Here is a 56,581-nt window from a genome sequence, read left to right as displayed (position 1 = left end):
CATTTGCTCCCGGATTAGTTTCAGGTAATGTAATAACCGTAGGAGCAGCAGTATTAGTTTGAATATTATTTTTATTTTCCGTTTTCCCCTTTGAATCAGAGATTTCCGGGGTATTTTTACCTTGTTCAGGGCTTTTACTTTCAATATTTCTGCCTGAAGATGGTGAAACTTCCATAATAGGCGTTACATTTTCACCCTTATTCAAAAAGAGTGAGTTGGCATGGGCGTGTAATTGAGACCAGCAGGTAAAAAATATAATTGAATTAAGCAGTTTTGTGTTTTGTCTTACAACACTTAATAGTGGCTTTCTCATTATTTATTGTGTTTTTTTGAAACACCCAAAATCTCCCGAAAGCTTCAGGAAATCTCAGATGGCTATTTAGCTTGTTACGATCAGTTTGAAAACTTTGATTTCAGATGAGGTTTTTACAATAATCAGGTATACACCTTCTGTTGGTAAGGTATCTTGTATTTCGTAATAATCTTTGTCTTTATCCTGAAGAGTTTTCACCAATCTTCCGGAAGCATCATGTATTTTGATATCAATATTTTCCTTTTTATCAGAGATAATTCTAATGGTAAATGGCTTCCCTTTTGGTACCGGGTTAGGATAAATCACAATCCCGTTTTCTCTTTTTCTGGTTACTTTTACCGTATCTTTTTTAGTACAATTATCTGAAGTTGTTACCGTTACAGTATATTCACCCGGTTCATACACAGATATTGATGGAGAATTGCTGGTAAAGCCATTATCAGAAGTCCATGAATAGGTGGCATTCGGATCTGTAATCTGTGAAGCCGCATTAAACTGTGCAGGATTTCCTGAAGAGAGGATAACATCGGGACCCAGATCTAAGGTAATGGAATTGAAATCATTAACCGTAAAGTCATATGATGTTACATTATTATCTGTATCCGTGATATTCAGATGATAGTTTCCTACCGCTAAGTTGGGGAAAGAGAGTTGTGACGTTTGTACTGTAATATTCTGTGATGTTCCATTTCCGGAAAGCGCTACATTAAACGGAGCTTTTCCTCCTTTGATATTTAAATTGAGTGTCCCTTTTAAAACAGTACATGTTGGTTGGGCCAGATCATACATAGAGAGAATCTTATCCCCTAAAGCAAATGAAAAGACATCCGTTCCGGAAAGGTCCTGGTCAAAAATTACATCTTTAAAATATACATTCTGCTGTCCATCTATATGATCCATTGGATAAGCTTCCAGATTGGCAGAACTGAAATTTCCCTGACCGGTTTTATCTACTAAAAGCCACAATTTTTTATCTGCTGGGATTTGTGTGATAATATCTTTAATGGAGAACACCACTTCTGTAGGAATGGTTTGAGATGTTTCAGAAGTATATCTTATTTTCCACTTTCTTTTCAAAAGTCTATATCCGAAAGTGATGTCATCTAACTCCAACGGTTTTTTATTATCTCCCCAAATCAAAAAGCTTTGATCCGGAAACTGTGCATCATTGGATCTGTTGTCCACAGTTAATTTTTTGGCTGCAATAATTAGTCTTTTTTCTTCTGATGAGCTGGTGGCCTGCTTCTGATATAAGCCTGAAAATCCATCTCTGGCTATTCCCGTAACTCTTGCCGGATAATCTGTAAAGTCTTCCTGTTTCCAGATTTTTTTATTTTTAGAGCTCAAATATTCTGTGTAGGGCATTGTAATGGCATATTTAACAGCCATATAAGTATTTACCCTGTTTCTTTCATTCTGAGTAAGTATTTTTTTATACACAAAAAATTCCGGAAGCTTTCCTTTGAAATTTTGCCATTGATGCGTTCCGGCATCTTTCCCTACATACATAGATGAAAGCCCTGTATTTCCAATCACCTTCGTAATCTTTGTAGAAGAGATTCCGAATTTAGAATATAAACTGAATGAGGCCAAAGTATCAATGGTAGCCGTATTGATGTAATTGATCTGGTCATTATTATACCTGAACACATTTTTCGTCCCGTAAAACAATTCCTTTTCATCGGTATTATCCGTCGTAAACAATGCTGTTTCAGCGTTGGCTGTCTTGTTTTGATAAGCGGTATAAAAATTAATTTTATCCGCCGTTTCCATTACAAAAGGAAATTTCAGGTAATCATCATTTCCGTCAAAATCCAGACATTCATTGTAGTTAAGCAATGAATAATTAGGTTTATTAGCACTGGTCAAAGCTTGTATCTGGTGTTGATTTCCACTATAATCCTGATATATCAAAGCCGGAGTCTGGAGAGAATTGGTTTTATACCACACGCTTACTCCGTTTACTCCTCCGGGTGATTGTGCCTCCAGCATAGAAATCAGGAAAACGCCCAGTACACTTATTATTTTTTTCATGTGATTCAGGTGTTTATTTGATGATTAGTTTTTTTGTTTCTTTATATTCCGCTGTTTCTATTGAAACAACATATACTCCTGTTGCAAGAGATCTTGTATCAAGAGTTTTTACAAATTCGCCTTTAGGGAAATTATCGGAGCTTTGCTGTGTAAGGATCTGCTTTCCGGAAGCATCATACACTGAAACATTTACAACGGATTCATTCTGCAAGGTAAATCTGATATTCACTTCTTCTTTTGCAGGATTAGGGAATAACGAGAAGTGTCCCAACGATGCACTGTAAGTGATTGAAGAAGATTCAGAAACACCCCTGTACTGAGCTTTATATTTCAAAGCAGAAATCATATCAAAACATGGAGTAATCATTGCCAAAAAGCCCGTTCCCTGCTGCGCATGGAAACCCGGCAGCAACACAATGTCTTTTGAAGCAATGTATTCAACATTTTGCACAGGAGCAATCACCTTATTGCTTGCTATAATTTGTTTTGCAAGAATAGTCTGACTTGCTGTAATATCATCTGCCGGACTGGTAAGGGTTCTAAGGTCTTCATTATAGCAGAAATCCACATTGGATACTACAATTGAAAAAGTCTGGTTTCCATTTGGTAATAAAGGCGTAGCATTTGTTTTTGCAGAAACAATAATTTTATAGGTAAGCTTTTGCGGAGTTTTAATATCCACTCTTTCAATGGTATCTACATTGTTGGTAGAATTGTTAGTGGCAGCTCCGGTAAGATTACCCATTCCTCCCAATTTCCATGGATAATAAGTAGTCTCACTTCCATCCGCATTTACCCTTACTATTTTTAAATCCAGATCATTGATAACGCTTGGACTATTCAAATCAACAACATTGCTTACCAGATTCCCTTGGGGATCTGTCCAGGAAATGGTTGCCGATAAAGGCTGATTCAATTCGTAAGGAACTACATAAAGTGTATATTTGTTTCCCTGATTAAGGGTTATTTCTTTAATTAAAGTTGATTTTTTCTCTCCGTTGATGATCCCTTCGATATTATCATGAATAGCGGCAGCGGCTCTTTTTGCATCCACCAGCCCCCATCCGTAAATATAATCTGGCCCTTCAGGTCCTTTATCATTGGCAGTATGGGCCAATAATGCTCTTACCGTTGAAGATAACATATAATTTTGAGAAGGGTTTACAGATTTATAATATTGCTGAAGCAAAGTAATGATTCCGGAAACCACCGCTGTTGCAGAAGAAGTTCCTCTGTAGACTCCATATGCTGAATCGTAAGTCTCTATCGAAGAGTACATATTTTCTCCCGGCGCACAAATGTCCGGTTTAATTCTTCCGTCATCCGAAGGTCCATAGCTGCTGAATGCCGAAACATCAAACGCGTCATCGGCACTCATATTGGCATTTTTTTTTGCAGAAGCCACAACCAGAACATTTTTGGCAACTCCCGCACCTTCAAGTAAATCATAGCCGTTTTTAGCAGAAACCTGTGGTACAATGGCCGGATTAAGTTCTCTTGCATTTCCAGCAGCTTTTACAATTTGCAGGTAAGGTCTCAGATACATCAGATTATCCCATGACTGTGCTGTGGTGTTATATTTCCCGAACTGGTATGTTTGAAGATACATAGGATCAAAACCATAACTGTTATTTGCCACCAATATCCCGTTATTTCCGGGTATATAAGCCTCTGATAACATTTCATTGACATCATTATTCCAGTCATAAGCATTAATGATGGCATCATAAGCTATTCCCCTGGCATCCGGATCTCCATTGTTGCCGACAAGAGTTCCTGCGATATTGGTGCTGTGTCTTGAAATAGTTTGGTTTTGTAGAGCGTCATAACTGTTGATTTTACCAGCTAACAACTCGTGAGTTGTCCTTGGTTTGGAATAATCCCATTGCCCTATTTTCATATTACTCCCCGTAATATTGAGTCCTAAGCCTCCACCCGCATAAAGATTGTCTGCTTTTGTCATTTTTGCTGCTCCGGCATTCAGGGTGGTGTAATACATAGGTCTTCCATTTTCATCGGAACCTATAAGCTGTTTCTCATTTCCATTTTCGGAAATGAATTCTTTATATCCTAAGCTTCTAAGCCTCTGAACTTCTGTTTTTTGATAGTCATCATACTGGCTGATTTTATTTTTAAAAGCCAATACGTCTCTTTCTTTCTGATTATTCCGTAAGGTATCTTTTGTCTGGGCCTGAGATAACAGGAAAAAAAGAACAGAAGCTGTCAATATAGATTTATGATAGATTTTCTGCATTTGTGTTGTTTTTTATTGAATAATGAAAATATATAGGGTCATTAAATTAATCCCTAGCTGAACAGGTTTGCATATTGTAAAAGGATTTTTATTTAGCTGTTTGTTGTACTTTTTGCGAGAGAACGTGGTTTTGCTGTTTCAGCTCTTTTACCTCTCTATTAAGCTGAATAACATACAAGGTAAGTTCTTCAATTTTCTCCAGAAGCTTAGCATCCATCTCCCCCAGATTGATTCCATTCTTTTCAACTTCTGTTGCGGAAGGAATGTTAGGCAGATGCCCTTTTTCAGCAATATGCTCTTCAACTTCTTCAAGCGATCTCAACTTATAATCTTTTCTGAAAACATAATCAGCCCATCCGCCTGCAGAGGCAACCTCTACTTTTATTTGCTCAGCTTTTAATCCTTTTCTTACATAAAAAATAAAATTAGGATCACTATCATATTGATCTGTACCTACCGTAACCTTTCCTGTATTGAAAATAACAAGACTACTTTTATGAACAGAATCTGTGAATTTTATTTTGGTAATTCCCGAAGAATTAGGTGTACTCGTATCAGAATTTGGATCTACAACATTATTATTAGGCATGTGAAACTCCATATTTCTACTGCCCAAATTTCTCATTACTATATCCGAAGGTACTGCCCAAGGTGACTGACAACCATTACAAAGTACACTTGCGATTTCAAATCTGGAACCATAAGGAGTTCCTGCTGCGGCCAGGTTCCCCAAAGAAATTCCATTTACATACGGACCACCAAACATTCTCATTCTTTCCGTATTATTCGTTCTGAATACAAGATCTTTATCATCTATGTTTCCAATAAAATTATTAGGTGGGGTTGTTCCTGAATTTCCACTTGTATTCCAGGATTGAGAAAAGGAAAAACACGAAAAGGAAGCAAAAGCTATTAGTAATATTTTTTTCATAAAATGGTTTTTAGTTTTTTTTATAGATTATTATTGAATAAAGTTTAATACAATAAAGCATTAATCTCTACCCGCTATGTTAGTTCAAAAAAATGGTGAAATTTTAAGGAAATGAATATCCCGGAAATCTCTATAATGAGACTTATGGATATAAGTAGTAATTCTTTTTCATCGGTAAGAGTTTTTAATTGTGTGTTTTTTATGTACCACAAAACTAAAAAAAATCATCTTACAAAATTGATATATTTTGCAAATTAAAATGTAAAGCATAACATGTAAAATGTTTCAATGTTACTTACTTACAAAAAGAAACCGCTACATTTTGCAGCGGTTTATATTTATTTAAACTATTATTTTATTGGTTATTCAGGAAAGCATCCCATCCCTGAGCAGTAAGTGCTACCAGTTGATTAGACCCTCTTGCCACCATAAAGTTCCCATCTTCTTTTTCTACAGCGTGTCCTATAATGGTAAAGTCCGGATGATTTTTAATCTTATCAAAATCGTTGGGAGAAATCGTGAACAAAAGCTCGTAATCTTCACCACCGCTTAATGCAGTCATTACCGGATTCAGATTCATTTCATCCGCCGTAGAAATTGTAAGACTGTCCAGCGGAATTTTTTCTTCATATAATCTGAAACCAACTTTTGACTGGTCTGAAAGGTGAAGAATTTCGGAAGCTAAGCCATCAGAAATATCAATCATGGAAGTTGGTTTAATATCAAGTTCTTCCAGAATCTTTTTGACATCTGTTCTTGCTTCAGGTTTCAGCTGTCTTTCCAGAATATAGTCGTATCCCTCCATTTCAGGCTGCATATTCGGATCAGCAAGGAAAACAGCGTGTTCTCTTTCAAGAATCTGTAATCCCATGTACGCTCCACCCAGATCTCCGGTTACTACAAGAAGATCATTTGGTTTTGCTCCGTTTCTTTTTACTATATTTTCTTCGTTTTCTATTCCTATAGCAGTAATACTCATCACCAATCCTGAATTGGAACTTGTGGTATCCCCTCCTATCAGATCCACTTTGTATCTTGCACAAGCAGCCTGAATTCCTGAATAGATCTCCTCCAAAGCTTCCACCGGAAAACGGTTGGATACAGCAAGAGAAACCAGAATCTGCGTAGGAGTTGCATTCATAGCAGCAATATCGCTTAGATTCACCACCACTGCTTTATATCCCAAATGTTTTAAAGGAACATAGCCCAGATTAAAATGTACGCCTTCTGCCAGTACATCTGTCGTAAGAACTACTTTTTTGTTGTCCGGATTAATGACTGCCGCATCATCTCCTACCCCAAGCTCTGAAGATTCATTGGATAGCGGAAAATGTTCCGTCAAATGTTTAATAAGACCGAATTCTCCTAATTTTGAGATGGGTGTAAGTTCCTGTGATTTATCTTCAAACATGATTTTTTGTATTAATGTCCAATGTAAAAAGTATGAATGATTTTAAAATTACTCCTCCAATATTGAACCTTGAATTTTAAACTTTGAATTATTGAGTAAGTTCTGCCGGGTCGATATTATGTGGATGGAAAGGCAGCTTTTTAAAGTCTTCTTTCGACAGCACTACAGTTTCCGGGCTCTTGTATTTATTCATTGCTTCCACTACATCATCCGGCGGAGTGGTCATTTTTCTAAGCATCATATCGATCCATACTCCTGTAGCTTCTGATGTCGCACAATGTACCCCATCCGGAGTATAGAACTTATGCAGGAAACGGTAGATAGAAGAATCTTCTGAACATCCGTCTATTTCCACACTTACGATTACCGTCTGGTCTGCATAAATCTCTTTGAAGAAAGAATATCTCTCATGCAGTATTACCGGGCCAATCCCCCATCTGCTGAGCTGGGTAACTCCCATTTTTTCTTTTGTCATGAAAGCCATTCTGGCTTGCGCACAATATTGTACATAGGATGAATTGGCTAAGTGCTTATTGGCATCAAGGTCGCTCCATCGCACTTCAAATTTATGGTAGAAAATCATTTGAAAATCGTTTTTGGTCTCACTAAAATTATAATCTTCAAAAATACTCAAATAAGATGGTTTATAAAAATTGTACTTTTGAAAAAATAATCTTCCGCATAGGATTACATATACATGAAACAGATCATTATTATCGGAGGCGGTGCTGCAGGCTTTTTCTGTGCATCCAACCTTGACGAAAAGAAATATATAATTACGATTTTAGAACAGAATTCTGATGTCCTTCAGAAGGTTAAAATTTCCGGAGGCGGACGCTGCAATGTAACTCACGCCTGTTTCGATCCAAGAGAGCTTGTTCAGTTTTATCCCCGTGGAAATAAGGAATTGCTGAGTGTTTTTACTAAATTCCAGCCCGGCGATACAATGGAATGGTTTGACCAGCGCAATGTTCCGTTAAAAATTGAAAATGATAACAGGACTTTTCCGGAAAGCAATTCTTCTCAGACCATCATCAATACTTTTCTGAATGAAGTTCAAAAGAAAAATATTTCCGTAAAAACAAAATGTACGGTAAAAGAGATTGAAAAGCAGGGCAAAAAATATATCGTAAAAACCAATTCCGGAGATTTTGAGGCGGATTATATTGTGTATACTACCGGAAGTTCTCCAAAATCACTGAAAATCATTGAAAATCTTGGCCATAAGATTGTTGATCTTGTCCCTTCCCTTTTTACTTTTAATATTAAAGATGAATTGCTGAAAGATCTTCCGGGTACAAGCTTTGAAAATGCAGGAATTTCAATTCCGAAGCTGAAAACAGATGAAAGCGGGCCTTTACTTATTACGCACTGGGGACTTTCCGGACCTGCTGTTTTGAAAATTTCTGCCTGGGAAGCAATAAGTCTTGCCAGGCTTAAATATAACTTTGAAATTGAAGTTAATTTTATTTCGAAAGAAATGGATGAAGCAGAAGAAATCTTCCAAGAATTCAAGCAAACCCATCCTAAAAAAACAATCGGACAATCTAAGATTTTTGATATTACCAACAGATTCTGGCAGAAGATTTTAGAGATTTCAAAAGTTGACCTCAACAAACAGGTGGCTAATATTTCCGGAAAGGAAATGCACAAAATACTGGAAAATCTTTGCAGGAGAAAATTTCAGGTGACCGGAAAGTCCACTTTTAAGGATGAATTCGTAACAGCCGGAGGCGTTGATTTAAAGGAAATTAACTTCAAAAACATGTCTTCAAAACTACTTCCCAACTTCTATATTGCCGGAGAGGTTTTGAATATCGATGCGGTGACCGGCGGGTTCAATTTTCAGGCTTGCTGGAGTGAAGGATGGCTCATTTCCCAGGATCTCAACAGCTTATAAAAAAGTATTATTTTTACGAAAACTATAAAACATGAAAAAAAATTTCGTCTTCTTTCTTTTACTCTGGATCTTTTTAGGATATAGCCAGGAAAGAACAATTGTTTCTGACTGGACTTCATTTACCCAGGCCGTCAATATAGAGAATAAACCCAACTGGAACTTCCGCGTTACAGCTAAAATCAGGAAAGAAAATGAGGATAATGGGTCCAATTGCGGGCTGTGGTGCAGAATAGACAATAAAGATGAGTCTACAGGTTTTTTTGAAAATCAATATTATGGAATCAAAGTAACCCATGAATGGAAAACATACGAAATAAAAGGAACCATCAATCCCTCCGCAAAAACCATGAATATCGGTGCTTTTGCACAGAACAACGGAGATTTTTATTTTGACGATTTTAAGCTGGAAGTCAATGATGGAAAATCAAAAAAATGGATCGAAATCCCTTTGGTAAATTCTGGTTTTGAGAAAGATATTATAGCATCCGGTGGCTGGTTTGAAGGAATCCATTCTCAGAAAGTAACACATGTGAAGCACTTTACAATCGGAGATTCAGATTATAAGCCATTCAGTGGTAACAAATCATTGCTGATGAAAGGGCATGATATTATCGGTACAATGCCGCATGGAAAGTTTATGGATGTAAACGGCATCAAATTATATTATGAGATTTATGGAGAAGGTGAACCTGTGCTTTTACTTCATGGTAACGGCCAATCTATCAGTGCTTTTATGAACCAGAAGGATACGTTTGCTAAAAAATATAAAGTCATTATCGTTGATTGCCGTGAACGTGGAAAATCTACCTACGATAAAACAAAAGAACTTACTTTTGATATTCAGACAGAGGATCTTAAACTGTTTTTAGAGAAACTCAACATCAAAAAAACAAAGATCCTGGGCTGGAGTGACGGTGGAATTCTTGCGCTGTCCATGGCAATGAAATATCCTCAGATGGTAGATAAAATAGCATGTTCCGGAGCCAATATTTATCCTGAAGGAGTTAAAGATGATGAGTTAAAATCTATGAAGGAAATGCTTGCCAGCCTTATTAAAGAGAATAAAGATCATAAAAATGATATCCTTATTGATCTTTTGAATCTGGACCTGAAGTATCCGAACTGGAAGTATGAGGACCTGAATAAAATACAGTGTCCATCATTGATTATTGCGGGAGATAAAGACATTATAAAAACAGAACATACCGTAAAAATAGCAGAATCAATCCCGCATGGGCAATTGGCTATTATTCCTAATTCAAGCCATTTTGTTCCGGAAGAAAAACCGGAATTATTCAATGAATTAGTAATTGATTTCTTTGAAAATAAATAAGCGTCAATATTCAGATTTAAACAGCCAATGCTTTCTGTCAAAAGAAATATCTCTTCTTTCTTTAAAATCCTTCTTATTGCAGGGTTTGGGTATTTCTTTTGGCTGATGCTGAAGATCACACTAGAATATATCCCTTTTAACCGAGAAGTGAGTTTTCTGATGATCAAACAAACTGAAGTTACAGAAAGACCGGAATATCTTACATTATTTTATACTCATGTTTATACAAGTATCTTTGTACTTCTTTCAGGTTTTCTGGCCATTCTCAGAAAAGATTTTGGACTGAAAAACTTTCACCGGTATACCGGAAAAGTATATATTCTTCTTATTCTGATCTTTGCTGCACCCTCGGGAATTTATATGGGGCTCTTTGCCAATGGGGGCTTTTTATCAAAAACTTCTTTTGTCATATTAGGCTTTTTATGGTGGCTTTCAACATATAAGGCATATCAGCTGGCAAAACAAAAGAAGTTTAAAGAACACAAACAATGGATGTGGCGGAGTTTTGCCTTTACATTATCTGCCATTACCCTGAGAATGTGGAAAGTAATTATTGTCTATTTATTTCATCCCAATCCCATGGATGTTTATCAGATCATTGCATGGCTGGGCTGGATTCCCAACATGCTTATTATTGAATATTTAATCACAAAAAAACATATATGAAAATTGTAAAGTACACTCTTATTTCTCTACTGGCAGTTGCTTTGGTAAGCTGCAAAAAAGAAGCAAAAACCAATGGTTCCAGAAAGGATTCCCTGACTGCAAAAAAAGACTCTGTTATTGTTCCTGAAGTTCACAAAGAATATTACGGAATTTACACCGGTGAGTTTGCCGGAATGGAAAAGATGGTAGATGAAACAGACGGCTCGGAATATGATGTTGATAATTACAAAAGAATTTCTTTAAAAATCAACAGGATTACCAGGGACAGTGTTTACGGACAAAGTATCGTGAATGGCAATCAGCGCCCGTTCAGAGGAGTTTTCAATGAAGCGACGGCATCTTTTGTGCTTGATGAGCCGGGAAATGATAAAACAGACGGAAGATTTGAAGTAAAACTGAAAGGAGACAGCTTAACCGGAAAATGGAATGCATTTGATAAAACATCCGTCAAAGCCCCTTTAAAAACCCTGAAACTGATTAAAAAAGAGTTTGTTTATAATCCCAACTTTATGCTGGATAAGGATTCTGATCTGGTAGACTGGACAAATTCAAAAGAGTTCACCGAAAAATATACAGATGAGGAAACCGGTAAAACAGAAAGCTATAAAACAACAAAAAATCGTTTCGCTTCCGAAGCCATATTCAAGCTGAATGCATCCAAGCAGAAGCTCACAGAAAAAGATCTTAAAAACTTAAGAAAGCTGGATCTGGAAATCATCAAAAATTCTGTATTTGCAAGACATGGATACTCTTTCAAAAAAGAAACCTACAGGAATTTCTTTGAGCAGACAGATTGGTATATCCCTGTTTCTAATAATGTAGACAATGATCTTTCTCCTCTGGAAAAGGAAAATGTGGCATTACTGAACCGCTTTACCAAATATGCTGAAGATAAGTATGACAGCTTTGGTCGATAGGTAATCAGTTCCGGACTCCAAGCTTTAGGGATTAGGGACCGAGGTTACACCACCATTGTTTGCCATCCTTACATACATAAAGAGAATCAGGCAGCCTATGGCATAGCACAGATTATCAATCCATGAAAAAGAATTCCCGATCACAATATACATCAGGCTTCCAGGACGGAAGCCTAGTTTTTCTGCCATATGGAAATACTGTGCAAATTCTACTAAAAATGAAAAAAGCAAAATTCCAAAAATGAGTTTCTGATCGTTTACTTTTACAAAACTCCTGACAAAAGTATAAAGAAGCATGACCACTATGACATCTCCAAGATAAGCTCTCACGAAGAAAATATGACTTAGTTTGGTGGCAATCAGTACTTCCACCAGAAAAATAAAGATTGTGATAAAGAAATATTTCAGACTGAATTGTAATTTCATTTTAAACTGGGTTTAAGTCATAAAAAATTGATATTCCCGGAAATCTCTGTCTGTTGCACTTATTATCATGCTAATCATTTATAGAAAGACAAAATATTATCATTCAACAATTTACAAAAACAAAAATTACCGCTCGAAAAAATATTTTACAAATAAAGGATTTATTTTTATCATCAATCCATTTTTTTGATATTTTTACAACCTTAAAAATTAAACCATGAAAAAAACTTATTTACTTCTGCCAATCTTCTTTTTGGCTTCATGTTCAAGCAGCAATGATGAAACAGATTCATCCAACAATAATGGGAATAACAGTAACAATGATCCGGTTTTGGTTACCAAAATGACGTTGGACGGTGATGTTTTAACTTTTACTTACAATGGCTCTAAAATTTCTCAGATTAAGAATCTTACTGAAGGAAGTGTAACTACATTTACTTATTCAGGTGACCTGATCTCCCAATCTGTAGTTAGTGGTTCAAATACTGCCCTTACTACTAAATTTGCTTATGACAGCAATGGCAGGCTGATCAAAAAAACAATTTCAGGAATTGATTTCGGAGGAAACTGGAATTCAGAGTCTAACTATACTTACCTAGCCAATAACAATGTAAAAATTGTATATACTGCAACAACTTCAGCATCCACAAGAAATGAAACCAGAAATGCTATTCTGAATGCTGACGGTTCTATGAGCAGCTGGACCGGTACTCTTTCAAGAACCCAGAATAATACCACTGAGTCAGCTACTTCTACCCTTAAACCTGTAGTATATGATACGAAAAATGCTCCTTTAAAAAATATAACAGGCTATTTAAAGATTGTTGACAATGAGGATGAAAGTGGTTCTGCTCACAACACATTAAGTTATAATCACATTGTCAGCTACAATAATGGAACAGGAGTTGAGTGGACGATATTCAAATCAAGTTTTGAATATAATGCCAGTGGCTATCCTACAAAAGAAACCAGAGCCTATTATGATAAAACAGGAACAACACCTACAGGCTCTACTGATATCAACACTTACGAATACAATCACTTATAATACAGAAGAGCGCTCAGGCGCTCTTTTTTATTTTCTTTAGTTCATATATGTTATTTCTCACACTCTATAGAACTATGCGGATAATTTCGTATATTTGAGTTGAATCAAAACTAAAATATCATGAAAAAATCAAACATTCAGAAAAGAAAATTAACAAAAAGTGAATTGAAACAGATTAACGGAGGCAGCGGACCACTTTGTCCCGGGACTTGTTTCTGTAATATTGATGGAGAGATGACCATTGGGGCATGCACTCCTAAAGGACAATGTTGTTAATACATTATAACTTGTCATATAAAGAATAAGGATTGAGGCAACTCCTCAATCTTTTTTTATAAACTATATTTCAGACAAAACATAACATTTTGACTCACAATATTTTGAACATAATAAAATAACTTGTAAATTAGCTTTTACCAAATTAAAATTATTATGAAAAATTCAAAAAATCAGAAAAGAAAGCTTAGTAAAAATGAGCTGAAAGAGATCAGCGGAGGAGCCAACAGACCGATCTGCCCAAGAGTGATAAGCTGTACAGATCCGGATACCGGAGAAGAGCGATATGGAGTTCCGGGCATGCAGGACGGATTCTGCTGCTAATAGAAATATGATTAAAAAAAATGATTGGATTAGCCTCCAATCATTTTTTTTATGGCGTTAAGCTTCATTAAAGCTTCAATCGGTGTTAAAGTATTGATATCTATTTTCGTCAGTTCTTCACGAATATTCTCCAGAACAGGGTCATCCAACTGGAAGAATGAAAGCTGCATATTTTCCTCGGTCACCCTTTTGATGCTTTCCGAAATACCTCCATTACCCTGAGTTCTGCTAGCTTCAAGTGTTTTAAGAATTTCATTCGCTCTGTTAACCACTTTCGCAGGCATACCCGCCAGTTTTGCTACATGAATACCAAAGCTGTGCTCACTTCCTCCCGAAACCAGCTTTCTCAGGAAAATGATATTTCCTTTGTTTTCCTGGATAGAAACGTGGAAATTTTTCACTCTTTCGAAATTCACAGTCATTTCATTCAGCTCATGGTAATGTGTTGCAAATAAAGTCTTTGCCTGTGTTGGATGCTGATGAAGATATTCTGCAATCGCCCATGCAATGGAAACCCCGTCATAAGTGGAAGTTCCACGCCCGATTTCATCCAATAAAATAAGGCTTCGCTCGGAGATATTATTCAGAATATTTGCAGCTTCATTCATTTCCACCATAAAAGTAGATTCACCCGCAGAAATATTATCGGTAGCTCCTACTCTTGTAAAAATCTTATCCAGCATCCCGATTTCAGCATATTTTGCCGGCACAAAACTTCCGATCTGTGCCAGAAGGCATACAATCGCTGTCTGGCGTAGAATTGCCGACTTACCGGCCATGTTTGGTCCCGTTACCATAATGATCTGCTGGGAATCCTTATCCAGGAAGATATCATTCGGAATGTATTTTTCACCTAGAGGAAGCGCATTTTCAATGATCGGATGTCTGGCTTCTTTTAAATCAATCGCATAGCCATCATTCAGCACAGGCTTTGTATAGCTTTCAGAAACAGCCAGTTCAGACAATCCTGCGGCTACATCGAGCTGGGCGATTATGTTGGAGTTCCCCTGAATCTGATCAATATAAACCATGGTTTCTCCACATACATTTCTGTAGAGCGAAGTTTCCAGAACGCCTATTTTTTCTTCAGCACCAAGAATCTGGTTTTCGTATTCCTTCAATTCTTCAGTGATATATCTTTCAGCATTCACCAGGGTTTGCTTTCTTACCCAATCATCAGGAACTTTATCTTTATGCGTATTCCGAACTTCAATGTAATATCCGAAAACGTTGTTAAAATCAATTTTAAGGCTGGTAATTCCTGTCCTTTCAATTTCTCTCTGGCACATTTCATCCAGGAAGCCACGCCCTTTACTCTGAAGATTTCTCAATCTGTCCAGCTCTTCAGACACGCCTTCTTTGATGATATTTCCTTTCGCTATACTTACCGGAAGCTCTTCATTAAGATGATTCTGCAGGAATTTAATCAATTCTTCAAGATCAAACAGGGGCTCTAACCATGCCAACACATCTGCATGAGAATGTAATAACGATTTGATTTTATGAATATTAATCAAACTTTGGCGCAAATACCCAAGTTCTTTCGGAGAAATTTTCTCTGCGGCCAGTTTTCCCATCAGCCTGTCAAGATCAGAAATTGATTTCAAAAGCTGGCAGATCTCATATTTCAGATGATCATTTTCATTTAAGAAATCAATCAGGGAAAGTCTTCTCATGATCTCATCCACAGATTTTAAAGGAAGGATGATTCTTCTTCTCAAAAGCCTTCCGCCCATTGGCGTAGACGTTTTATCAATAATATCCAATAATGATTTCCCCTGTGGATTGCTTGGATACACAATTTCCAGGTTTCTCAGGGTAAAATTATCCATCATCAGGTAATCTTCCTGAGGAATGATCTGAAGCTTAGTAATATGGGAAAGCAGATTGTGATGGGTATCTTCCACGAGATAAGCAAAAATGGCTCCTGCTGCAGTAATAGCCAACGGAAGATTTTCTACACCAAAACCTTTTAAAGAATTGGTTTTAAAGTGATTCGTTAATTTTTCGTAGGCAAAATTATATTGGAACGCCCAGTCCTCAAGCTTAAAAGCATTTTTATTTTTGATCTGTTCCGGAATCTGTGTGCTTCTCTGGAAGATAATCTCGCTCGGATCAAAAGTATTAACGATATGCAACAGCTTTTCCAGGTTTCCTTCACTTACCAGAAATTCTCCTGTAGAGATGTCTACTAAAGCAATTCCGTATTTCTCTTTTTCTTTATGTAATGAAAGAAGAAAATTATTCTTTTTTGAATTTAATACCTGGTCATTGAAAGTAACGCCGGGAGTAACCAGCTCCGTAACCCCTCTTTTTACAATTCCTTTCACCATTTTAGGATCCTCCAGCTGATCGCAGATTGCCACACGCATTCCTGCCCTCACCAGTTTAGGAAGGTAAGAATCTATGGAATGATGCGGGAAACCAGCCAGTTCCACACTTCCTTCGCCGTTATTTCTTTTGGTAAGAACAATGCCCAGGATCTGAGATGTTTTCACTGCATCCTGTCCGAAAGTTTCATAAAAGTCCCCTACCCTGAAAAGCAAAAGCGCATCCGGATATTTACCCTTGATGGTATTGTACTGCGTCATTAGCGGGGTTTCTTTCTTTGATTTTGCCATAGTAAAAAATGAGCCCCAAATTTAAAAAAATAAATTCAGGGTAAGAGAATTGTTTAGGGGTTAATCTTCCCTGCTTTTCTTTATCATTAATTAATCGTATTTTCACCGTCAAATCACATTATTTATGGAATTTCCTGTTTTAGAGACAGAAAGACTTATCTTGCGCCAGCTTACGTTCAATGACATCCAGGACCTTTTCGAGTATTTTTCTCTGGATGAGGTCATGGAATATTACGATCTGGACACTTTCAAAACGCCTGATGATTCCCGCCGCATTATCGAACATTTTAACAGTGAGTTTGAAAAAGGAAAAGGATTCAGGTGGGCTCTGGAGCTGAAATCCGGTGGAAAAGTCATCGGTACATGTGGTTACCACAACTGGTACAGGGAGCATTTCAGGGCAGAAGTCGGCTATGAACTTAATCCAAAATTCTGGCAGCAATCTTATATGAAAGAAGCTCTTCTTCCCATTCTGACCTATGGATTTGAAACAATGAGACTTCACCGCGTGGACGCATTCATTGACCCTTCCAATATTTCTTCTGAAAGACTGTTGTCTTCTTTAAATTTCAGCAAAGAAGGAACGCTGAAAGATTATTTTTTTGAAAAAGGGAAATTTGTAGACGCAACAATATTCGGACTTATCAATAAATAAATTGATTTAAATCTAACGCTAAGAAGCAAAGAAAATTGATATTGATTCTTCTTATTTTCGTTCGCAAAGGCATTTCATTTAGCAATTGAAGTGCTTTACTCGCTGAGTGAAACGCCTTTGCGAACCTTTATAATAGATTAGCTTTAAACTTGCGTTCAATGCGTTAAAATGGTCAAAAGTATAATATTTATTTTTCTGAAAGGTGCTTTTCCAAAGCCTCAGAACTTTTCTTATAGGCCCATTTTTGCTTGTAGTTCACCCATTTGGCTTTGAATAATTTTCTCATAAGCTTATCCGTGTATCTCATAATGAAAACATGATACAGCATATTGGCAAAGACATTGGGTTTATTGGGAAGTGCTCTTAAAGAAAGAGAAAAACCAGGCTCAAGATATCTGTTGAAATGCCAGAACGCTCCGGGAATAAAAAGAGCATCACCATGTTCCATGAAAATCTCGTAGCCTTTTGCATATTTCAATGCGGGGAACTTCTCATAATCCGGATTTTCATAATCCAGTTCGTAAATGGTATGAACAGATAAAGGAACTTTATATAAAAACGGAGACTGTTTCTGATCAAAAAGCAGGATTCTTTTCTTTCCTTCAAAGTGAATATGCATAAAATCACCCAGATCCACATCATAATGCATTAAAACATGGGCTTCGCTTCCTCCGAAAAATAAAGTCGGAAGTCTCTTAAAAAACTTCATTCCAAGATCCGGATAGGTGAAATTTTTCAGCAGTTCGGGAAGCCTGTCTGTAATGATATAGAAAAAGATACGAAGGTCTGAAGGCTTACTTTTTATGGTATCAATATATTCCTTCATTTTCATATGGGTCACCGGAGCATCAGAACTTTTAGAGGCATCGGCCGGTTTATTATCATACAAAGGAACTTCCTGATCGCCTGCCTTTTCTCTGATATATGCCAGATTCCATTTGTCGAAGGCATCCCAGCGGCTGGCAAAATTCTTAATCAAAAGAGGCTTCTGCTTTTTGAAATAATTCTTCTGAAAATCTTCTTTACTGATATCAGTTACAATATCTACATTTTCGAGGATCATGTATTTTGTATTTAATGCGAAATAAAAATAGTGTTTTTTTGAAACCTGAGAAAATTAAGATTAAAAGAGCTGGAAGAAGGATGATGGATGCTGGAAGTTCATATTTGTCTGCAAACGACTACACATCATTCCATAAAAAGATTCTATGGAAAAACATTGACCTCATTCGGCTTCAATAACTTCCCTTTTCCTGCTTCAGACTTCCTTACTTTATTGGCAGAGCTCGGATGAAAAATTTATATTTGTAGTAATAAGTGAATTTATGAGAGTCTACAACACCAAACATTTCCTTAAAATCCTATTCAGTCTCCACAAAAGCGATACCCTGAAAATTCTTTTCCCAAGTATGATTCTTGTAGGATTATACTCATGGGGAATTCAGTATCTGGAAGTAGAATATCTTCACCTTACTTCAAAATCAGGAATCAGCAATGTGGGAATGATTCACTCTCTGCTGGGCTTTGTTCTTTCTCTTTTGCTGGTTTTCAGAACCAATACCGCTTATGACAGATGGTGGGAAGGCAGGAAACTTTGGGGCAAACTGGTCAATGACACCCGAAATTTTGCCATAAAAATCAACACCATTCTTGGCGATAACCGTCAGGATGCTGAGCAGATTGCAAGATATCTCAAATTCTTTCCTCACTTTTTAGCCAAGCACCTTTCCAAGGAATCTACAAGACTCGCTTTGGATGAAGATTATTCTGAAATTGAAAGCTCCTTAAAAAATCATGGCCCAAGTGAAATGATTATCCTGTTAAGCCATAAATTAAATCAATTAAAAAAAGAAGGAAAAATATCTGAAGTTGAAATGCTGTATCTGGATACACAGCTTTCCGGGTTTCTGGATGTTTGTGGAGGCTGTGAGCGAATCAAAAACACTCCGATTCCTTATTCCTACTCTTCTTTCATCAAGAAATTTATTATCCTGTACGTTTTTGCCTTGCCCATTGCTTACGTGATCACTATTGGCCTTTTCATGATTCCGCTTACCGTTTTCGTATACTATGTACTGATGAGTCTTGAACTCATTGCAGAAGAAATTGAAGATCCTTTCAATAATGATGAAAATGATATTCCTATGGAAACATTGGCTCAGAATATTGAGAAGAATGTGCATCAGATTATGATCAGAAAATAAAAAATCAAGCTTTTAAAGCTTGATTTCTTTCAGTTCTCCGTCTTGTTTTATTTCTACAAACTTGCTTTCCCTGTTGGCAGCAGAATATCCGTAGAAAAATGTACTGTATATCGGGGTTGAATACAGATACGCTCCATAGCCGTTATAGGCATCAGAAGTCCCGGTCTGTTGCTGGTAACTTGCTGTAGCTGTAAAATTGACGATGGTTTCAAGATAATATTTCCCTGGCTTCAGCTTTTCGAATTTAAACCTTCCGTGATCATCTGTTAAGGCTTCTACTCTGTATTTGAAAGCTTCTTCAGACATATATACCGTCGTCTTTTTATTTTCATACTTCCTTCTCATGTCGTAAAACTCCTGAAAATAAGGCGTTACAGGAAAAAGCATGACAACAGTTCCTTTGGGTGCGTAATGCTTTTCTCCAAGCAATGGCTTAATACCCCAGTTGTTTTTTTGTTTTGTGGAAGCCACACCTTCAATGGTAGAATTTCCGAACCCAAGCATTTCTCTTGCCAGTTTTTTGTCGAAAAAAGCCTGAGGATAATAGGTATTTTGTGCTTCCAGGTAAATAAATCCCCACATTAATATGAATAAGGTGAATAATTTTTTCATAGTATATTTTTGAGTCAAATATAAGTATTTTACTATTTTTGAAATAAAAATAGCTATGAAGTACATCTTTTTATTATTTTTTTCCGCTTCTGCTCTCATTATGGCGCAGAAACCCTGCGGATATAAAGACGGTTTACAGGAGGGAGCCTGCAAAGAGTTTTATGAAAACGGACAGGTTAAAAATGTGGTGGAATGGAAAAAAGGAAAACTGGACGGCGATGCTGTTTTTTATTATGATAATGGAAAAATACAGTCCAAAGGCGAATATAAAAAAGGATATAAGGTAAAAGAATGGTCCTATTTTGACAAAAATGGAGTCCTTACATCCAAAGAGGCTTTTAGGAATGGAGAAAAGAATATTTATGACAACAGTCTTACCGCTACTTTTTATTCTCCTGCCGGTAAAATAACTGAAATTTCGAATTATAAATTCAATAAATTACAGGGAGAAAGCAAAACCTTCCATGAAGACGGAAAATCGGTAAAAGACATTGGCCAGTATGACAACGGTCTTGCTACCGGAAAATGGAAAGTGTTCTATCCATCAGGAAAATTACAGCGCGAAACCGAATTTGCCAATGACAAAAGAAACGGCACCCGGGTTCATTACCGTGAAGATGGAAGCATAGAAAAGACAGAGGTCTACAAAGACGGAAAATTAATCTCAACAAAATAATACAATTGGTACAGAAACTAAAACTGGAAGAACTTAACAGAATAGATGTAGAAACATTTAAGAAGGTTGAAAAAATTCCGTTGGTCATCATTTTAGATAATATCAGAAGTATGCACAATGTAGGTGCAGCCTTCAGAACAGCAGATGCATTTTTAATTGAAAAAATAATCCTCTGTGGAATTACGCCCCAACCCCCTCATCGCGAGATCCATAAAGCGGCGTTGGGAGCTACAGAAAGTGTAGACTGGTCTCATGAAGCAGATACCAATACTGCTGTTGCCGATTTGAAAAGCAATGGTTATGAAATCATCGGAATTGAACAGACTACGGACAGCCAAATGATTACAGATTTTACGATTGATAAATCGAAAAAATACGCCCTGATTTTAGGAAATGAAGTAGAGGGAATCAGTGATGAAGTTCTTCCTAATATTGATGTGTTTTTAGAGATTCCTCAACTTGGAACGAAACATTCTCTTAATGTAAGTGTATGTGGCGGAATTGTAATGTGGGAATTTGCAAAAGCTTTAAAATAAAAAAACTGCATATGTCCTTAGTAGACAGTGCAGTTTGAAATAAATCTAATAAAAAGTAAAAATGAAAGGCGACAAAGGTACTTTATTTTTTTTTACAAACAAATTTTGACGGCACTTTTTTTGTTCCATCTTAAAAAAAGTACTGTTTTCAGAAAAAGTTTCATTTAATTTTTTATAAATTAGCACAATGTTTATCAAGGACTATATCTCAAAAGACTTTCCGTGTTTTAGCCTGTCTGACTCCATAGAGTCGGCCAGAAATATATTGGAAGATTTTGGATATTCCCATGTTTTCATCAAAAAATCCCACCACTTCTATGGTGCTATCGCCATGGACTTTCTGTATGAGGAAGAGGGAGGAACACTGAAAGATCTGGAACATCAGATAGAGCGTTTTGCTATTCTGGAAGATAGTAATATTATGGACAGTATTCGTCTGTTCTATACATTCAGTTCCAATATAATTCCGGTGATCAATAAAAATGAAAAATATCTGGGTTATATTACCTGTGAAGATGTTTTTCAGGACCTTTCCCGTTATCCTCTGTTTTCAGAGACAGGAGCCATTCTTACTGTAGAAACTCCTGCCAGAAAATATTCTATGACGGAAATTACCAATATTGTAGAAAGCAACAACTCGAAGTTTTACGGCGGGTTTATAAGCTTTATGTCTGATGAAGTGGTCCAGATCACCATAAAGATCAGTAATGAAAACCTTGCCTCGATAGACGCTACTTTTGACCGGTACGACTACAGAATTGTTGAAAAATACTATTCTGATGAGAAATCCGATCTGTTTAAAGACCGATTCGGTTTTTTACAAAAATTCATAGAAATATAACATGAAGGCAGCCATATATTCTCAGAAAAAAGATCTTGATACTTTTTTATATTTAAGCAAGTTTATCTCTGAACTTGAAGCAAGAGGTGTAAAATCTGTTCTGTATGATGAAATGGCTGAGGCTCTTCAGTTTTCAAAAATATTCGAAACTTTCAACTGCAAACAGGATCTTCTGGATAAAGAGGTAGATCTGTTCTTCACTTTCGGTGGTGACGGAACTATTGTGAATTCTTTAACCTTCATTGAAGATCTTGAAATTCCGGTAGTAGGAGTAAATACAGGACGTCTTGGATTTTTAGCCTTTTTCACGAAGGAACAGGTGTTTAAAGAACTGGATTCTATCTTAAAAGGAGATGTAAAAACAAGCCGACGTTCAGTAATAGAAGTGGTTTCGCCCAAGCTTGAAGGGTCTTTTCCTTATGCGTTGAATGATGTTACCGTGTCCAGAAAAGAAACCACATCCATGATCACCGTTGATTCTTATATTAACGATGAATTTCTCAATGTATTCTGGGGCGATGGCGTGATCATTTCAACGCCAACAGGCTCTACCGCATACTCTCTGAGCTGCGGAGGACCAATTATCTCTCCCAACAACGAAAATTTTGTCATTACTCCAATTGCACCTCACAACCTGAACGTAAGGCCTCTGGTTGTAAATGATAAGGTAGAAATAAAATTCAGGGTGGAAAGCCGTGTACCTCAATACTCCCTTTCCTTAGACTCCCGGCTGATCCATATAGAAACAGATAAAGAAATCATTATCAAAAAAGCAAAATTCCAGCTTCTTCTGGTACAGCCCAACAGTTTAAGTTTCTACGAAACCATCCGTCAGAAGCTACTTTGGGGAAGAGATAAAAGAAATTAGCAATTTCTTAAAAATGATTACCTTTACACGAAATTAAAAACACCTAATAAATTTATAACAAAAAGTAAAACATGAGCAGAATTTTTCCGGCAGGAGTTGCCACAGGTCAGTTAGTTACTGATATCTTTCAGTATGCTAAAGAAAACAAATTTGCATTACCTGCAGTAAACGTAATTGGATCAAGCAACGTAAACGCTACGATGGAAACTGCAGCGAAATTAAACGCTCCTGTAATTATTCAGTTTTCAAATGGAGGAGCTGCGTTCAACGCAGGGAAAGGATTAAGCAATGACGGACAAAAGTCTGCAATCTTAGGAGCTATCGCGGGAGCAAAACATATTCACACGCTTGCAGAAGCTTACGGAGCAACAGTAATTTTACACACAGACCACTGTGCAAAGAAATTACTTCCCTGGATTGATGGTTTGATGGATGCTAACGAAGAATTCTTCAAGCAGACAGGAAAATCTCTTTACTCTTCTCACATGTTAGACCTTTCTGAGGAATCTTTAGAAGAAAACCTTGAGATTTCAGCTAAATATTTCGAAAGAATGGCTAAGCTTCAGATGACTCTTGAAGTAGAAATCGGGGTTACCGGTGGTGAAGAAGACGGTGTTGACAACTCAGACGTTGATAACTCTAAATTATATACACAGCCTGAAGATGTAGCTTATACTTATGAAAAATTAAAAGCTATTTCTGACAACTTCACAATCGCTGCTGCTTTCGGTAACGTACACGGAGTTTACAAGCCAGGAAACGTGGTTCTTACTCCGAAAATTCTTGACAATTCTCAGAAATATGTTCAGGAGAAATTCGGAACGGCTGCTAAACCGATCAACTTTGTATTCCACGGAGGTTCAGGATCTACTTTAGAAGAGATCAGAGAAGCGATCGATTACGGAGTAATCAAAATGAACATTGATACTGACCTTCAGTTTGCATACACAGAAGGAATCAGAGATTATATGATCAACAATATTGAATATTTAAGAGCTCAGATCGGAAACCCTGAAGGAGAAGAAAAACCTAACAAAAAATTCTATGATCCAAGAGTTTGGGTAAGAAAAGGTGAGGATACATTCTCTGCAAGATTGGTGAAAGCATTTGAAGATTTAAATAACGTAAATACTTTAAAATAAGAACTGTACAATTGTATCAATGTAAAAAATATTCATAAGAAATAGATTTACATTGATACATTTTACATTTATACATTAATACAAACAAAAATGGCATTCGACTGGTTTAAAAGAAAAGCAAAAAACATTACCACTTCTACTGATGAAAAAAAGGACGTTCCCAAAGGCCTGTGGCATCAGACTCCTTCCGGAAAAGTAGTGGAACATGATGAACTAAAGAGAAATAACTACGTTTCTCCTGAAGACGGATTTCATGTGAGAATAGGAAGTGCAGAATTTTTTGACATCCTTTTTGACGGTGGTAAATTTACCGAACTGGATGCCAATGTTGAGAGTATTGATATCTTAAACTTCAAAGATACAAAGCCTTACAAAGACCGTCTGAAAGAAGTGAAAGCTAAAACAAAGCTTACAGATTCTATCAGAAACGCAGTAGGAACTGTAAAAGGAACTGAAATGGTAGTTTCTTGTATGGATTTTGCTTTCATCGGTGGATCTTTGGGTTCTGTAATGGGAGAAAAGATCAGAAGAGCTGTAGATTACTGTATCGCACATAAGCTTCCGTATATGATTATCTGTCAGTCCGGAGGAGCAAGAATGCAGGAAGCCACTTACTCTCTGATGCAATTGGCAAAAGTTCAGGCTAAATTAGCTCAGCTTTCCGAAGCAGGACTTTTATACATCGCTTACCTTTGTGACCCTACATTCGGAGGAATCACAGCTTCTTTCGCTATGACTGCCGATATCATCATGGCAGAGCCGGGAGCACTGATCGGTTTTGCTGGACCAAGAGTAATCCGTGAAACGATTGGTAGAGACTTACCGGAAGGATTCCAGACATCAGAATTCTTACAGGAAAAAGGATTTGTAGATTTCATCGTAAAAAGAACTGAAATTCAGGATACGGTTGCCAAAACAGTTAATTTATTGGCTGTAAAAGCATAGTATCTGTAACAAAAACAATACAATCTCTCTCTAATTAGGGAGAGATTTTTATTTATGAGGACTTTTAAAATATTTTTCAATGCCATCAGGAGTATGAGTTTTAAAAAGATTATGCGTCTTTTATCACTCATCCTTCCCCATCCTCTTTTCGCTTTACTAAGTTTTTATGCTACAGTAAAGGCATTCACCATTGCACAGAAAAAATTCCCTGAAACAGCCTCCAATAACGGCATTGGAAATGCTTTCAGGCATGCTCTCTGGTGCTGCTTCATTATGATGTACTGCTGTAAGATTTCCTCTCCTAAAAAAGCGCTTGATTTTTGCAAAAGAATTACGGACATGCATGAAGAGCTGTTCCCGAATGAGCCCCTGGAAACCAAAATGGATCTTCATAACAACAAAATCGGAATGGATTATTTCATGGAACTTTTACCGGGAATTCACCGTCAGTTTTTTGAAAAAAGCTTCTTTGTAGATGCATTAATCAAAAAAATGGATGATGCAAAAGTTCTTAAAAGCCTGGATGACAATTTTGAGGGGTATCTTGTTTATCTGGAAGAGTAAATCATTTTAGTTTTAAACGCCAGGGAGCGCAGGGAAAATCTAAAAACTTAATGTATATTTTTTGTTCGCAAGGGCATTTCATTCAGCAATGTTCCCTAACTTAAATTCTCTTTGGTTAGCGCTAACGCCTTTGCAAAAGAAAAAATCAACCGTCATCATTAAAAACCTTTGCGTACATTGCGTTAACAATATACTTTAAGATTAGAAGCCATCATTAGTTCTCTTTAACACCAGAATAACAAAAGACTTTAGTTATTTTTGTGGTTTAAAGTATTTTCGATAAGTTTAAACAATTAAATCAATCAGATGGTTCTCAGCAGAATTTGGTCGGCTTTCATTATCATTGCCATTGCCATTGCCAGTATAAAATACGTTTCGTCAGGTAATTACAAAACCATTTTCAATGATATGGTGGTAGGAAAAGGTGGTGATACAGTGAAGATTGCTTCCCAGCCTATGAACAGCCTCTCCCCTGTTGTAAGAGACAGCCTGATGAAAAAAAATGATTTTGCAGACAGCAGAATCCACTATAAAACAGATTCTTTAAAACAGAATGTAAATGTTTACCGCGTTCAGGAATCAGACGGAGTAATCGGGACTTCAGAAACCGCAGTTAAAATCTGCCTTGGCCTTATCGGAATTATGACCCTGTTTATGGGATTCATGAGTATTGCTGAAAAAGCTGGAGGCATCAACCTTTTAAGCCGTCTGATACAGCCCTTTTTCTCTAAACTATTTCCTGATATCCCTAAGAATCATCCCGCATTCGGGCACATGCTGATGAATTTCAGCGCCAATCTATTAGGGCTAGATAATGCTGCGACTCCTTTTGGTTTAAAAGCAATGGAAAGTCTCCAGACTTTAAACCCTAATAAAGATACAGCCAGCAATTCACAGATTATGTTTCTGTGCCTTCATGCAGGTGGTATGACTTTGATTCCTGTATCGATTATTGCGATCAGAGCCTCGATGGGTTCCAAAACGCCTACAGATATTTTCCTGCCCTGTATGATTGCCACTTTTGCCGCTACACTGGCAGCAATGATTATCGTTTCATTATATCAGAAAATCAATCTTCTCCGTCCTGTAGTGATTGCCTATGTAGGAGGAATTTCAGCCGTTATCGCTTTATTGGTTTTGTACCTGGTTCAGTTGAGCAAAGATGAGCTGGACGATTTCAGCAAAGTATTGAGCAATGGACTGATTCTCTTCATTTTCCTGGCGATTGTATTGGGTGCTGTTTATAAAAAAATCAACGTTTTTGATGCCTTTATTGAAGGGGCAAAAGAAGGTTTTACAACCTGTGTCAAGATTATCCCTTACCTTGTCGGAATGCTGATTGCCATTTCATTATTAAGAACCTCCGGTGTTTTCGATGTGATTATCGACGGAATGAAGTGGGTGGCCAACGTTGCCAATATGGATCCTAGATTTGTGGATGGACTTCCAACGGCTTTAATCAAACCTTTATCCGGTTCCGGAGCCAGAGGAATGATGGTAGACACAATGACAACATTTGGAGCTGATAGTTTTCAGGGTAAATTGGCAGCAGTTCTTCAGGGAAGCTCAGATACGACGTTTTACGTGATCGCAGTATATTTCGGGGCTGTGGCTGTTAAAAATACAAGATATACGGTAATTGCCATGCTTCTGGCCGATCTGGTGGGTATTATCACTTCTATCGCACTGGCTTATTTATTTTTCGCATAATGAAAAGATGCTGGTTGAACAATGCTATTAACTTAAAACATTAAACTTAAAACTTTACATCCATTATGATTACAGATAAAGAATTTACACTAAGACTCATCCGCCAATTAACCCAGGCATTGGAAAAACTGATTCTGGACAAACCTGAAGAAAGTTTAATGCAGAAAGAACTGGATTTTGATACGCTAATGAGAGATATTTTCAAGATGAATTTCACCGAAGTTTCCTCAATGACTAAAGAAGAAATGATTGCCCTGGTCAATGAGAGACAGGAAAGAGATCATAAAGATTATTATGAAATGCTTGGAAATCTTTTCTACTTTAAAAGCAGACAAGGCCAGAATAAAGATTTTCAGGATAAAGCAAAAACATTCTATGAGCTGTATCTACAGACCAGCGGTATTTTTGCCCTGCCGGTTATCAACAGAATAAATGAATTGAAAAAAGCACTTGAATAAAGTGCTTTTGTATTTTTAGAAAGTAATTTTATAAGTACCGGTTGAAGAAGTATTGGCTTTCTCCGCCTTCACATACTTCTTAACCCAGGCTACGGATGTAGATGACACGCAAGGATCCGAAATACCTCCTGATCTTCTTGCCGACACTACATTTCCTGCTTTATCTACGGTGTAGGAAATCGTAATCGATCCGCTTGCTGTACAGCTGTGAGAGGGTTGCACTCCTCCTCTTCCCATTGTTCCGGGAATATAACCGACTAATTTCCTGTCGATTCCAACCTTGCTGTCGCCATTTCCGTCACCTCCTAAAGGATCCCCCGCATTTCCGATACCATCACCAGTTCCCTGGCTTCCGGCTTTAGTTCCTCTTCCTTTGATCAGGTTTCCTATGGCTGCTGTTCCTTTTCCGTCCCCATTTCCTGTTTTTGAATTGGCTGTAGCAGCGCCCGATTTTTTGGTATTTTTAGAAGCACTTGTACTGGTTGCTTCTTTTTTCTCAGCTTTTTTTGATTCTTCTTTTTTAGGAACTGTTGTTTTTGAGTTATTCCCAGTGATTACCTTTTCCTTCACTTCTGTTTTCTTAGGTTCAGGAGTAGGTAAAGGCTCTGGCTTCACAACAGTTTTTGTTTCCGGAACCGGTGTTTCTGCAGGTTCAGGTGTTACTTCTTCTGTGGCTGCGGCAAGGCTTCCAGGCTGCTCAGCAGGCTCTTCGATCCCTTTTCCGTTTCTGTTGTCTCCAAAGTTCACCAGCATTGTGGTAACCACTTCAGGGTCTTTATCCAGTTCGGGTTTTAATTTATATAAAAAAACAAAAAGCAGAATAGCAGCCCAGATCAGAATAGAAAGCAATGCGCTTTTTACCCTGTCTTTATTTTCTTCGTTTCTGTTTGCTGTATAGCTTCTCATCTTAAAAAGTAAATCTTTCCGGAAATCCGGCTATGTTATTTATCTTTAACGGTTGCAATCGCAATGTTAAATTTATGTTTTTCAGCAATTTCCATTACAAAAACAACATCTTTATGTAATGTGTTTTCATCAGCTCTGATCGTAAACGATTTATTGGTCTGACCCGCCAATTTATCTACAATAATCTTCTCAAGTTCTCCTTTATTGGCAGGATTATCATCCACAAAGAATGAACCGTCAGGCTTAATACTAACAGTTAAAGGATTAGGAATATTATCGTCAACTGCTCCGGCTTTCGGTAGATTCACATCAATAGCACTCTGGTTGGCAGCTGAAGAGGTGATCATAAAGAAAATCAGCATCAACAGGATAACGTCTGTCATCGCTGCTAAACTGAATTCCGGATTCGCTTTATTTCTTCTTTGAATTTTCATCGTAAGAAAATTATAAAGGTTTATTGATAAGGTCTAAAAATTCTCCAGACATGTTCTGAGCCTTCAGTACAAATTTATCAATCCTTGTCAAAAGGATATTGTAACAGAAGTTGGCAGGAATTGCTACTGCCAAACCTACAGCGGTTTGCCCTAAAGCGGTATAAATACCTTCTGAAAGTGTTTTCGGAGAGAAAGACCCTGTGGCATGAGATAAATTAAAGAAAGCAATAATCATCCCGATTACCGTACCTAAAAGTCCCAGCATTGGTGCAATACTTGGTACTACAGCCAAAAGATTCAGGTTTTTTTCCATATTGGCAACCTCTACCTGTGCCTGTGCTTCCATGGCACTTACAATATCTGAAACAGGACGCCCCAATCTTGAAATTCCCTTCTCTAAAATTCTTCCTTCCGGAGAATTCTGGGTTTTGCAGTAATCTGTTGCTGCCTCTATTTTTCCAGCTTTGATGAAGTCCTCAATATTGTTCATGAAGTTGGAATCTGTTTTTGAAGCCAGTCTTTTAATAAAGAAAAATCTTTCAAAAAACAGATACAGAGAAAACACTCCCAACAGTAATACGGTGACCATCACTATTTTAGCGAAAGCTCCTCCATGGAACATAATTTTCCAGAATGAGAACTCTAAGTTGTCTGCAGCAACTGCAGGTGTAGCGATTTGTGCAAATAAAATCTGAGAAAGTTCCGTTAACAGCATTAAATGTGAATTTTATTAAAGTTTCAACGACAAATGTAGTAGAATATTATGAATTGAACTCTTAAAAATTGCTTAAAAACAACTTAAAATTTGTTACAGTTCTACAAACAGCAAATTTCTTTCCAAAAATAATTCTGAAAAGAAATCCGGTATTAAAAAATGAAGTTTTCGGTTAGTCTTCGTCTACTTCAATATCATCCTGCTTGAATTCGCATTTTAATCTAAAAGGAATCGGAGTATCTGAACCCGTATAGAAATCATCAATAGTTCCTTTCCAGATAACCTGAAGCTCCCCTTCTTCATTTTTTTCAAAAAGAAGCTCATTATCATAGATATAGGCATCTTCATCGTCGAATAGATCTACTTCTGTATAGGTCTCTTCATCAGAGTCATTGATGGTGATGGTTTTTCCTTCTATTTCCGCAGAGTCGATAGGGAAATCGAAAATTTCAAGTGAAAGCTGCGGAAAGTTGTACTGTAGTGAATCATCATCTACGTGATCCAAACTGTCATCCGTAATCACTTCAACCTCTAAAAAGTGTTGCTGGTTGCTGTAAACTGCTTTACAATAAGTATTTCTGATATTGTATTTTAGCGTTTCTTCCGGATGGTAAATTTTTAAAATCCCTTTCATTTTTTCTTAAAAAAGAACTGTAATAATATGATTGTTAAACGTTTTAGACAAAGATAGAAAATTGATTCAAAGTTGAAAGGATTTTGAAAATAATTTTTTAAAATCAGTGCATACCATAAGCCTGAATATCCCAATAATACCTACTTTTGTTTTCATAAAGATTCTGAAAATGAAAAACATTTTATCAAAAGGTATTCTGGCACTGGGGTTGATGATAGGTCTTGCTTCCTGCAAAAAATCGGACTCTCCCCTTACAAAAGTGACCCCAAGTAATCTGGATTCTATTGCTTCCAACTATTATGAGCAATATCTTAAGCTATATCCAATGGACGCTACAGCACAGGGAGATACAAGATATAATGACCAGCTTCCTATTAATATTGATAAAGACTTTATCTCAGGAGAAATAGCATTCTACACTTCTGTACAGAAACAACTGGAAAATGTAGATTATAAAACCCTTTCTGATGAGGATAAAGTGGTATATGATGTTTTGGATTACACTTTAAAAGATAAAATTGAGGCTTATGCCTATCATCCGGAATATATTCCGTTTACCCAGTTTGGCGGTCTTCCGCTTACTTTTCCTTTATATGGAAGTGGACAGGGTAACCAGCCTTTTAAAACGGAAAAAGATTACAGCGACTGGCTGAAAAGAATGGAAAAATTCCCGGAATGGATGGATGCTGCTGCAGACAATTTCCGTGAAGGGATGACTAATAAAATGGTCCTTCCTAAAAAGCTTGTTGTTAAAATGATTCCTCAGATGAAAGCCGAGGAAATCACAACTTCTGATATGGAAAAGAATATTTTCTATGGCCCGATCAGAAATTTTCCTAAAAATTTCTCCCAGGCTCAGAAAGATAAATTTTCTGCACTTTACAAAGAAGCCATTTCGAAAAAGATTATCCCGGCCTATATTAAAATGGGAACGTTCCTTGAAAAAGAATATCTTCCCAAAGCAAGGGATACCGATGGATACAACAGTCTTCCCAACGGTAATGAAATTTACGGCTATTATGTAAAAAGCTGGACCACTACCAAAAAATCTCCTGAAGAGATCAATAAGATCGGATTGCAGCAGGTAGCTATGCTTCGTGCGGAAATGGAAAAAGTAAAACAGCAGGTTGGCTTTACCGGAACTCTGGAAGAATTTATCACATTTGTAAAAACAGATCCAAAGGCGATGCCTTATAAGACTTCCAAGGAGGTTTTAAATGCATTTAATGGCATTTTAACGAAAATCACTCCGAAGCTGAAAACGATGTTTAATGTAACGCCAAAAACAAAGTTTGAGATCAGACAGACAGAGAAGTTCAGAGAAGCAAGTGCCAGCGCAGAATATATGCCTGGAACTCCGGATGGTAAAAGACCGGGTATATTCTATGTTCCGCTTCCGGATCCTTCCAAATTCAATGTTACTTCAGGAATGGAGTCTCTTTTCCTTCATGAGGCCATCCCAGGACATCACTATCAGATGTCTCTTCAACAGGAAAATACAAAGCTTCCTAAATTCATGAGATTCGGATGGTTTGGAGCTTATGGTGAAGGATGGGCGCACTATTGTGAAACATTAGGACCTGAATTCGGGTTGTATACAGATCCTTACCAGAAAATGGGCTACTTAAGCGATCAGATGCTGAGAGCGGTAAGACTTGTTGTAGATACAGGACTTCATACCGGAAAAATGTCAAGAGAAGAGGCGATCAAATATTTCTTAAGCAACATTTCCTATGACGAAGGATCTGCCACTGCAGAAGTTGAAAGATATATGGCAATGCCTGGGCAGGCTTTAGGCTACAAAATAGGCTCTTTAAGAATCCGTGAGCTGAGAGAAAAATATCAGAAAGAGCTTGGAAACAAATTCAATCTGGCAAGCTTCCATGATGAAGTATTAAGTCAGGGATGTCTTCCTCTGGATGTTCTGAACAGGAAAATGGAGCTTTGGGCTCAAAAGCAAAAATAAATTTAAGGGTACTGGACTTTAGTCAGTACCTTTCTTTTTAAACTCTTATTCAGTAAATTTGAATAATTTTAAAAATTAAAATTCCATGATCACAGAAAGCCTCAGATCTCTTTACAGCAGAGATTTAAATAAATTAAAAGCAGAAATAGAAGCTTATCAGAATGAAGAAAATCTTTGGAAAACTGATAAAAACATTGCTAATTCTGCGGGTAATCTAACACTTCATCTGGTAGGAAATCTTAATCATTTTATCGGAACGCATCTTGGAAACACAGGATACGTAAGACAGCGTGACCTTGAATTTTCGTCAAAGAATATTCCCAAAGCGGAACTTATTGAAAAGGTGAAAGCCACTGCAGCAATGATAGATTCAGTGCTTTCGCATTTGTCCGATGATGATCTGAAAAAAGAATATCCATTGGTTGTTTTTGAAAGTGCCATGACAACTGATTACTTTCTGATCCATCTGCTTGCCCATCTTGACTATCATTTGGGACAGATCAATTATCACAGGAGGCTATTGGACATTTAATCCATCCATAAAAAACTCAAATAACGCAACGATCACAAAGTAATTGTTGCGTTTTCTATTAGTTCGCAAGGGCATTTCACTTAACTAAGAAAATATTGCCTTTGCTCAACGAAGTGCCCTTGCGAACCTTTTCAATCTAAATTATCATAAGTACTTGCGATCTTAGCCTTAAAACAAGGCAAGTTATTTCTCAAATAACATTTTAGTAATAAAATCTTTTTCTCCTTTTCCTCTCGCCGGAGAATATTCTCTTCCATAGAAAATGATCTGAAGGTGAAGCTTATTCCATACTTCTTCAGGGAATAATTTCTTGGCGTCACGTTCTGTCTCTACAACATTTTTTCCTGATGTAAGCTTCCACTGTGTCATCAAACGATGAATATGGGTATCTACCGGAAAAGCAGGAAATCCGAAACCCTGGCTCATCACTACCGAAGCGGTTTTATGACCTACGCCCGGAAGAGCTTCCAATTCTTCATAAGTCTGCGGAACGACACCATTATGACGCTCCAGCAGAAGTTCTGCCATTCTTTTAAGGTTTTTGGCTTTGGTATTGGACAGTCCTATTTCTTTAATTAATTCCTTGATCTCAAACTCTTCCAGTTTGGCCATTCTCTGCGGAGTACCTGCTACGGCGAAAAGATCAGGGGTCACCTGGTTTACTTTTTTATCTGTGGTCTGCGCGGAAAGCGCTACGGCTACCATTAAGGTATATGGATCGGTATGATCCAGCGGAATAGGCGTTGTGGGATATAATTTGTCCAATTCTCTCTGAACGATCTCTGCTCTTTGTTTTTTTGTCATGTAACCCTTAAATTTGAACAAAATTAAATCATTATGCTGAAAGTTGGAGATAAATTACCTGAATTTGAAGGAATCAATCAAGACGGAGAAACCGTAACCTCATCACAATTAATTGGAAAAAAACTGGTAGTTTTCTTCTATCCGCAAGCGAATACACCCACCTGTACAATAGAAGCCTGCAATCTGAGTGATAATTATTCAAAGCTTAAAAAAGAGGGATTTCAGTTATTGGGAGTAAGCGGTGATTCTGTAAAAAAACAGAAAAATTTCCATAGCAAATTCGCTTTTCCTTATGATCTTATTGCGGATGAAAACCGAGATATCATTGAAAAATTTGGGGTATGGCAGGAAAAAAAGACATTTGGAAAAACGTATATGGGAATTGTAAGAACGACTTTTATTTTCGATGAAAATAGTGTCTGTACAAGAGTGATTGAAAAAGTAACGTCAAAGACTGCTGCTGAGCAGATTCTGGAAGGTTAATTCTTTTTGAAACACAAATATCACAAATGCTTTCACAAATAACACGATTTATATCACTGTGTTATTTGTGAAAATATTTTTTTGGGGATTTATTATTCGGTTTCGTAATAGTTGAGCTCTTCGGTTTCTCCGGGCAATATGACGTGCTTTTTAAACTTCAATCCCAGCTTTTCAATGAGTTTCTGGGAAGAAATATTATCCTTGGAAATAATGGCGGATATTTTTGTTAATCCAAAGTCATCCATCCCAATAGCTTTAACCTTCTTAGCGGCTTCAAAAGCATAGCCTTTGCCTTCAAACTCTTCCAATAAAGAATATCCTATATCCACAATATCAAGCCCCTCTCTTTCGAATATTCCTACGGCTCCTACTTTTTCATTTCCTTCTTTGGTCACTAAAAGATAGTTTCCAAATCCCAGTCTTTCAATCTGTGGAGCAAATCTGTTCAGAATATAATTTTCAGCATCTTCAATAGAATTAACATTGCGGTTACCGATGTACTGAATAAATTTAGGCCTGTTGTAAAGCTCAAAGATAAAATCTTTATCTTCACGGGACATCGGACGGAGAATTAATCGCTCAGTCTCATAAATATTATCTGCGCTTGGATGTTTTTTTGGGCTCATCTTTCTTTGGTTCTTCTTTTTTTTCGATTTTTAAAAGTCTCGGGTTATTAGCACATTTCTTATTGTAAAGCTCAATATAGGTTCCATTATCTTTTACATTGCTTACAGCACCTGTAGATTTACTTACCGTTACGGTATAATGTGTTTTCTGATAAGGACATTCCTTTGAGGTTAGCTTTCCAAGATCAAGATAGTAATTCGACTGATCTTCATGGTAATTACCAGCAAGATCCTTGAACTCTTCATCTACCATGTATCCGTCTGCAGCTAATATAATTGCTGCCTCCTGGGCATTATCAATTCTGTCTACAAACTTTTTTAGTCCTTCGGCATCAGTAACATAGCTTACTTTACCGCCTTCTGAATAGGCAATATAATAAAAACTGTCTTCGCTGGGAAAAAGATTGAATCCTGAGAACTGAGGAGTATAATTTACCTTACCCGAAGTCTTTATTTCCTCTCCTTTCCCATAGCTGTTGTATACCAGCACCCAGGAATCTACCCTGCTGCCCGGGATGATCTGCTGTAAAATAGCAGGAATGCTCGAAAATTTCTTTTTCTCCTGAGCATATGTTGAGATTCCCAAAAGCAGGAATGTAAGAATTGTAAATCGGGTTGCAGTTTTAATCATAATTTAAAAATCACCAGAAATATACCAAATATTACATGAACTTCTCGCCTTTCTTAAAGTTTTTTAAATCAAGAACATAATCTTTAATAAGCTGGTCATTGTCTCTCGGGCAGATAAGAAGTGCTTTATCTGTATCAACAACAATGTAATTTTCAAGCCCGTCAATAATTACGGCTTTGTTATTATTCTTTAAGCGGATGATATTCCCTTTTGAATTATAAGAGAGTAAGTGTTTCAGCTTTACAGCGTTTCCGTCTTTATCTTTTTCTGTATTTTCATATACGGATGTCCATGTACCTAGATCACTCCATCCTAAATCTGATGGAATAACATATACATTTTTTGCTTTTTCAAGGATCCCGTTATCAATAGAAATTTTCTGAACTTTTGGATAAATGGTTTCAATACAGCTGTTTTCTTTCTCTGAATTATACTCACATGCCATAAAATGTTGCATCATTTCAGGAAGATAAAGATCAAAGGCATGGTGAATACTTTTCACATTCCATACAAAAATCCCTGCATTCCAAAGGAAATCACCACTTTCCAGAAAGCTTTGGGCAATTTCAAGGATAGGTTTTTCTGTGAATGTTTTTACCTTAAAGTATTCAGAACCTTTTTTTTCTACAAACTGAATGTAACCATAGCCAGTATCAGGTCTTGTCGGAGTTATACCCAATGTTACCAGATAATCATTTTTTGATGCCAGCTCGAACGCCAGCTCCACTTTCTCCAGAAACACATCTTCTTTAAGGATCAAATGATCCGCCGGCAATACAATCATCGTTGCATCCGGATTGATCTCAGCGATTTTATTAGCCATATACAGGTTGCAGGCCGCTGTATTCTTCATAAGCGGCTCACCCACAATGTTTTCTTCGGGAATCTCCGGAAGCTGCTGATGGGAAACAGAAACATACTCTTTATTCGTAATTACGAATATCTGTTCTTTAGGAATTACCTTACTGATTCTGTCATAAGTCTGCTGAATCATTGTGCGCCCGGTTCCTAAAATATCCTGAAATTGTTTTGGAAATTTTTGCGTACTCATCGGCCAGAACCGGCTCCCGATTCCTCCTGCCATTATCACGCAATATCTATCTGATTTTAACATTCTTAGCTACATTTTTCTACCCTCGCTAAAGGCTTGAAAGAATACTTCCTTCCAGTAGCCAGGTTCTTACAAAGATAGTTTTTTTTAACCAGACCTTCCAATAAATACTTTTCGTTGCGATAGATAAAAAATTCTCCCTTTTTAAGTTCCTCGATAAACTGAAGGGTATCATCTTGTTTTTCAGTATGGAAATATCTTACCAGATCGGGGCTGGCCATGAAATTTGCTTTGGGCGATTTTGAAAATTTGATGATAATGGGCTTTAGTTCTTCATCATAAATTTCAAGGCTTTCCAAGAGCATGTTTCTGAAGGTTTCCTTCCACTCATTTCCGTGAGGAGAGATTCTTCTGCCGTATTTTTCAAACGCAATAAGATGGGCCAGCTCATGAGTCAGCACAAAGAAAAAAAGTTGTGGAGTAAGTGTAGAATTTACCGTAATTTCATGTGAATTGTCCGGAAGTTTTCTGTAATCTCCCAGTTTCGAATTCCTGTTTCTTGTAACTTTTATATGTATATAATAATCTGAAAACCAGATTTTTAAATATTTAAGTGTATTTTGAGGTAAGTATTTTTCTAAAGATTGAATCGGCATTTTACAAACTTAATGGAATTCCTGCATAGAAATTCAATAGTTTAAGACTAAAAAGGTAATTATATTTTGCCTGCGCTACTGATCCCTGTGCATTTGCATAATTATTTCTCGCCACGTTTACGTCATAGATGGTTGTTCTTCCGGCAGCGTAGCTTTTATCGGCAAAATCAAGAGCCAGTTTGGAGCTTTTTTCAGCTTCTACCGCCGCCAGATAGGTTTCATAATTGGCATCAGCATCAAACTGAGCTTTCTGTACATTCTGTCTTACTGTCTGCTTCTGCTGCTCCAACGCATTTTTGGCAATGCTTTCGTTTATTTTAGACTGTTCTACCTGTAATTTTGTTTTTCCTTTATTAAAGATTGGAATATTAAGCGACAGCCCCACATTTTGTCCGAACTGATCTTTATATTGTTCAAAAAAAGTTCCCTGTATTGTACCTGGGATAGGATCAAATTGTCTGTTATAGAAAGTATTGAGACCTGCGCTGGCTGTTAATGTAGGCCAAAATGCTGTTTTGGTTACCTCCGTTTGTGCTTCGGCAGATCTTATTCTGCTTTCTGCTGCTTTAATCTGAGGTTGTATCTCATACGCTGTTGTAAGTACTTCATCCACGGAATTAAGCTGTAAATCAAGCTTATCCGGAACATTTACATCTTCCACGTCAAAACCCTTATAATCTGACAGTTGTAAAAGCTGAGCGATAGCAAACAAGGCACGTCCAACGTTTACTTCTGCTGTTTTAAGATTTTGCTTTTCTCTAGCCAGCGCTGCTTCAGCCTCTGCTAAAACCGTTTGTGCGGTGGTTCCAACCTGAGTTGTGATTTTAGCTCTGTCAAACTGTTTCTGAGCATTGTCCACAGCACTCTGAGAGATTTTAACGATCTCCTTATTCAGCAAGGCGGTCAGATATTGTTGAGCAATCTGAAGGGAAATATCATTTTTAATGGTTTCAATATCATACTGACTTGCTTCTACATCAAACTGGGCTTTTCTGATATTCTTCTCTAATCTTCCGTTATTATAGAGCAAAATATCGGCCCCCAGACCAACACTGTTATTGAATCTATCGTTTCTAAAGCTTCCGGCACCTAAGGATCCTTGTCCGAAACTCACCCCATTTGTCATACTTGCCGATACAGAAGGCAAATATTCTTTTTGGGCAGCTTTAAGATTATATTCCTGATTTTGTTTGTTATACTGATTTTGGATAACCTGAAGATTATGCTCCACTGCATAGCTTACACATTCTTTTAAGGACCATTTCTTCTGGGCGCTTACCCCCAGATAACCTAATCCAAAAACGATGATCCAAACTTTTTTCATATGTATATGTTTATTTGTTTTTTAATGGCATATGCAATCGTGTCATGTTCATTCAGTACTGTAACCTATAAATCACAGCGATTTCATATTAAGATTTTTCAATATTAGACGAATTAAATATAAAAAAGTTACAGATTGAAAAATTATATTTTATTTTAAAAAAACTTTTGGGAATTTTGCACCATGACAAATGAACAATATCAGGAAGCTATCGACTGGCTTTTCGTACAGATGCCCAACTATCAGATAGATGGGCAGAAGGCTTATAAACCCGGACTTGATAATATTACAAAGCTTTGTGCTTTCTTTGGAAATCCCCAGGAGAAAATAAAGTGTATTCATATCGGAGGCACCAATGGTAAGGGTTCTTCAAGCAATATGCTGGCATCTGTCCTTCAGGAAGCCGGTTACAAAACAGGATTATACAATTCTCCCCACCTGATCGATTTTACAGAGCGTATTAAAGTCAACGGAAAAAATTGTGATAAAGAATTTGTCTTTGATTTTATTCAGAAACTAAAACAACTTCCTGAAGATATCCGTCCTTCTTTTTTTGAGTTCACTACTATCATGGCTTTTGAATATTTTTACCGGCAGCAAGTAGATTTTGCCATTATTGAAGTCGGATTGGGAGGAAGACTGGATTCTACCAATATTATTAACCCCTTGATTTCGGCTATTACGAATGTACAGCTGGATCATCAGAATATCCTCGGGGATACCATTGAAGAAATTGCAACGGAGAAAGCCGGGATTATCAAACATAATATTCCCATTATTTCAGGTGACGAGAATGAAACTGTTCAAAATATCATCAAAGAGAAAGCTGCGAAGGAAAATGCCCCTTTGATAGATGCTACTCTTATTAATACAGATCTGGAATCTGACCTGAAAGGAGACTATCAGAAAAAAAACATCAGAGTAGTGATAGCCGCTGTAGAAGAATTAAGAAAACTTGGAGTACATATTTCTGATGGAGATCTTGAAAACGGTCTACTTCACGTTCATCAGAATACAGGATTTATCGGCCGCTGGTTTGAGTTCTCAAAACACCCGCTTACCATTTGCGACACAGGTCATAATCAGGCAGGTCTGGAGTATGTTTTTTCACAATTAAATTCGATTGACCGTCACAAGCATGTCATTTTGGGGTTTGTAAATGATAAAAAAATAGATGACGTGATGAAATTACTTCCTGAAAATTCTGAATTCTATTTCGCAAAACCATCCATCAACAGGGGAAGACACCCCGAAGATTATGAAAACCTTCTTCAGGAGGCGAAAATTTTTTATAAAATTTTCGATTCTGTACAGGAGGCGTATCTATCTGCAAAAGAACGATGTACAAATGAAGAAATGATTTTTATCGGCGGAAGCAACTTTGTAGTGGGAGATTTTTTAGAAAAAAATTTGGAGATTAAAGAATAAGTCGTATATTTGCACCACTCTAAACAAGAGAACAAGTCTAGAGGGTTCTTAGCTCAGTTGGTTCAGAGCATCTGGTTTACACCCAGAGGGTCGGGGGTTCGAATCCCTCAGGACCCACAGAAAAGGAAACGAAACCTTTCAAAAAAATTCGGGTTCTTAGCTCAGTTGGTTCAGAGCATCTGGTTTACACCCAGAGGGTCGGGGGTTCGAATCCCTCAGGACCCACAAAAAATCTCTCAGATTTCTGGGAGATTTTTTTATTTTTAACCTGATTAAACCTTCCTTTCTACTTTTCCTGATATTTATTTACCTTTGTCTGCATCGGATTAATTAAACGTGAAGGAACTCCATATTATATCATTCAATTATCCCTACCCTCCTTCTTATGGTGGAATCATTGATGTATATTATAAAATCAAGGCTTTATCTGATCTGGGAATAAAAATCCATTTGCACTGTTTTACAGACCAGGTTCCTTCAATAATTGATACAGAAATTAAAGATATTACGGAAAATGTATTTTTTTACCGGAAGAAAAAGAATCCTTTGCTTTATTTCTCGCCAGTTCCTTTTGCTGCAGCCATAAGAAACTCTGATATCCTTCTTAAAAATTTAGAAAAGAATAAAGCACCGATCTTGTTCGAAGGCTTGCAGACAACAGATATTATAAGGTTTTTGAGAAATAATGACCAGAAGCTCTATCTCCGCTATCATAACAATGAATCTGAGTATTATAAAGGCCTCTCATTATCTGAAAAAAACATTTTTAAAAAGATCATTTATAAAATTGAATCTTTAAAGTATTCCGGATATCAGAAAAAACTTTTAAAGCAATTTGAAACCGTATTCTGCCTTTCGGAGAAAGAATATCAGGAAGTAAAAACCTGTTCGGAGAATGCGCAGCTTGTTCACATTTTTCACGGTAATACATCAGTAAAGGTATTGGATACAAAAGGAAAGTATTTTCTTTTTCACGGTGATCTTACCACCGCTGATAACAAAAGAGCATTGAATGAGACCATTGACTTATTTAAAACGCTGCCTCAATATAAACTGATTATAGCCTCAGATCGTGCAACTGAAGATATCAAAAGAAAAATTTCGGCAGTTGGGAATATCACGCTCACTCCTATCCAAACGACAGAGAATCTCCACCAGCTTCTGGAAAATGCTCATGCCAACATTCTGATTTCTTACCAGAACTCAGGAACCAAAGTAAAGCTTTTCAATACACTTTACAACAGTCGTTTTATCATTATCTCTGAAAATATTACAGATGATCCTGTTTTAAAGAGTTTATGCTTTTTTGGATCCGATATGAAGGAAATCCGCCAGCAGATTATCACCTCAGCAGAAAAAGAGTATCATGATACCGAAAATAGAAAGAAAACATTAGAAAGAACCCACTCTGATATAGCTAAAGCCGAAGCGATGGTGAAGATTATTTTTAAAAATTAACCCTATCCACGACCTTCTGGATATTAAACTCTTCAAGACAAGCCCAATCTCCCCTGTAACATTCCTTATCTCCAAATACAGAACATGGCCTGCAGCTAAGATCTTTCACCTGAACAACATCTTCTTCACTCTGCCCGAACCCTAAAAATCCGGCATAAGGATGAGTGGCTCCCCAGATAGAAACACATCTCGTTCCTACAAGACTCGCAAGATGCATATTCGCGGAATCCATAGAAATCATAAGCTCAAGCTGAGAAATCTGATGAAGTTCTTCAGTAAGATTTAATTTTCCGGAGAGGTTTTTGGTATTTGGGATCTCACTTTCCCATCTTTCAAGAGTTTCTGTTTCTTTTTTACCACCTCCAAAGAAATACACAGTATGTTTTCTGGCGAGAATCCTGGCCAGCTCATATGATTTTTCCAGAGGAAGCATTTTTCCCTTATGCTGGGCAAAAGGAGCAAAACCGATCCCTGATTTATTCATTGAAATAGGTCTGAGCTGATGTGAAAGCTCTACTTTGAATCCCATATCTCGAAAAACATCAGCATAACGTTCCACCGTTTTTTTCAGCTGTACCTTTTCCAGATTCCAGACATCCGTAAGATGCTCTTTCTCTTCCTTACCTTTATCAATTTTGAAGACCTTAAACCCTTTTCTTCTGTATATTCTGTCTAAAACCTTGGTCCGGATTACATCATGGAGGTTAGCAATACAGTCCGGATTAAACTCACGGATCAGTTCATTACTGAGTTTTCTCAATCCAAAAAATCCTTTGTAATCATCCAGATCAATTCCTTTAAAAGTTACATTAGGAATTCCTGCGAACAAAGCCTCAAAATTTTTCCTGGAAACCATAATAATTTCCACATCTGGATTCTGCTCCAGAAATTCTCTGAAAACAGGTACAGTCATTGCCACATCTCCGAATGCGGAAAAACGATATGCTAAAATTCTGGTCACCGTTATGATTTCAGTTGGTAAGCAACTGCATAAAACTTAATCTGCTTCGTCATCGCCATCAGTCCGTTGGCTCTGGAAGGAGAAAGAAATTCCTGTAACCCTATTTCTGCAATAAAATCAAAATCAGAATCCAGGATTTCCTGAGTGGAATGCCCACTGTAAATACTTACTAAAAGCGAGACAATTCCTTTTGGTAAAATACCATCAGAATCTGCATTAAAGAAAAGTTTCCCATCTTTGAATTCGGCATCAATCCAAACTTTGCTCTGACAGCCCTTAATCAGGTTTTCCTCCGTTTTTCTGTCTTCCGGTAAGCCTTTCAGTTCTTTTCCAAGATCAATGATGTACTCATACTTTTGCTCCCAGTCTTCAAGAAAAGCGAATTCGTCGATTATTTCCTGCTGTTTTTCTTTAATGGTCATTTTAAATCAATTTCTTGTGCAAAGATAACCAATTTTGTAAAATTTATTGCCGGGATGCTTTTTCAAAAAGCTGCAGGATTTTTGTCTCTTCATTCTCCCAGCAAAAAACGTCTGCGGCCTTATTCAGCTCACTCTGATAATGTAGTCTTCCTCTCTGAAGGACAAGATTTATCGCTTTTTCAATGGTCTCAGGCTGATGATCAGGAACAATTTCTCCTACATCAAACTGATTTTTTATCCTTTGCATTTCCGGGAAATTAATCATCACAAGCGGCACTCTCGACTGGATATAATCACAAACCTTATTGGGAAGTGAATAATAGTAGCTTACTCCGTTATTCTCTTCGAGGCTAAACCCCACATCAGCAGTTTTGGTTATCTCTCTGAGATTTTCCGGCTTCAGTTTGCCAAGAAAAAATACTTTATCCTGAAGTTTTTCCCTGATGACAAGTTCTTCATAATTTTTCTTTTTCGGACCATCACCCGCTATTTTCAGAACAGCATCTTTAATGTGATGCATCGCCAAAATCATTTTTTCTATTCCTCTGGATTGATTAATCGCTCCCTGGTACAAAATAATTTTAGGATGATTTTCAGAAATTTCAGGAGCAGAAAGAATTTTTCTCGGAATATTTCTTACCACTACCGGATTGACATTATATTGTTCATGAAACCATTCAGCATAGCTTTCACTTTCTGTCATCATAAGATTCATGTGAGGAACCAGCTTTCTTTCAAGCACTCTCCAGAATTTCTGCGAAAACCGGTTCTGAACCGATGGCATTTCCGTGAAAATTTCATGACTGTCAAAGACCAAAGGAATATTCATTTTTCTGGAAATGAGATAATTTGGCAGAAGTGCATCAATGTCATTGGCATGAAGAATAGTATCTTTGTCCGCTTTTTTCTTCAGTTCTTTATATAATTTCCAGTTGAATTCAAAATAAGCAGTCTTCAGACTTTTGGATTTCAGAGCAATCCTTGAAAATGGATATGGACGCTCCATTTTTTCATTCCCTTGCCAGTCATTCCCGATAAGATCTATGGAATATCCGTTATCAAAAAGGGTTTTGCACACCTTTTCGATCCTCTGATCCGTATACAGGTTACTAAAGGCCGAAGTAATTATTTTTTTCCTCATGAACTCTTCTTACCTAGTATTAAATGATAGATCTGTATGAAGCAGATTAATCCGTTTGGAATGATAACCGGCCAGAGCGGTCCGCTGAAGAAGCCATAAATGACAAAACAAATGCAGCCAATCATATTGACAATTCTGATTTTTCTTACATCTTTCAGTATGAAACTCAATACGATAAAAAGAGAAGCAGAATAGCCGATGTAAGTCGTAAGTTCAGGATTCATGGGGAAAATTTAAGGATACAAACTTAATCATTTTCAATAAGATAATAAATTTTTTTCTGCCATAAAGTCATTAATTGATTTTTGGTAAAATATTTGTAATTTAGATAATGAATAAAAGGTAATGTTGCCTTTGTTCTAATGAGATATATTATGGATTATAAGTTTTCACAAGGTTTGAGCCAGGTGTTCAAACAAAGCAAAAGCGAAGCTAAAAGGCTGAAAAGTGAATTTCTTAATACAGAACATCTACTTTTAGGTATTATAAAAACGGAAAACTCTGCAAAAGAAATCCTTCAAAACCTTAATGCGGATTTAACACAAATCAGAAGAAAAATTGAAACTTTAAATACAGCAAGTCTTAATCCTATTTCTGAAGAGGTTACCAATATTTCTTTCACCAAGATGGCAGATCATGCCATTAAACGTGCAGAGTTAGAATGCCGTCAATATAAAAGCAATGAAATTAATACCGTTCACCTGCTTTTAGGTATTCTTTATAAATATGAGGATCCTACTTCAAATATTCTGGGAGCTTATGACATCGACTATGAGGGAGTTTCAAGAGAGTACCAGACTATGCTTAAAAATTCAGGCCAATCTCCACAGATGAGCGCTTACGATGATGATGATGAGAGAGAAGAATTTGAGCAAATGAGAAAGCCTACAGGAAATCTAGGTTCTGCAAAAAGTAAAACACCTACATTGGATAACTTTGGTAGAGACCTTACTTCTTTGGCAAGAGACGGAAAGCTGGACCCAGTGATCGGGCGTGAGAAAGAAATTGAGAGAGTTTCTCAGATCTTATCCCGCAGAAAGAAAAACAACCCTCTTCTTATCGGAGAGCCGGGAGTTGGTAAATCTGCTATCGCTGAAGGGTTGGCATTAAGAATTCAACAGAAAAAAGTGTCCAGAGTTCTTTACGGAAAACGTGTGATCACTTTGGATCTGGCAAGTTTGGTTGCCGGAACTAAATACCGTGGTCAGTTTGAGGAAAGAATGAAGGCGATTATGACGGAACTGGAAAAAAACAGAGATGTCATCTTATTTATTGATGAGCTTCACACCATTGTGGGAGCTGGAAGTTCTACCGGAAGTTTAGATGCTTCCAATATGTTCAAGCCAGCTTTGGCAAGAGGTGAAATTCAATGCATCGGGGCAACCACTCTGGATGAATACCGTCAGTATATTGAAAAAGACGGAGCTCTGGAAAGAAGATTCCAGAAAGTAATGGTGGAACCTACTTCCATTGATGAAACCATTCAGATTCTGAACCAGATCAAAGATAAGTATGAAGAGCATCATAATGTAATTTATACTCCGGAAGCCATTGCAGCCTGTGTCAATCTGACATCGAGATATATTACGGACCGTTTCTTACCGGATAAAGCGATTGATGCGATGGACGAAGCAGGATCCCGTGTTTATATCAAAAACATGAAAGTTCCTACTGAAATCATTGATTTTGAAAAGAAAATCGAAGAGATCAAAGAACTGAAACAGAAAGCAGTAAAAGCTCAGGATTACCTGGAAGCAAGAAAGCTGAAAGATGAAGAAGAACGTCTTCAGATGGAACTGAATTCTGCTCAGGAAAAATGGGACAAAGATGTAAAAGAGAAAAAAGAAACCGTAACGGAAGAAAATGTAGCAGAAGTGGTTTCTATGATGAGTGGAGTTCCTGTAACCAAAGTTGGTAAGAACGAGCTTGACAAATTAGCACAGATGGATGATAAACTGAACGGTAAAGTAATCGGTCAGGAAGACGCTGTGAAAAAGGTTGTAAAAGCAATCCAGAGAAACAGAGCCGGGCTTAAAGATCCGAACCGTCCTATTGGTACCTTTATTTTCCTTGGTACAACCGGGGTTGGTAAGACCGAGCTGGCTAAAGTAATGGCAAGAGAGTTATTTGATTCTGACGAAGCCTTGATCAGAATTGACATGAGTGAATACATGGAAAAATTCGCGGTGTCAAGACTGGTAGGTGCTCCTCCGGGATATGTAGGATACGAAGAAGGCGGCCAGTTAACCGAGGCTGTCAGAAGAAAACCTTATGCTGTAGTTCTTTTGGATGAGATTGAAAAAGCTCACCCGGATGTATTCAATATCCTGTTACAGATTCTTGATGAAGGTCACGTTACAGATAGTTTAGGAAGAAAAATCGATTTCAGAAATACGATTATCATCCTTACATCCAATATCGGAACCAGAGATCTTAAAGATTTCGGAGATGGTGTAGGATTCGGAACATCTGCTAAAAAGTCAACTTCAGATACAAGAGCGAGAAGCACCATTGAAAATGCCCTTAAAAAGGCGTTTGCTCCTGAGTTCTTAAACAGAATTGATGATATCATTATCTTCAACTCTCTTGTACAGGATGACATCAAGAAAATCATTGATATTGAACTGAACAAATTGTACGGCAGACTTGAAAAATTAGGATATAAAGTAGAGCTTACAAACGAAGCGAAAGACTTTATTTCTGAAAAAGGATGGGATAAGGATTTCGGTGCAAGACCATTGAAACGTGCGATCCAGAAATACATTGAAGACTTATTGGCAGAAATGCTGGTAAACAAGCAATTATCTGAAGGAGAAACCGTAGTTCTTGACCTTAACGAGGCTAAAGACGGACTGATTGGAAAGACGCAGAAAGCAAAGAAATCAGCCGCTGAGAAATCTTCTCAGTCTTAATGAAAAATAAATAATTTAATTCAATAGAAAAGCATCGGGAATATTTTCCGATGCTTTTTGTTTTTATCAATTTTGGCTAAAGCCAATGGTATTTTGAATATTGTACTGAACGGGCTAAAGCCCGTCCCTATTGATACATCAGGTATTAAAGCCCCACCACAAAACCGATAGTCGGAACCAGGCCACTTGAAAACACACTGGAATTTTGCTTCCAGAGTACATTATACATTAATCCCAGCTGCATAAAAGAATTATTTCCGATCCGCTGCATATATCCTCCTCCCAGATACAATGCATTTTCTTCCGTGTTATATTTGTAGTCGTAATATTTGTCCTTATAATCAATGAAATAATGTTGATAGTTGGCTCCTAGATAAAATGATCTCGCAAAATAATAATTGACAAAAGGACCTACCCCGAACATTGTTGATTTATAGTAATCGGAAGTCTGCCAGGAAACGGTTCCCACTACTCCTCCTTCCAGATCATCAGTGAGCCTGTAACCCACTCTGGGTGAGGCAGAAAGGTTAAAAGCACTGTTACTTCCAAATCCTACCCCGATGCCTCCTCCGAAGGTCCATTTACTGTTTTCCTGTACCGGTGCACCTACAGAAACCTGGGAAAATACTGATCCTGATCCTATCAGCATCACAGAAATAATAAACTTTTTCATATTTAGATATATATTTGTTTGATGATATTTTATTCATCCGGCATACATTATAAGCCGGTTAGATAATAATTCTGATTACTATCGTTTTTATCAATGTTTAAAATTATGGTTTTTTTACGACTTTATTAGTTGTATTTTTGCCGCATCAAACTAAGAACTCCCGTTAAGAGTTTCGTAAAATTGAAATACAATGAAAATAGTAGTAGGCCTCTCCGGAGGCGTAGATTCTAGTGTTACAGCTTATTTGCTGCAGCAGCAGGGCCATGAAGTAGTGGCTTTATTCATGAGAAACTGGAACGATGCTTCCGTAACATTAGAAGATGAATGTCCCTGGATTGAGGACAGTAATGATGCCCTTATGGTGGCACAAAAGCTTGGAATTCCTTTCCAGGTGATAGACATGAGTGAACTTTACAAAGAACGTATCGTTGATTATATGTTTGCCGAGTACGAAAAAGGCAGAACTCCCAACCCTGATGTATTGTGTAACAGAGAAGTAAAATTCGATGTTTTTATGAAGACCGCAATGTCTTTGGGTGCAGATAAGGTTGCAACAGGACATTACGCAAGGGTAACGTCCACTTTTGATGAAAACGGTAAAGAAATTTTTCATCTTCTTGCAGGGAAAGACAATAATAAGGATCAGTCTTATTTCCTTTGCCAGCTGAGCCAGGATCAGCTTTCAAAAGCGCTCTTCCCTATCGGAGAGCTTACAAAGCCGCAGGTAAGAGAAATTGCGAAAGAAATCGGGCTGGTAACAGCAGATAAAAAAGATTCTCAGGGATTATGCTTTATTGGAAAAGTAAGTCTTCCACAGTTTTTGCAGCAGCAATTGAAACCTAATGAAGGCGAAATTGTAGAAATTTTCAAAGATTCTCCTCTTTTTTCAGAAGAAAAACCTGAATTTTCCTCTAAAGAAGAAGAGCTGGAATATTTATCCAGAAAAATCAATTATAAAAAATCCGACGGAAAAGTTATCGGAAAACATCAGGGAGCCCAGTTTTTCACGATCGGACAAAGCAAGGGGCTTGGCATAGGCGGACACAAAGAAAGCTGTTTTATCATCTCCAGAGACATGGAAAACAATATCCTTTTCGTAGGAGAAGGAAGCCATTTCCCGGGTCTCCATAAAAAAGCATTGAAAATTGATAATTCAGAGCTGCACTGGGTACGTGAGGATATGAAACTTCAGAATGGAGAATCTATGGAAGTAATGGCCAGATTCCGCTACAGACAGCCTTTGCAGAAAGCAACTTTATATCAGTTTGAAAATGCCTTTTACATTGAGTTTGATGAGCTACAGTCTGCTATTGCTGAAGGTCAGTTTGCATCATGGTATATTGATGAAGAGCTCATCGGCAGCGGGGTGATCTCTTAAGGTTTTTTGAATTTCGGGGCGCAAGTTCCTTAATGAAGAGGTTTTAAGTATTTTAAAAGAAAATGATTTTTAAAATTTTTCTGTAACGTTTTTTAAGTTATCGTACTTACTCAGTAAATAACAATAAAAAATACTACTATGAAAACATCTTCAAAAAATCAGTATGCTTATGCAAACAATATCCTGATTACTCTTGTATCTGCAGTTTTTGGTTATAATCTTTATCAGGCCATTGTACATCCGGAAAAATCAAGTATCACGCTGGCCTTAATGCTGGTAATTCTGACTTCCGTTATGGTCCGGAAATATGGACACCAACCGACCAATGAAAAGAAAGGTATTTAATATCAACCCTACATAATAAAGCCCGGAACATTAGTTTCGGGTTTGTTTTTTATAAATTTTTATTTAATCTTTTTATTAAAATGAATTGACATAAAAACCAATGTAACAATGCATTCTGCTATTAAAATCATAACCAGAAATCCAACAGGTTTTTCCAATACAACTCCTCTTATCAGCTTTATGATTCCCAATAAAAAAATAAAGCCGTTAAAATAAAATGTCACTTCTGAAATCTTTTCTCTAAAAGAATTGAGTATAAAAGTCGAGGTATAGAAACCAAGAATCAGTAAAATGTAGAACTTAAGGAAATCGGGTCCTTTAAGCGCGACAGGATTAAATGTCTGATAGGTTGTCCAAAGCCATATGAGGCTGATCGCAACAGAAACTGAGTGTATGATGATCTTTTTCATAATCATTAGTTTTATCCGCCACAACCACCACAACCGCCGCAGCCTCCTCCACAGCCACCACCACAGCTTGATCCGCCGCAGCTTCCTCCATCATTATCTGCTTTCTTTTTTCCATCGGGGTCTGATGCTTCATGATCTCCGATGACAGATACAACCACTCCCAAAATGAAAATAACTGCAAATACAACTCCTGTTATGAGTAAGCCTGTAAATCCATTGCCTTCAGTGCATGAGAACAGCATCAATAAAATGAAAGCCGGAGCAAAGGAAGTAATCTTTTTTATCCAGGACTTCACATTAGATTTCTTCTCCGGCATTTTCCAGATTTCTTCGGGAGCTTCCTGCTGAAATACTTTCCTGTAGGCTGCCAAAGTATCTTCAAACCAGTTTTTATGTTTTTCTCTTTCTGCAATTCCTCCGTTGGATGGGTGATGATGAAGTGGTTTTTTCAGAATATTCCGGCAAAATTCTTCCCAATAGTTCCGGGTATAGATCAGATGCATATGCCATACCTTATCTACAATTTTACTGGGAGAAGCCCCGTTGGGAAGAATACAACAGAGGTAAACAAACTTTTTATATTCTTCTATCGCCTTTCTTACAAAATCAGGGCTCCAGTTTTCCTCTTTTGCCAGCTTTTTTGAGAAAGGAAAATCAACGCCGGGAGCATCCAGAGAAAACTCCTGTATCCGTTTCCAAAGAGATTCGTCTTTTACTATCACTTTTGTTTCCATTGTTTTACTATTTGTTTTCTATTCAAATATCAATGGATTACACAATATAAAAGTCTTTCATAAATCTTTTTTGGTTTGATAAAAATCTTAAATTAGTCTTATAAAATTAACCGATGAAAAAGGAAGATATTCTGCATCTCGAAAAGCTTATGAATTTCCTAAGCCGGCAGTTTTTAAAGAAAAACAATTGGGAAGATGTTACCAAAACTGAATGGTCTTATATAAGTGCTGAGCTGAACGATCTGATTGTAAGTGATCATTCTGAAAAGAAGATAAAAAAAGAACCTGATCTTCTGGGAACAAATTATCTGTATGAGCATCTGATTATCAATAAGCTGAAAAAATTCAGACAGAATGAAAATGCTGTTCTGAGCAGACCAAATCTTGCCAAACTCAGCCTTATCGTCAAAGTGCTGGGTTATTCTAATTATATAGATTTCATTAATTCCAATACGGAATCATTCAATTTTAATGACCTGAGAATTGAAATGAACAATGTCAATCTGAATATAGCACTATTAGACCGTTTGGTGGGCTGCTGGTATTCTTATAACCGAAATCTGCCTGATAATCCTTTGATGGCGAAAGAAGACCGTATATGGCGTTCTGCGATGGAAATTTATAAGTCGGAAACTACGGGAGAATATTTTATTGAGAGAAGCGGCGGTGATCACCATAAATATTTTGGAAAAGTGACCGCCTACTCAGATTATGTTTTCATCATCATGAACAGCAATACCTTTATCCGCCAGAGGCATTTTATTTCAAGGATAAAAGATATTAAAGAGAAACTTAAGAACCCGGACTATAAACTCCACGAAATCCACTTTATAAGTACTTGTATAAGCTTCAACCAGGAGCCGATTGCATTGTTTGAAATTTTCAGAAAAGCAGACAGAAAAAATTTTATTTCCGACTCTATCAGTTTTCCGATTGACAGTGATGAGATTCCGGAATCTATTGTAAAACAACTTGAAGATACAGAATCCAACAGGATTGATTACAGATAGTTAAGACATACAGATCTACAAAATGGTGCTACATGTTGGCTTACATTATATTCTCTTATGCCTGGAATACATTTAATCATTCAAAACCAACAGATTGCTGCAATAATTCTTTAACTTGATAGTTCATAAATTATGAACCCCTCAATGGCACCGTTATGGAATATTGTGAATTGTATGAAGTATTGAAGAGTCATTTTGATTCAGGAAAAAGCACAATTGAAATAAAGGAGCTGAATGTAACCATTGAATCAGTTCCTTTTGAGTCTAAAGTTTCTGACCTTCTGTACGGTTCGGAACATCAGCATTGCAATAAACATCAGCAGTCTCTGGAAATCAATGAAAAAGGATATCTTCTTTATCATCATCCTACAGTAGACATCAAAGATTTTGAGATTGAATGCAACAAACGGTTTGAATATTACATTCTGAAGAGCGCAGATATTGAAAAAGCTGATGGATGCATTTTTTTCTTTCATGGCCTGAATGAGAAGAAATGGGACAAGTATCTTCCGTGGGCTTATGAACTGGCTCAAAGGACGAAAAAAGCCATTATACTTTTCCCTATCGCTTTTCATATGAACCGTGCAGAGCCTATCTGGAGCGATCGCCATCACATGATGGAAGTAGTACGTTTCAGGAAGAAAAAGTATCCTGAAAATATGAATTATTCTTATGTAAATGCTGCCATAAGTTCCCGTCTGGAGGCTCATCCTCAAAGGATGTTCTGGTCCGGCCTTCAAACCTATTCTGATATTACCGAAGTGGTAAAAGATATCAAAAACGGCCACTTAAAAAGTATTTCCCAGGATGCAAAATTAGATTTATTCGGGTATTCTATAGGATCTTTCCTTTCCATGATCATCAAAATGGCTGATCCTGATCATTACTTTTCCGAATCGAAAGTTTTCTGCTTTTGCGGTGGAATGACGATCGACCGGATGTTTCCCATATCCAAATACATTATGGATACCCAAGCAACCGTCAAAATGCAGTCTGTTTTTACGGAGCTTCTAAGCTCGGATTTTAAATCAGATTCCCGGCTTAAACATTATCAGACCGAAGCATTACATCCACAGGAAAGCTGGTTTAAAAAGATGCTCCGTTATAATTATTTTCAGAAAGAAAGGGAAGAAAGAATTCAGGAAATCCAGACACAAATCAAAGCTTATGTACTGGAGAAAGATAGTGTTGCTCCTCCAATGGAAGCCCTAAATACGCTGCAGGGAGGTTACAGGAATATCAATGTTGATATTGAAATCAAAGATTTTCCGTACGAATATTCCCATATGGTTCCTTTTCCTCTTAGCTATAAGCACAAGAAGGAAGTTACAGATGCCTTTCACCATTTTATAAAATCTGCCAGCGATTTCTATGGCAGTTGATCATTCTCCTTTTTTAGGGATAAAAAATAGAAAGAAACAGTTTAAAAATCAATAATATAAGATCCATGGCGTTTGTTTTTTGTGTTAATTTTTATCAGCTGACCAGCCAATCCTTAAAGTCTTTCACCCGGTCTCTGCTAACTGTAATTTCATCTTCCGGCTGAAAATCCAGATCCACTTTATAATAAGGTGAAGTGTGAATGTTTTTGATATAATCTGAACTGATAATAAACTGCCTGTTGACACGGAAAAACTTTTTTTCATCCAGGACGTCTTCCAGCTCATCAAGTGTAAAATCTGATGGATAAGTACGGTCTTCTGTCTGAAGGTAAACGATTTTGTTCTCACTGAAAAAACAGCTTATTTCGTGAGTCTGTATAATTTTAAGGTTATAACCTATTTTAACCAGAACTCTGGAAAGCGTTGATTTTTCCTTCCTGATCAGCTGTTTGATATCCTGAGAAGCATTGGTATCACTGGCAGGAATGAATGATTTGAACTTCTCTACAGCGCCTTCCAGATCTTCATCAAGGATGGGCTTTAATAGATAATCAATGCTGTTCAGTTTAAATGCTTTCAGCGTGTACTGGTCAAAAGCTGTCGTATAAATGATGAAACCTTTGGTAGGTACCTTTTCAAAGATATCAAAAGAGAGACCGTCTCCTAAAACAATATCGGAGAAAATCAGCTGGGGATGTTCGTTTTCAGAAAACCAGGCAACTCCTTCTTCTACTGATTCTATTTTAGCAACTATTTCAATTTCAGGAAAGTTACCCAGCATTCTTTCTAATTTCCTTGAAGCCGGTTTTTCGTCTTCTATAATGACAGTTTTGATCATTGAGCTTTACTTTTGGTTTTCAGATTTTGGGAAATAAAGGTAGACAAAAGCGCAGATATTTTAATAGTCTATCGGCTTTTTCTCTTTTCTGAGTTCTTTTTCAATCATTTCCCTTTCCCATTCGGAATCAAAAAGAAACAGCTTTAAGGCTTTTACAAGAAGGATAAGTCCCCATATTCCAAGTATAGCATATCTGTCGAATAATTGAATTCTGATCGTTTTTTCATCAAAAATATCGTCTGGAGCAATAAGGACAGCAACTACCGCAAATATAAAAATACTTCTGTAGAATTTTTTAATGTTTTGAGTTCTTGTGTACGCAGTTTGATAATCCATGATTGTATAATTTTTTTAGTTATTATAGGTTAAAATGTTTTTATTTTTGGCTTTTCTTCTTTATCCATCAGTTCTTTTATTTTCCTTTCTTCCCATTCTTTACCAATTCCATATACATTAACGGCATGAAATGCAAGTCCGATTCCCCAGCCCAATGCAGGCCATAAAAACCATAAATATCCGGGAGCGGTAAGAATATTCAGTACAGCTAAAAAGGGAATTACAAGACAGTAAGAAGTAAGATTTCCATAAAACTCTTTCAATTCTTTTACTCTTCTTGTTGCTTTTCTGTAAGCAATTGTTTCTTTATCAGGTAAAATCTCCATAATGTTTTGTTTTAAAGGTTAATTTGTTTTTTTCTTGAGTCAAAGGTAGTTCAGAAAAAAGCCTCCTATCAATTTTATATTACCGAACGGTAGAAAATGATACCTGAATGGTAAGAACTTCAACTTAATAGATAAAAGGGATCAGCTTTTTAGTACTTTTTCTGTAAGCGATATATTCTTCTCCAAACTGCTCCACCAGAGCCTGTTCTTCAATTTTAATCCTGTAGGCAAAAGCTAAAAAAGGAGGCACAAAAGCAAAGAGTAATGAAAGCCAGTTATTGAGATACAAGCCAAGTCCAAGTGATGTTAGCAGGGAAAAAGCATAGGAAGGATGCCTCAGATATCTATAAAAACCCTCTTTTTTGATTTTATGGTCCTGTCTGATGGTAACATCTACTGTAAAGTATTTTCCCAGAGACCTGATAATAATGTACCTGAAAATAATCCCGGCAAGAATGAAAAACTCACCAAGGTAAAGAATCCAGTTGTCTTTAATGATCGGCAAACGGGTATTATAGGATAGGATTACTGAACTCATGATGGAAAAAGGAATGGCCAGCCATAAGATATTAAGAGTAGATCTGTCCTTATCTTTTTTGTCTTCTTTACCGGATTTCAGCATGTTTTTATACAATATCTCTGTAAGAAACCAGGCTGTCATTGAAATATAAAATAGAATGGATAAAGTATTCATTTCCGTTAGGTTTTTAAGGTTAATTTTCAAATGAATCACATAGTGTTCTGTTTTTTAATGATCTTTTTTCTTATCAATTATTTCACGGATTTTATCTTCCTCCCACTTTTTTACAGCACCGATTTTTGGCAAGAAAACGGAAAGTGCATGAACCAGAAGTCCGATCCCCCAAAAAATGGCAGTGAAGAAATTCTTAAACTGAAAATAACTTTCTCCCGGTTCCAGATGTGAAATATTATAAAAGACAATAATGATGTTTACTGCCACATAAACGAATAAATGTCCATAAAACCCGGTAAGTTGTTCCACCTGCTTTTTTGCCTGCTGATAGTGAATATCATTTTCATCAAATTTTTCCATTGCTTCTGTTCTTTTGTTGATTCATAATTTCTCTGATCTTCTTTTCCTGCCAGGACTCCCCGATTCCGAAAATCTTGAAAGCTCTGAAAGCCAAAACCATTCCCCACACTAATGCCGGATACCAAAACCAATACTCCCCTTTACTTGTAAAAAGATTGACAAAGAATAAAAAAGGAATAATAATACAGTACGTAATCAGGCTGGAATAAAACTTTTTCATTTCCCTAACCCTCTTTTGAGCCCTTTTATAAGCAGCAGCTTCTTCTTCAGGTTCTTCATTGGAAACTTGTGGCTTAACTAAAAGCATCGGAAGCTTTACTTTAAAATGATCCTCAGACTTTTCTATAAAGACATTCCGTTCTGTAAGCAGAGAATAGCGTTGTACAATATTGGCAAGACCAATCCCGGAACTTTCTTTGATCTGCTCTCTTACCTGGAGATTGTTTTCAATGCAAAGGGTATTTCCGTCTGAAAAAATTCTAATAGTAAGTGGTTTTGATGATGTCGCAAAATTATGTTTGATACAGTTTTCCAACAGCAGCTGTAGAGAAAGCGGAACCACATATTTCTGATAATCTTCCCTGGGAACATCAAAACTAAAATCCACACTGTCTTCAAATCTGGTTTTTAAAAGCTCACAATAGGTTTTTGCAAATTCTATTTCATCTTCCACCGTCACCATCTCTTTATCTTTCTGTTCAAGTACATACCGGTAAATCTTTGACATTGAAGCAGTAAATTTCTGTGCCTGTCGTGGATTTTCATCAATCAGGGAGCTCAAAACATTCAATGAATTAAAAAGAAAATGAGGATCCAGCTGATTCTTTAAACTCTCAAACTGCGCATTGGCAGATTTGGCAATAAGCTTCTGTTCCACCACTTCTTTTCTGGAAGTCTTCTTCAGCTCCTCCATAAAACTTTTCGCATGCAGAAAAGCAGAGATCAGCAGAGCAATATTGATCATAAACCAATTGGTAACTCCATATTTTGATGAAAAAAACTCTTCTGCAGTGGCTGTTTTCTGAATGACAACATAGTTCATATAATTACAGAAATAGACCAGAATAAAGTTTCCGATGATAATAGAAACAATACTTAAGACAGCCCTTGTGCGGGTAGCTTCTGACCAGGGAAATTTTTTATTGAGAAATTCATTGATAAATCCGTTTCCAAATCCCAGGACAAAAGAATACATTGTTGACAGGAGCAGCGTGATCAAAAAGGTCCGGAATGTCTTTTCATCATTAAAAAATAAAAAGAAAAACAATGTGGTTCCTAACGAAGTCCAAAGTAATGTGGTAAGGTATTTACGCTTCATGATCTGTTTTCTTGACTCAAAATTAGTT

General features: G+C 37.0%; 61 protein-coding genes and 2 tRNA genes (1 of these 63 cut by a window edge). 30 read left to right on the top strand and 33 right to left on the bottom strand.

Annotation, left to right across the window (positions count from 1 at the left end; translation table 11 throughout):
* From EL165_RS16380 to EL165_RS16355, 6 genes are all read right to left on the bottom strand, one after another.
* Positions 1–313, bottom strand: partial view of a SpvB/TcaC N-terminal domain-containing protein gene (locus EL165_RS16380; RefSeq protein ID WP_002982185.1) — the beginning only. Its footprint begins 2,885 nt before the window's first position; the window shows 313 of its 3,198 coding nt (coding positions 1–313); it begins with the start codon at positions 311–313; its stop codon lies off the left edge, out of view.
* Between the two features lie 66 nt (positions 314–379).
* Positions 380–2,347 carry a DUF8202 domain-containing protein gene (locus EL165_RS16375; protein WP_002982183.1) on the bottom strand — a complete coding sequence of 656 codons (1,968 nt, stop codon included), beginning with the start codon at positions 2,345–2,347 and terminating at the stop codon, positions 380–382.
* Between the two features lie 13 nt (positions 2,348–2,360).
* Complete coding sequence (locus tag EL165_RS16370; RefSeq protein WP_002982181.1) at positions 2,361–4,601, bottom strand: S8 family serine peptidase; 2,241 nt, start codon at positions 4,599–4,601, stop codon at positions 2,361–2,363.
* An 88-nt stretch (positions 4,602–4,689) separates the two neighbouring features.
* The gene (locus EL165_RS16365) at positions 4,690–5,532 is read right to left on the bottom strand and encodes a hypothetical protein (RefSeq protein WP_002982179.1); all 843 of its coding nucleotides are present in this window, start codon (positions 5,530–5,532) and stop codon (positions 4,690–4,692) included.
* A gap of 355 nt (positions 5,533–5,887) precedes the next feature.
* Positions 5,888–6,943, bottom strand: a complete 1,056-nt coding sequence (gene thiL / locus EL165_RS16360) for a thiamine-phosphate kinase (protein ID WP_002982176.1) — start codon at positions 6,941–6,943, stop codon at positions 5,888–5,890.
* A gap of 88 nt (positions 6,944–7,031) precedes the next feature.
* The gene (locus EL165_RS16355; RefSeq protein ID WP_041462010.1) at positions 7,032–7,526 is read right to left on the bottom strand and encodes an acyl-CoA thioesterase; all 495 of its coding nucleotides are present in this window, start codon (positions 7,524–7,526) and stop codon (positions 7,032–7,034) included.
* 114 nt (positions 7,527–7,640) lie between these two features.
* Between EL165_RS16355 and EL165_RS16350 the strand changes: the two genes are divergently transcribed.
* From EL165_RS16350 to EL165_RS16335, 4 genes are read left to right on the top strand one after another with little or no spacing between them, the layout of a single operon-like run.
* On the top strand, positions 7,641–8,843 hold the full coding sequence (locus EL165_RS16350; RefSeq protein ID WP_002982172.1) for a BaiN/RdsA family NAD(P)/FAD-dependent oxidoreductase: 1,203 nt from the start codon (positions 7,641–7,643) through the stop codon (positions 8,841–8,843).
* A gap of 31 nt (positions 8,844–8,874) precedes the next feature.
* Positions 8,875–10,176: an alpha/beta fold hydrolase gene (locus EL165_RS16345; RefSeq protein ID WP_002982170.1), complete on the top strand. Its 1,302-nt coding sequence runs from the start codon at positions 8,875–8,877 to the stop codon at positions 10,174–10,176.
* 27 nt (positions 10,177–10,203) lie between these two features.
* Positions 10,204–10,842, top strand: a complete 639-nt coding sequence (locus tag EL165_RS16340; RefSeq protein WP_002982169.1) for a DUF2306 domain-containing protein — start codon at positions 10,204–10,206, stop codon at positions 10,840–10,842.
* On the top strand, positions 10,839–11,759 hold the full coding sequence (locus EL165_RS16335; protein ID WP_002982168.1) for a YARHG domain-containing protein: 921 nt from the start codon (positions 10,839–10,841) through the stop codon (positions 11,757–11,759). Before EL165_RS16340 ends, EL165_RS16335 begins: the two co-directional genes overlap by 4 nt.
* 24 nt (positions 11,760–11,783) lie before the next feature.
* Here the strand turns inward: EL165_RS16335 and EL165_RS16330 are convergent, their stop codons facing one another.
* The gene (locus EL165_RS16330; protein ID WP_002982165.1) at positions 11,784–12,185 is read right to left on the bottom strand and encodes a ribosomal maturation YjgA family protein; all 402 of its coding nucleotides are present in this window, start codon (positions 12,183–12,185) and stop codon (positions 11,784–11,786) included.
* A gap of 217 nt (positions 12,186–12,402) precedes the next feature.
* Here EL165_RS16330 and EL165_RS16325 point away from each other — a divergent pair, with 217 nt between their 5' ends.
* The 3 genes from EL165_RS16325 (at position 12,403) to EL165_RS16315 (ending at position 13,833) form a co-directional block, all read left to right on the top strand.
* The gene (locus EL165_RS16325) at positions 12,403–13,233 is read left to right on the top strand and encodes a hypothetical protein (protein WP_002982162.1); all 831 of its coding nucleotides are present in this window, start codon (positions 12,403–12,405) and stop codon (positions 13,231–13,233) included.
* Positions 13,234–13,353: 120 nt separating this feature from the next.
* Positions 13,354–13,509 carry a bacteriocin gene (locus EL165_RS16320; RefSeq protein WP_002982160.1) on the top strand — a complete coding sequence of 52 codons (156 nt, stop codon included), beginning with the start codon at positions 13,354–13,356 and terminating at the stop codon, positions 13,507–13,509.
* A 156-nt stretch (positions 13,510–13,665) separates the two neighbouring features.
* Entirely contained in the window at positions 13,666–13,833 is a 168-nt protein-coding gene (locus EL165_RS16315) for a bacteriocin (protein WP_002982158.1), read from the top strand.
* A gap of 29 nt (positions 13,834–13,862) precedes the next feature.
* Here EL165_RS16315 and mutS read toward each other — a convergent pair whose 3' ends face one another.
* Positions 13,863–16,454, bottom strand: a complete 2,592-nt coding sequence (gene mutS / locus EL165_RS16310; protein ID WP_002982156.1) for a DNA mismatch repair protein MutS — start codon at positions 16,452–16,454, stop codon at positions 13,863–13,865.
* A 124-nt stretch (positions 16,455–16,578) separates the two neighbouring features.
* On the opposite strand from mutS, the gene EL165_RS16305 reads away from it, so the two are divergent.
* A complete protein-coding gene (locus EL165_RS16305; RefSeq protein WP_002982155.1) occupies positions 16,579–17,109 on the top strand; it encodes a GNAT family N-acetyltransferase in 531 nt (176 codons plus the stop codon).
* Between the two features lie 187 nt (positions 17,110–17,296).
* Here the strand turns inward: EL165_RS16305 and EL165_RS16300 are convergent, their stop codons facing one another.
* Complete coding sequence (locus EL165_RS16300) at positions 17,297–18,172, bottom strand: cupin-like domain-containing protein (RefSeq protein WP_002982153.1); 876 nt, start codon at positions 18,170–18,172, stop codon at positions 17,297–17,299.
* Positions 18,173–18,434: 262 nt separating this feature from the next.
* Here EL165_RS16300 and EL165_RS16295 point away from each other — a divergent pair, with 262 nt between their 5' ends.
* Positions 18,435–19,313, top strand: a complete 879-nt coding sequence (locus EL165_RS16295; RefSeq protein WP_002982151.1) for a bestrophin family protein — start codon at positions 18,435–18,437, stop codon at positions 19,311–19,313.
* 12 nt (positions 19,314–19,325) lie between these two features.
* Here EL165_RS16295 and EL165_RS16290 read toward each other — a convergent pair whose 3' ends face one another.
* Positions 19,326–19,925 carry a hypothetical protein gene (locus EL165_RS16290; RefSeq protein ID WP_041462008.1) on the bottom strand — a complete coding sequence of 200 codons (600 nt, stop codon included), beginning with the start codon at positions 19,923–19,925 and terminating at the stop codon, positions 19,326–19,328.
* Positions 19,926–19,980: 55 nt separating this feature from the next.
* Between EL165_RS16290 and EL165_RS16285 the strand changes: the two genes are divergently transcribed.
* From EL165_RS16285 to EL165_RS16245, 9 genes are all read left to right on the top strand, one after another.
* On the top strand, positions 19,981–20,601 hold the full coding sequence (locus EL165_RS16285; RefSeq protein ID WP_041461957.1) for a toxin-antitoxin system YwqK family antitoxin: 621 nt from the start codon (positions 19,981–19,983) through the stop codon (positions 20,599–20,601).
* A gap of 5 nt (positions 20,602–20,606) precedes the next feature.
* Positions 20,607–21,137, top strand: a complete 531-nt coding sequence (locus EL165_RS16280) for an RNA methyltransferase (RefSeq protein WP_002982148.1) — start codon at positions 20,607–20,609, stop codon at positions 21,135–21,137.
* Positions 21,138–21,324: 187 nt separating this feature from the next.
* Entirely contained in the window at positions 21,325–21,978 is a 654-nt protein-coding gene (locus tag EL165_RS16275; RefSeq protein WP_002982145.1) for a CBS domain-containing protein, read from the top strand.
* 1 nt (position 21,979) lies between these two features.
* Positions 21,980–22,846: an NAD kinase gene (locus EL165_RS16270; RefSeq protein WP_002982144.1), complete on the top strand. Its 867-nt coding sequence runs from the start codon at positions 21,980–21,982 to the stop codon at positions 22,844–22,846.
* Positions 22,847–22,917: 71 nt separating this feature from the next.
* Entirely contained in the window at positions 22,918–23,988 is a 1,071-nt protein-coding gene (fbaA, locus tag EL165_RS16265; protein ID WP_002982143.1) for a class II fructose-bisphosphate aldolase, read from the top strand.
* A 90-nt stretch (positions 23,989–24,078) separates the two neighbouring features.
* Positions 24,079–24,933, top strand: a complete 855-nt coding sequence (accD, locus tag EL165_RS16260) for an acetyl-CoA carboxylase, carboxyltransferase subunit beta (protein WP_002982142.1) — start codon at positions 24,079–24,081, stop codon at positions 24,931–24,933.
* A 54-nt stretch (positions 24,934–24,987) separates the two neighbouring features.
* Positions 24,988–25,497, top strand: a complete 510-nt coding sequence (locus EL165_RS16255) for a DUF6973 domain-containing protein (RefSeq protein ID WP_002982141.1) — start codon at positions 24,988–24,990, stop codon at positions 25,495–25,497.
* A 306-nt stretch (positions 25,498–25,803) separates the two neighbouring features.
* A complete protein-coding gene (locus EL165_RS16250) occupies positions 25,804–27,207 on the top strand; it encodes a nucleoside recognition domain-containing protein (RefSeq protein WP_002982140.1) in 1,404 nt (467 codons plus the stop codon).
* A 65-nt stretch (positions 27,208–27,272) separates the two neighbouring features.
* Positions 27,273–27,665 (top strand): hypothetical protein, encoded by a 393-nt coding sequence (locus EL165_RS16245; RefSeq protein WP_002982139.1) that lies wholly within the window; start codon positions 27,273–27,275, stop codon positions 27,663–27,665.
* A gap of 15 nt (positions 27,666–27,680) precedes the next feature.
* Here EL165_RS16245 and EL165_RS16240 read toward each other — a convergent pair whose 3' ends face one another.
* The 4 genes from EL165_RS16240 to EL165_RS16225 all read right to left on the bottom strand — a co-directional run bounded on the left by EL165_RS16240 (position 27,681) and on the right by EL165_RS16225 (position 30,354).
* On the bottom strand, positions 27,681–28,571 hold the full coding sequence (locus tag EL165_RS16240; RefSeq protein ID WP_002982138.1) for a hypothetical protein: 891 nt from the start codon (positions 28,569–28,571) through the stop codon (positions 27,681–27,683).
* Positions 28,572–28,606: 35 nt separating this feature from the next.
* Positions 28,607–29,005: an ExbD/TolR family protein gene (locus EL165_RS16235; RefSeq protein WP_002982137.1), complete on the bottom strand. Its 399-nt coding sequence runs from the start codon at positions 29,003–29,005 to the stop codon at positions 28,607–28,609.
* A 10-nt stretch (positions 29,006–29,015) separates the two neighbouring features.
* On the bottom strand, positions 29,016–29,720 hold the full coding sequence (locus EL165_RS16230; RefSeq protein ID WP_002982136.1) for a MotA/TolQ/ExbB proton channel family protein: 705 nt from the start codon (positions 29,718–29,720) through the stop codon (positions 29,016–29,018).
* Positions 29,721–29,892: 172 nt separating this feature from the next.
* Positions 29,893–30,354 carry a hypothetical protein gene (locus tag EL165_RS16225; RefSeq protein ID WP_002982135.1) on the bottom strand — a complete coding sequence of 154 codons (462 nt, stop codon included), beginning with the start codon at positions 30,352–30,354 and terminating at the stop codon, positions 29,893–29,895.
* A 169-nt stretch (positions 30,355–30,523) separates the two neighbouring features.
* On the opposite strand from EL165_RS16225, the gene EL165_RS16220 reads away from it, so the two are divergent.
* Together EL165_RS16220 and EL165_RS16215 are read left to right on the top strand one after the other, a co-directional pair.
* On the top strand, positions 30,524–32,320 hold the full coding sequence (locus EL165_RS16220; RefSeq protein WP_002982134.1) for a DUF885 domain-containing protein: 1,797 nt from the start codon (positions 30,524–30,526) through the stop codon (positions 32,318–32,320).
* 85 nt (positions 32,321–32,405) lie between these two features.
* Entirely contained in the window at positions 32,406–32,852 is a 447-nt protein-coding gene (locus tag EL165_RS16215) for a DinB family protein (RefSeq protein WP_002982133.1), read from the top strand.
* A gap of 183 nt (positions 32,853–33,035) precedes the next feature.
* Here EL165_RS16215 and nth read toward each other — a convergent pair whose 3' ends face one another.
* Positions 33,036–33,656 carry an endonuclease III gene (gene nth, locus EL165_RS16210; protein ID WP_002982132.1) on the bottom strand — a complete coding sequence of 207 codons (621 nt, stop codon included), beginning with the start codon at positions 33,654–33,656 and terminating at the stop codon, positions 33,036–33,038.
* A 33-nt stretch (positions 33,657–33,689) separates the two neighbouring features.
* On the opposite strand from nth, the gene bcp reads away from it, so the two are divergent.
* Positions 33,690–34,139, top strand: coding sequence for a thioredoxin-dependent thiol peroxidase (gene bcp, locus EL165_RS16205; protein WP_002982129.1), 450 nt, complete (start codon positions 33,690–33,692; stop codon positions 34,137–34,139).
* A 92-nt stretch (positions 34,140–34,231) separates the two neighbouring features.
* On the opposite strand, the gene EL165_RS16200 is transcribed toward bcp, so the two are convergent.
* Genes EL165_RS16200 through EL165_RS16180 form a run of 5 tightly spaced genes read right to left on the bottom strand, consistent with a single transcriptional unit; the run spans position 34,232 to position 38,427 of the window.
* Positions 34,232–34,765, bottom strand: coding sequence for a GNAT family N-acetyltransferase (locus EL165_RS16200; protein WP_002982127.1), 534 nt, complete (start codon positions 34,763–34,765; stop codon positions 34,232–34,234).
* Entirely contained in the window at positions 34,734–35,396 is a 663-nt protein-coding gene (locus EL165_RS16195; RefSeq protein WP_002982124.1) for a hypothetical protein, read from the bottom strand. The genes EL165_RS16200 and EL165_RS16195 overlap by 32 nt, the downstream gene beginning before the upstream one ends.
* Before the next feature lie 31 nt (positions 35,397–35,427).
* A complete protein-coding gene (locus EL165_RS16190) occupies positions 35,428–36,510 on the bottom strand; it encodes a mannose-1-phosphate guanylyltransferase (protein ID WP_041461956.1) in 1,083 nt (360 codons plus the stop codon).
* Between the two features lie 2 nt (positions 36,511–36,512).
* A complete protein-coding gene (locus EL165_RS16185; RefSeq protein WP_002982119.1) occupies positions 36,513–37,103 on the bottom strand; it encodes a SprT-like domain-containing protein in 591 nt (196 codons plus the stop codon).
* Position 37,104: 1 nt separating this feature from the next.
* Positions 37,105–38,427: a TolC family protein gene (locus tag EL165_RS16180; RefSeq protein WP_002982116.1), complete on the bottom strand. Its 1,323-nt coding sequence runs from the start codon at positions 38,425–38,427 to the stop codon at positions 37,105–37,107.
* Positions 38,428–38,610: 183 nt separating this feature from the next.
* Between EL165_RS16180 and EL165_RS16175 the strand changes: the two genes are divergently transcribed.
* From EL165_RS16175 to EL165_RS16160, 4 genes are all read left to right on the top strand, one after another.
* A complete protein-coding gene (locus EL165_RS16175; protein WP_002982113.1) occupies positions 38,611–39,855 on the top strand; it encodes a bifunctional folylpolyglutamate synthase/dihydrofolate synthase in 1,245 nt (414 codons plus the stop codon).
* A 42-nt stretch (positions 39,856–39,897) separates the two neighbouring features.
* Positions 39,898–39,972: transfer RNA gene (locus EL165_RS16170), tRNA-Val, on the top strand.
* 33 nt (positions 39,973–40,005) lie between these two features.
* Positions 40,006–40,080, top strand: a tRNA-Val gene (locus tag EL165_RS16165).
* A 111-nt stretch (positions 40,081–40,191) separates the two neighbouring features.
* A complete protein-coding gene (locus EL165_RS16160) occupies positions 40,192–41,313 on the top strand; it encodes a hypothetical protein (protein ID WP_002982111.1) in 1,122 nt (373 codons plus the stop codon).
* Here EL165_RS16160 and EL165_RS16155 read toward each other — a convergent pair.
* The 4 genes from EL165_RS16155 to EL165_RS16140 are packed head-to-tail and all read right to left on the bottom strand — an operon-like array spanning position 41,303 to position 44,061.
* Complete coding sequence (locus EL165_RS16155; RefSeq protein ID WP_050791172.1) at positions 41,303–42,226, bottom strand: glycosyltransferase family 9 protein; 924 nt, start codon at positions 42,224–42,226, stop codon at positions 41,303–41,305. The two genes, EL165_RS16160 and EL165_RS16155, sit on opposite strands and share 11 nt — an antisense overlap.
* A gap of 50 nt (positions 42,227–42,276) precedes the next feature.
* Positions 42,277–42,696 carry a SufE family protein gene (locus tag EL165_RS16150; RefSeq protein WP_002982105.1) on the bottom strand — a complete coding sequence of 140 codons (420 nt, stop codon included), beginning with the start codon at positions 42,694–42,696 and terminating at the stop codon, positions 42,277–42,279.
* 43 nt (positions 42,697–42,739) lie between these two features.
* Positions 42,740–43,837, bottom strand: coding sequence for a glycosyltransferase (locus tag EL165_RS16145; RefSeq protein WP_002982103.1), 1,098 nt, complete (start codon positions 43,835–43,837; stop codon positions 42,740–42,742).
* Positions 43,834–44,061: a hypothetical protein gene (locus tag EL165_RS16140; protein ID WP_002982102.1), complete on the bottom strand. Its 228-nt coding sequence runs from the start codon at positions 44,059–44,061 to the stop codon at positions 43,834–43,836. The genes EL165_RS16145 and EL165_RS16140 overlap by 4 nt, the downstream gene beginning before the upstream one ends.
* 150 nt (positions 44,062–44,211) lie before the next feature.
* Between EL165_RS16140 and EL165_RS16135 the strand changes: the two genes are divergently transcribed.
* A complete protein-coding gene (locus tag EL165_RS16135; protein ID WP_002982101.1) occupies positions 44,212–46,749 on the top strand; it encodes an ATP-dependent Clp protease ATP-binding subunit in 2,538 nt (845 codons plus the stop codon).
* A gap of 145 nt (positions 46,750–46,894) precedes the next feature.
* On the opposite strand, the gene EL165_RS16130 is transcribed toward EL165_RS16135, so the two are convergent.
* Positions 46,895–47,422: a hypothetical protein gene (locus tag EL165_RS16130; protein ID WP_002982100.1), complete on the bottom strand. Its 528-nt coding sequence runs from the start codon at positions 47,420–47,422 to the stop codon at positions 46,895–46,897.
* 190 nt (positions 47,423–47,612) lie between these two features.
* Here EL165_RS16130 and mnmA point away from each other — a divergent pair, with 190 nt between their 5' ends.
* Entirely contained in the window at positions 47,613–48,800 is a 1,188-nt protein-coding gene (gene mnmA, locus EL165_RS16125; RefSeq protein WP_002982099.1) for a tRNA 2-thiouridine(34) synthase MnmA, read from the top strand.
* Between the two features lie 138 nt (positions 48,801–48,938).
* Positions 48,939–49,145 carry a hypothetical protein gene (locus EL165_RS16120; RefSeq protein WP_002982097.1) on the top strand — a complete coding sequence of 69 codons (207 nt, stop codon included), beginning with the start codon at positions 48,939–48,941 and terminating at the stop codon, positions 49,143–49,145.
* Between the two features lie 59 nt (positions 49,146–49,204).
* On the opposite strand, the gene EL165_RS16115 is transcribed toward EL165_RS16120, so the two are convergent.
* Positions 49,205–49,555, bottom strand: a complete 351-nt coding sequence (locus EL165_RS16115) for a hypothetical protein (RefSeq protein ID WP_050791161.1) — start codon at positions 49,553–49,555, stop codon at positions 49,205–49,207.
* Positions 49,556–49,566: 11 nt separating this feature from the next.
* A complete protein-coding gene (locus EL165_RS16110) occupies positions 49,567–50,289 on the bottom strand; it encodes a glycine-rich domain-containing protein (RefSeq protein WP_002982091.1) in 723 nt (240 codons plus the stop codon).
* Positions 50,290–50,402: 113 nt separating this feature from the next.
* On the opposite strand from EL165_RS16110, the gene EL165_RS16105 reads away from it, so the two are divergent.
* On the top strand, positions 50,403–51,299 hold the full coding sequence (locus EL165_RS16105; protein ID WP_002982090.1) for a hypothetical protein: 897 nt from the start codon (positions 50,403–50,405) through the stop codon (positions 51,297–51,299).
* A 155-nt stretch (positions 51,300–51,454) separates the two neighbouring features.
* Positions 51,455–52,681 (top strand): DUF6051 family protein, encoded by a 1,227-nt coding sequence (locus EL165_RS16100; RefSeq protein WP_002982089.1) that lies wholly within the window; start codon positions 51,455–51,457, stop codon positions 52,679–52,681.
* A gap of 94 nt (positions 52,682–52,775) precedes the next feature.
* Here the strand turns inward: EL165_RS16100 and EL165_RS16095 are convergent, their stop codons facing one another.
* The 6 genes from EL165_RS16095 to EL165_RS16070 all read right to left on the bottom strand — a co-directional run bounded on the left by EL165_RS16095 (position 52,776) and on the right by EL165_RS16070 (position 56,553).
* Entirely contained in the window at positions 52,776–53,519 is a 744-nt protein-coding gene (locus EL165_RS16095; RefSeq protein WP_002982087.1) for a LytR/AlgR family response regulator transcription factor, read from the bottom strand.
* A gap of 60 nt (positions 53,520–53,579) precedes the next feature.
* Positions 53,580–53,855, bottom strand: coding sequence for a 2TM domain-containing protein (locus EL165_RS16090; protein WP_002982085.1), 276 nt, complete (start codon positions 53,853–53,855; stop codon positions 53,580–53,582).
* Positions 53,856–53,884: 29 nt separating this feature from the next.
* On the bottom strand, positions 53,885–54,181 hold the full coding sequence (locus EL165_RS16085) for a 2TM domain-containing protein (protein WP_002982083.1): 297 nt from the start codon (positions 54,179–54,181) through the stop codon (positions 53,885–53,887).
* Between the two features lie 124 nt (positions 54,182–54,305).
* The gene (locus EL165_RS16080; RefSeq protein WP_002982081.1) at positions 54,306–54,875 is read right to left on the bottom strand and encodes a methyltransferase family protein; all 570 of its coding nucleotides are present in this window, start codon (positions 54,873–54,875) and stop codon (positions 54,306–54,308) included.
* A gap of 54 nt (positions 54,876–54,929) precedes the next feature.
* Positions 54,930–55,235, bottom strand: a complete 306-nt coding sequence (locus EL165_RS16075; RefSeq protein ID WP_002982079.1) for a 2TM domain-containing protein — start codon at positions 55,233–55,235, stop codon at positions 54,930–54,932.
* Positions 55,222–56,553 (bottom strand): histidine kinase, encoded by a 1,332-nt coding sequence (locus tag EL165_RS16070; protein ID WP_002982077.1) that lies wholly within the window; start codon positions 56,551–56,553, stop codon positions 55,222–55,224. Before EL165_RS16070 ends, EL165_RS16075 begins: the two co-directional genes overlap by 14 nt.
* Positions 56,554–56,581: the final 28 nt, after the last annotated feature.

The organism is Chryseobacterium gleum (genome assembly GCF_900636535.1).
Classification (GTDB): Bacteria; Bacteroidota; Bacteroidia; order Flavobacteriales; family Weeksellaceae; genus Chryseobacterium; species Chryseobacterium gleum.
Note: the sequence above shows the minus strand (reverse complement) of the source record. Positions and strands in the feature narration are given on the sequence as shown.

Coding starts and splice junctions, on each gene's coding strand:
- EL165_RS16375 (WP_002982183.1), bottom strand. CDS start 2,347: ATGAAAAAAATAATAAGTGTACTGGGCGTTTTCCTGATTTCTATGCTG.
- EL165_RS16370 (WP_002982181.1), bottom strand. CDS start 4,601: ATGCAGAAAATCTATCATAAATCTATATTGACAGCTTCTGTTCTTTTT.
- EL165_RS16365 (WP_002982179.1), bottom strand. CDS start 5,532: ATGAAAAAAATATTACTAATAGCTTTTGCTTCCTTTTCGTGTTTTTCC.
- thiL (WP_002982176.1), bottom strand. CDS start 6,943: ATGTTTGAAGATAAATCACAGGAACTTACACCCATCTCAAAATTAGGA.
- EL165_RS16355 (WP_041462010.1), bottom strand. CDS start 7,526: ATGATTTTCTACCATAAATTTGAAGTGCGATGGAGCGACCTTGATGCC.
- EL165_RS16350 (WP_002982172.1), top strand. CDS start 7,641: ATGAAACAGATCATTATTATCGGAGGCGGTGCTGCAGGCTTTTTCTGT.
- EL165_RS16345 (WP_002982170.1), top strand. CDS start 8,875: ATGAAAAAAAATTTCGTCTTCTTTCTTTTACTCTGGATCTTTTTAGGA.
- EL165_RS16340 (WP_002982169.1), top strand. CDS start 10,204: ATGCTTTCTGTCAAAAGAAATATCTCTTCTTTCTTTAAAATCCTTCTT.
- EL165_RS16335 (WP_002982168.1), top strand. CDS start 10,839: ATGAAAATTGTAAAGTACACTCTTATTTCTCTACTGGCAGTTGCTTTG.
- EL165_RS16330 (WP_002982165.1), bottom strand. CDS start 12,185: ATGAAATTACAATTCAGTCTGAAATATTTCTTTATCACAATCTTTATT.
- EL165_RS16325 (WP_002982162.1), top strand. CDS start 12,403: ATGAAAAAAACTTATTTACTTCTGCCAATCTTCTTTTTGGCTTCATGT.
- EL165_RS16320 (WP_002982160.1), top strand. CDS start 13,354: ATGAAAAAATCAAACATTCAGAAAAGAAAATTAACAAAAAGTGAATTG.
- EL165_RS16315 (WP_002982158.1), top strand. CDS start 13,666: ATGAAAAATTCAAAAAATCAGAAAAGAAAGCTTAGTAAAAATGAGCTG.
- mutS (WP_002982156.1), bottom strand. CDS start 16,454: ATGGCAAAATCAAAGAAAGAAACCCCGCTAATGACGCAGTACAATACC.
- EL165_RS16305 (WP_002982155.1), top strand. CDS start 16,579: ATGGAATTTCCTGTTTTAGAGACAGAAAGACTTATCTTGCGCCAGCTT.
- EL165_RS16300 (WP_002982153.1), bottom strand. CDS start 18,172: ATGATCCTCGAAAATGTAGATATTGTAACTGATATCAGTAAAGAAGAT.
- EL165_RS16295 (WP_002982151.1), top strand. CDS start 18,435: ATGAGAGTCTACAACACCAAACATTTCCTTAAAATCCTATTCAGTCTC.
- EL165_RS16290 (WP_041462008.1), bottom strand. CDS start 19,925: ATGAAAAAATTATTCACCTTATTCATATTAATGTGGGGATTTATTTAC.
- EL165_RS16285 (WP_041461957.1), top strand. CDS start 19,981: ATGAAGTACATCTTTTTATTATTTTTTTCCGCTTCTGCTCTCATTATG.
- EL165_RS16275 (WP_002982145.1), top strand. CDS start 21,325: ATGTTTATCAAGGACTATATCTCAAAAGACTTTCCGTGTTTTAGCCTG.
- EL165_RS16270 (WP_002982144.1), top strand. CDS start 21,980: ATGAAGGCAGCCATATATTCTCAGAAAAAAGATCTTGATACTTTTTTA.
- fbaA (WP_002982143.1), top strand. CDS start 22,918: ATGAGCAGAATTTTTCCGGCAGGAGTTGCCACAGGTCAGTTAGTTACT.
- accD (WP_002982142.1), top strand. CDS start 24,079: ATGGCATTCGACTGGTTTAAAAGAAAAGCAAAAAACATTACCACTTCT.
- EL165_RS16255 (WP_002982141.1), top strand. CDS start 24,988: ATGAGGACTTTTAAAATATTTTTCAATGCCATCAGGAGTATGAGTTTT.
- EL165_RS16250 (WP_002982140.1), top strand. CDS start 25,804: ATGGTTCTCAGCAGAATTTGGTCGGCTTTCATTATCATTGCCATTGCC.
- EL165_RS16245 (WP_002982139.1), top strand. CDS start 27,273: ATGATTACAGATAAAGAATTTACACTAAGACTCATCCGCCAATTAACC.
- EL165_RS16240 (WP_002982138.1), bottom strand. CDS start 28,571: ATGAGAAGCTATACAGCAAACAGAAACGAAGAAAATAAAGACAGGGTA.
- EL165_RS16235 (WP_002982137.1), bottom strand. CDS start 29,005: ATGAAAATTCAAAGAAGAAATAAAGCGAATCCGGAATTCAGTTTAGCA.
- EL165_RS16230 (WP_002982136.1), bottom strand. CDS start 29,720: ATGCTGTTAACGGAACTTTCTCAGATTTTATTTGCACAAATCGCTACA.
- EL165_RS16225 (WP_002982135.1), bottom strand. CDS start 30,354: ATGAAAGGGATTTTAAAAATTTACCATCCGGAAGAAACGCTAAAATAC.
- EL165_RS16220 (WP_002982134.1), top strand. CDS start 30,524: ATGAAAAACATTTTATCAAAAGGTATTCTGGCACTGGGGTTGATGATA.
- EL165_RS16215 (WP_002982133.1), top strand. CDS start 32,406: ATGATCACAGAAAGCCTCAGATCTCTTTACAGCAGAGATTTAAATAAA.
- nth (WP_002982132.1), bottom strand. CDS start 33,656: ATGACAAAAAAACAAAGAGCAGAGATCGTTCAGAGAGAATTGGACAAA.
- bcp (WP_002982129.1), top strand. CDS start 33,690: ATGCTGAAAGTTGGAGATAAATTACCTGAATTTGAAGGAATCAATCAA.
- EL165_RS16200 (WP_002982127.1), bottom strand. CDS start 34,765: ATGAGCCCAAAAAAACATCCAAGCGCAGATAATATTTATGAGACTGAG.
- EL165_RS16195 (WP_002982124.1), bottom strand. CDS start 35,396: ATGATTAAAACTGCAACCCGATTTACAATTCTTACATTCCTGCTTTTG.
- EL165_RS16190 (WP_041461956.1), bottom strand. CDS start 36,510: ATGTTAAAATCAGATAGATATTGCGTGATAATGGCAGGAGGAATCGGG.
- EL165_RS16185 (WP_002982119.1), bottom strand. CDS start 37,103: ATGCCGATTCAATCTTTAGAAAAATACTTACCTCAAAATACACTTAAA.
- EL165_RS16180 (WP_002982116.1), bottom strand. CDS start 38,427: ATGAAAAAAGTTTGGATCATCGTTTTTGGATTAGGTTATCTGGGGGTA.
- EL165_RS16175 (WP_002982113.1), top strand. CDS start 38,611: ATGACAAATGAACAATATCAGGAAGCTATCGACTGGCTTTTCGTACAG.
- EL165_RS16155 (WP_050791172.1), bottom strand. CDS start 42,226: ATGACTGTACCTGTTTTCAGAGAATTTCTGGAGCAGAATCCAGATGTG.
- EL165_RS16150 (WP_002982105.1), bottom strand. CDS start 42,696: ATGACCATTAAAGAAAAACAGCAGGAAATAATCGACGAATTCGCTTTT.
- EL165_RS16145 (WP_002982103.1), bottom strand. CDS start 43,837: ATGAGGAAAAAAATAATTACTTCGGCCTTTAGTAACCTGTATACGGAT.
- EL165_RS16140 (WP_002982102.1), bottom strand. CDS start 44,061: ATGAATCCTGAACTTACGACTTACATCGGCTATTCTGCTTCTCTTTTT.
- EL165_RS16135 (WP_002982101.1), top strand. CDS start 44,212: ATGGATTATAAGTTTTCACAAGGTTTGAGCCAGGTGTTCAAACAAAGC.
- EL165_RS16130 (WP_002982100.1), bottom strand. CDS start 47,422: ATGAAAAAGTTTATTATTTCTGTGATGCTGATAGGATCAGGATCAGTA.
- mnmA (WP_002982099.1), top strand. CDS start 47,613: ATGAAAATAGTAGTAGGCCTCTCCGGAGGCGTAGATTCTAGTGTTACA.
- EL165_RS16120 (WP_002982097.1), top strand. CDS start 48,939: ATGAAAACATCTTCAAAAAATCAGTATGCTTATGCAAACAATATCCTG.
- EL165_RS16115 (WP_050791161.1), bottom strand. CDS start 49,555: ATGAAAAAGATCATCATACACTCAGTTTCTGTTGCGATCAGCCTCATA.
- EL165_RS16110 (WP_002982091.1), bottom strand. CDS start 50,289: ATGGAAACAAAAGTGATAGTAAAAGACGAATCTCTTTGGAAACGGATA.
- EL165_RS16105 (WP_002982090.1), top strand. CDS start 50,403: ATGAAAAAGGAAGATATTCTGCATCTCGAAAAGCTTATGAATTTCCTA.
- EL165_RS16100 (WP_002982089.1), top strand. CDS start 51,455: ATGGAATATTGTGAATTGTATGAAGTATTGAAGAGTCATTTTGATTCA.
- EL165_RS16095 (WP_002982087.1), bottom strand. CDS start 53,519: ATGATCAAAACTGTCATTATAGAAGACGAAAAACCGGCTTCAAGGAAA.
- EL165_RS16090 (WP_002982085.1), bottom strand. CDS start 53,855: ATGGATTATCAAACTGCGTACACAAGAACTCAAAACATTAAAAAATTC.
- EL165_RS16085 (WP_002982083.1), bottom strand. CDS start 54,181: ATGGAGATTTTACCTGATAAAGAAACAATTGCTTACAGAAAAGCAACA.
- EL165_RS16080 (WP_002982081.1), bottom strand. CDS start 54,875: ATGAATACTTTATCCATTCTATTTTATATTTCAATGACAGCCTGGTTT.
- EL165_RS16075 (WP_002982079.1), bottom strand. CDS start 55,235: ATGGAAAAATTTGATGAAAATGATATTCACTATCAGCAGGCAAAAAAG.
- EL165_RS16070 (WP_002982077.1), bottom strand. CDS start 56,553: ATGAAGCGTAAATACCTTACCACATTACTTTGGACTTCGTTAGGAACC.